Source organism: Oceanobacillus sp. J11TS1 (assembly GCF_018333215.1).
GTDB lineage: Bacteria > Bacillota > Bacilli > Bacillales > Amphibacillaceae > Oceanobacillus.
Genome location: NZ_BORO01000010.1, coordinates 1 through 57,671, shown reverse-complemented (window position 1 = coordinate 57,671; position 57,671 = coordinate 1). Strand labels below are relative to the sequence as shown.

Annotated in this window: 39 protein-coding genes and 1 pseudogene (1 of these 40 running past the window's edge); 15 read left to right on the top strand and 25 right to left on the bottom strand. The window is 35.2% G+C overall.

Annotation, left to right across the window (positions count from 1 at the left end):
• Both tagH (KI343_RS09940) and KI343_RS09935 read right to left on the bottom strand, forming a co-directional pair.
• Positions 1–226 carry the 5' end (the start) of a teichoic acids export ABC transporter ATP-binding subunit TagH gene (tagH, locus tag KI343_RS09940; RefSeq protein WP_212926271.1) on the bottom strand. Its footprint begins 1,394 nt before the window's first position, so 226 of the gene's 1,620 nt are visible here — the first part of the coding sequence; it begins with the start codon at positions 224–226; its stop codon lies off the left edge, out of view.
• 18 nt (positions 227–244) lie between these two features.
• Complete coding sequence (locus KI343_RS09935) at positions 245–1,048, bottom strand: ABC transporter permease (protein WP_212926270.1); 804 nt, start codon at positions 1,046–1,048, stop codon at positions 245–247.
• 306 nt (positions 1,049–1,354) lie between these two features.
• Between KI343_RS09935 and KI343_RS09930 the strand changes: the two genes are divergently transcribed.
• The gene (locus KI343_RS09930; RefSeq protein WP_212926269.1) at positions 1,355–2,833 is read left to right on the top strand and encodes an APC family permease; all 1,479 of its coding nucleotides are present in this window, start codon (positions 1,355–1,357) and stop codon (positions 2,831–2,833) included.
• A gap of 69 nt (positions 2,834–2,902) precedes the next feature.
• Here the strand turns inward: KI343_RS09930 and KI343_RS09925 are convergent, their stop codons facing one another.
• From KI343_RS09925 to nagA, 10 genes are all read right to left on the bottom strand, one after another.
• Entirely contained in the window at positions 2,903–4,630 is a 1,728-nt protein-coding gene (locus KI343_RS09925; RefSeq protein ID WP_212926268.1) for a peptidoglycan-binding protein, read from the bottom strand.
• Positions 4,631–5,120: 490 nt separating this feature from the next.
• A complete protein-coding gene (locus KI343_RS09920; RefSeq protein WP_212926267.1) occupies positions 5,121–6,749 on the bottom strand; it encodes an acylphosphatase in 1,629 nt (542 codons plus the stop codon).
• 38 nt (positions 6,750–6,787) lie between these two features.
• Complete coding sequence (locus KI343_RS09915; protein ID WP_212926266.1) at positions 6,788–8,407, bottom strand: acylphosphatase; 1,620 nt, start codon at positions 8,405–8,407, stop codon at positions 6,788–6,790.
• Positions 8,408–8,447: 40 nt separating this feature from the next.
• Entirely contained in the window at positions 8,448–9,824 is a 1,377-nt protein-coding gene (locus tag KI343_RS09910; protein ID WP_212926265.1) for an ATP-grasp fold amidoligase family protein, read from the bottom strand.
• Between the two features lie 19 nt (positions 9,825–9,843).
• The gene (locus tag KI343_RS09905; RefSeq protein WP_212926264.1) at positions 9,844–12,522 is read right to left on the bottom strand and encodes a glycosyltransferase; all 2,679 of its coding nucleotides are present in this window, start codon (positions 12,520–12,522) and stop codon (positions 9,844–9,846) included.
• Positions 12,519–15,032: a glycosyltransferase gene (locus KI343_RS09900; protein ID WP_212926263.1), complete on the bottom strand. Its 2,514-nt coding sequence runs from the start codon at positions 15,030–15,032 to the stop codon at positions 12,519–12,521. The genes KI343_RS09905 and KI343_RS09900 overlap by 4 nt, the downstream gene beginning before the upstream one ends.
• A gap of 41 nt (positions 15,033–15,073) precedes the next feature.
• Entirely contained in the window at positions 15,074–15,910 is an 837-nt protein-coding gene (locus KI343_RS09895; protein WP_212926262.1) for a glycosyltransferase family 2 protein, read from the bottom strand.
• A gap of 18 nt (positions 15,911–15,928) precedes the next feature.
• A complete protein-coding gene (locus KI343_RS09890; RefSeq protein WP_212926261.1) occupies positions 15,929–17,062 on the bottom strand; it encodes a glycosyltransferase in 1,134 nt (377 codons plus the stop codon).
• A 31-nt stretch (positions 17,063–17,093) separates the two neighbouring features.
• Positions 17,094–18,215 carry a glycosyltransferase gene (locus KI343_RS09885; protein ID WP_212926260.1) on the bottom strand — a complete coding sequence of 374 codons (1,122 nt, stop codon included), beginning with the start codon at positions 18,213–18,215 and terminating at the stop codon, positions 17,094–17,096.
• Positions 18,216–18,791: 576 nt separating this feature from the next.
• Complete coding sequence (gene nagA, locus KI343_RS09880; protein ID WP_212926259.1) at positions 18,792–19,976, bottom strand: N-acetylglucosamine-6-phosphate deacetylase; 1,185 nt, start codon at positions 19,974–19,976, stop codon at positions 18,792–18,794.
• 885 nt (positions 19,977–20,861) lie between these two features.
• Between nagA and KI343_RS09875 the strand changes: the two genes are divergently transcribed.
• Positions 20,862–21,917 carry a C40 family peptidase gene (locus KI343_RS09875; protein ID WP_212926258.1) on the top strand — a complete coding sequence of 352 codons (1,056 nt, stop codon included), beginning with the start codon at positions 20,862–20,864 and terminating at the stop codon, positions 21,915–21,917.
• Between the two features lie 202 nt (positions 21,918–22,119).
• Here KI343_RS09875 and KI343_RS09870 read toward each other — a convergent pair whose 3' ends face one another.
• Positions 22,120–22,674: an RNA polymerase sigma factor gene (locus KI343_RS09870; RefSeq protein WP_212926257.1), complete on the bottom strand. Its 555-nt coding sequence runs from the start codon at positions 22,672–22,674 to the stop codon at positions 22,120–22,122.
• A 425-nt stretch (positions 22,675–23,099) separates the two neighbouring features.
• On the opposite strand from KI343_RS09870, the gene KI343_RS09865 reads away from it, so the two are divergent.
• The 3 genes from KI343_RS09865 to KI343_RS09855 all read left to right on the top strand — a co-directional run bounded on the left by KI343_RS09865 (position 23,100) and on the right by KI343_RS09855 (position 23,834).
• Entirely contained in the window at positions 23,100–23,324 is a 225-nt protein-coding gene (locus KI343_RS09865) for a DUF1659 domain-containing protein (RefSeq protein ID WP_212926256.1), read from the top strand.
• 39 nt (positions 23,325–23,363) lie between these two features.
• The gene (locus KI343_RS09860) at positions 23,364–23,576 is read left to right on the top strand and encodes a DUF2922 domain-containing protein (protein ID WP_212926255.1); all 213 of its coding nucleotides are present in this window, start codon (positions 23,364–23,366) and stop codon (positions 23,574–23,576) included.
• 123 nt (positions 23,577–23,699) lie between these two features.
• On the top strand, positions 23,700–23,834 hold the full coding sequence (locus KI343_RS09855; protein WP_212926254.1) for a YvrJ family protein: 135 nt from the start codon (positions 23,700–23,702) through the stop codon (positions 23,832–23,834).
• 113 nt (positions 23,835–23,947) lie between these two features.
• Here the strand turns inward: KI343_RS09855 and wecB are convergent, their stop codons facing one another.
• Both wecB and KI343_RS09845 read right to left on the bottom strand, forming a co-directional pair.
• Positions 23,948–25,072, bottom strand: coding sequence for a non-hydrolyzing UDP-N-acetylglucosamine 2-epimerase (gene wecB / locus KI343_RS09850; protein WP_212926253.1), 1,125 nt, complete (start codon positions 25,070–25,072; stop codon positions 23,948–23,950).
• 168 nt (positions 25,073–25,240) lie between these two features.
• Complete coding sequence (locus KI343_RS09845) at positions 25,241–25,954, bottom strand: WecB/TagA/CpsF family glycosyltransferase (protein WP_306432565.1); 714 nt, start codon at positions 25,952–25,954, stop codon at positions 25,241–25,243.
• Between the two features lie 247 nt (positions 25,955–26,201).
• Here KI343_RS09845 and KI343_RS09840 point away from each other — a divergent pair, with 247 nt between their 5' ends.
• Entirely contained in the window at positions 26,202–27,383 is a 1,182-nt protein-coding gene (locus KI343_RS09840; RefSeq protein ID WP_212926251.1) for an LCP family protein, read from the top strand.
• Positions 27,384–27,493: 110 nt separating this feature from the next.
• Here KI343_RS09840 and KI343_RS09835 read toward each other — a convergent pair whose 3' ends face one another.
• Complete coding sequence (locus tag KI343_RS09835; RefSeq protein ID WP_212926250.1) at positions 27,494–28,561, bottom strand: glycosyltransferase family 4 protein; 1,068 nt, start codon at positions 28,559–28,561, stop codon at positions 27,494–27,496.
• 308 nt (positions 28,562–28,869) lie between these two features.
• Here KI343_RS09835 and KI343_RS09830 point away from each other — a divergent pair, with 308 nt between their 5' ends.
• Positions 28,870–29,589 carry a glycerophosphodiester phosphodiesterase gene (locus KI343_RS09830; protein ID WP_212926249.1) on the top strand — a complete coding sequence of 240 codons (720 nt, stop codon included), beginning with the start codon at positions 28,870–28,872 and terminating at the stop codon, positions 29,587–29,589.
• Positions 29,590–29,731: 142 nt separating this feature from the next.
• On the opposite strand, the gene tagH (KI343_RS09825) is transcribed toward KI343_RS09830, so the two are convergent.
• Together tagH (KI343_RS09825) and KI343_RS09820 are read right to left on the bottom strand one after the other, a co-directional pair.
• Entirely contained in the window at positions 29,732–30,532 is an 801-nt protein-coding gene (tagH, locus tag KI343_RS09825) for a teichoic acids export ABC transporter ATP-binding subunit TagH (RefSeq protein WP_212926248.1), read from the bottom strand.
• A 15-nt stretch (positions 30,533–30,547) separates the two neighbouring features.
• On the bottom strand, positions 30,548–31,369 hold the full coding sequence (locus KI343_RS09820) for an ABC transporter permease (protein WP_212926247.1): 822 nt from the start codon (positions 31,367–31,369) through the stop codon (positions 30,548–30,550).
• Between the two features lie 539 nt (positions 31,370–31,908).
• Between KI343_RS09820 and KI343_RS20350 the strand changes: the two genes are divergently transcribed.
• Positions 31,909–34,188 carry a bifunctional glycosyltransferase family 2 protein/CDP-glycerol:glycerophosphate glycerophosphotransferase gene (locus KI343_RS20350; protein WP_280530128.1) on the top strand — a complete coding sequence of 760 codons (2,280 nt, stop codon included), beginning with the start codon at positions 31,909–31,911 and terminating at the stop codon, positions 34,186–34,188.
• 97 nt (positions 34,189–34,285) lie between these two features.
• Here the strand turns inward: KI343_RS20350 and KI343_RS09810 are convergent, their stop codons facing one another.
• The 6 genes and pseudogenes from KI343_RS09810 to KI343_RS09785 all read right to left on the bottom strand — a co-directional run bounded on the left by KI343_RS09810 (position 34,286) and on the right by KI343_RS09785 (position 45,603).
• Entirely contained in the window at positions 34,286–35,791 is a 1,506-nt protein-coding gene (locus KI343_RS09810; protein WP_212926246.1) for a glycosyltransferase, read from the bottom strand.
• Between the two features lie 160 nt (positions 35,792–35,951).
• Positions 35,952–37,154, bottom strand: a pseudogene (locus tag KI343_RS09805) (CDP-glycerol glycerophosphotransferase family protein); the annotation flags it as partial.
• A 266-nt stretch (positions 37,155–37,420) separates the two neighbouring features.
• Positions 37,421–38,308: a UTP--glucose-1-phosphate uridylyltransferase GalU gene (gene galU / locus KI343_RS09800; protein WP_212926244.1), complete on the bottom strand. Its 888-nt coding sequence runs from the start codon at positions 38,306–38,308 to the stop codon at positions 37,421–37,423.
• A gap of 28 nt (positions 38,309–38,336) precedes the next feature.
• Positions 38,337–39,851, bottom strand: coding sequence for a glycosyltransferase family 2 protein (locus KI343_RS09795; protein WP_212926243.1), 1,515 nt, complete (start codon positions 39,849–39,851; stop codon positions 38,337–38,339).
• A 114-nt stretch (positions 39,852–39,965) separates the two neighbouring features.
• Positions 39,966–43,256 carry a CDP-glycerol glycerophosphotransferase family protein gene (locus KI343_RS09790; protein ID WP_212926242.1) on the bottom strand — a complete coding sequence of 1,097 codons (3,291 nt, stop codon included), beginning with the start codon at positions 43,254–43,256 and terminating at the stop codon, positions 39,966–39,968.
• A gap of 373 nt (positions 43,257–43,629) precedes the next feature.
• Entirely contained in the window at positions 43,630–45,603 is a 1,974-nt protein-coding gene (locus KI343_RS09785) for an acyltransferase family protein (RefSeq protein WP_212926241.1), read from the bottom strand.
• Between the two features lie 396 nt (positions 45,604–45,999).
• On the opposite strand from KI343_RS09785, the gene KI343_RS09780 reads away from it, so the two are divergent.
• From KI343_RS09780 to csaB, 6 genes are all read left to right on the top strand, one after another.
• On the top strand, positions 46,000–49,314 hold the full coding sequence (locus KI343_RS09780; protein WP_212926240.1) for an SH3 domain-containing protein: 3,315 nt from the start codon (positions 46,000–46,002) through the stop codon (positions 49,312–49,314).
• A 220-nt stretch (positions 49,315–49,534) separates the two neighbouring features.
• Entirely contained in the window at positions 49,535–49,933 is a 399-nt protein-coding gene (tagD, locus tag KI343_RS09775; RefSeq protein WP_212926239.1) for a glycerol-3-phosphate cytidylyltransferase, read from the top strand.
• Positions 49,926–51,110, top strand: a complete 1,185-nt coding sequence (locus KI343_RS09770; RefSeq protein ID WP_212926238.1) for a CDP-glycerol glycerophosphotransferase family protein — start codon at positions 49,926–49,928, stop codon at positions 51,108–51,110. Before tagD ends, KI343_RS09770 begins: the two co-directional genes overlap by 8 nt.
• Before the next feature lie 209 nt (positions 51,111–51,319).
• Positions 51,320–52,843 (top strand): putative polysaccharide biosynthesis protein, encoded by a 1,524-nt coding sequence (locus KI343_RS09765; protein ID WP_212926237.1) that lies wholly within the window; start codon positions 51,320–51,322, stop codon positions 52,841–52,843.
• 15 nt (positions 52,844–52,858) lie between these two features.
• A complete protein-coding gene (locus KI343_RS09760; RefSeq protein ID WP_212926236.1) occupies positions 52,859–54,721 on the top strand; it encodes a DUF5693 family protein in 1,863 nt (620 codons plus the stop codon).
• 4 nt (positions 54,722–54,725) lie between these two features.
• Complete coding sequence (gene csaB, locus KI343_RS09755) at positions 54,726–55,799, top strand: polysaccharide pyruvyl transferase CsaB (RefSeq protein WP_212926235.1); 1,074 nt, start codon at positions 54,726–54,728, stop codon at positions 55,797–55,799.
• A 78-nt stretch (positions 55,800–55,877) separates the two neighbouring features.
• On the opposite strand, the gene KI343_RS09750 is transcribed toward csaB, so the two are convergent.
• On the bottom strand, positions 55,878–56,987 hold the full coding sequence (locus KI343_RS09750) for a glycosyltransferase family 4 protein (protein ID WP_212926234.1): 1,110 nt from the start codon (positions 56,985–56,987) through the stop codon (positions 55,878–55,880).
• Between the two features lie 341 nt (positions 56,988–57,328).
• Between KI343_RS09750 and KI343_RS09745 the strand changes: the two genes are divergently transcribed.
• The gene (locus KI343_RS09745; RefSeq protein WP_212926233.1) at positions 57,329–57,559 is read left to right on the top strand and encodes a hypothetical protein; all 231 of its coding nucleotides are present in this window, start codon (positions 57,329–57,331) and stop codon (positions 57,557–57,559) included.
• Positions 57,560–57,671: the final 112 nt, after the last annotated feature.

Below are 57,671 nucleotides of genomic sequence, written 5' to 3'. Positions count from 1 at the left end.
TGACACCTGCCAATAGATTAGATAATGTTGATTTACCAGATCCATTTGTACCAATAACACCAATCGTTTCACCTTTATAAACTTCAAAGGAAATATTATTTAAAGCAAGGAAAGATTTTTTTATTCTTTTTCGTTTTGGGGTAAATATCTCTAGTAGTTTATCCGATTGTTTATTGTACATATGGAAAACTTTTGAGATATTCTCTAATTTTATTTTAGGCTCCATTGCCTTTGCCTCCATCAATTACATGTAGTCCACAAATTTATCTTTAAATTTAATATGAATAAAAGAACCGATTAACAACATGATTATCGTTAGACTCCAAAAATAAATCGTATACGTTAAATCTTCGTAGAACCAAGTTTCCAAGAAAAATATATTCCTAAAACCTTCGATCAGATAATAAAAAGGGTTTAATTTTAGAATGGCAACAAGTTTATCAGGTAAACCATCTGCCACCCAAAATATCGGAGTTAAAAAGAAAAACATCCTCATAAATGAATTAATTGCTGTTTGAATATCCCTAATTAAAATGGATAACGTTGCAAAAAGAAGATTTGCCGCAAACAGGAATATCATTAATGTCATTAAATAATAAGGCAATTGTAACCAATATATATTGGGATAGATATCATTAATTACAAGTATAACGATAACAATTACATACATCACCATAAAATTATAAATATTTTTCACAATAATAACTGAGGGTAAGATACTAAATGGGAATTTCATTTTTGAAACTAAATTTACTTTACTCTGGATACTTTTCGCTCCTTGATTAATAGATGAATTGATAAAAAACCAAGGTACAATACTCACAATTAACCAAATAAAGAATGGAACATCTCCAACAGGATGTCCTCTCCTAATTCCTATACCAAATACAAACCAGTAAGCAGCTACCTGTATAATAGGATTTAAAAACTGCCAAATAGTTCCTAGATAATGCATTTGATATGTACTTTTTATGTCATACTTTGCTAACCGAAAAATCAACCCTAAATTAGCAAATTGCTCTTTAAGAATCTGCAAAACATTGCGCATTATTAACATTTCCTTTTATTTTAGATTTAGCTAGCACAAAAAAGCATACTCATTACATTTTAACATAATTATTATTTAAAAGAATAATACATAAAATGTCAATATTTTCGGTAAGTTTCGGATTAATATACTATATTTCGACTAATCATATTTCTTTTAAGCTAAATTAACTGGTACGGACATCCCAACGTTATTCTTTTCTGTCGATATATATAGTAGAATTATTTAGTAAATTGATTTAAGTATGGCATTTGTTTAAATGACAGCACATAGAGAATTTAATTTTATACATAGAAGGAGAAAAGAATGGAAGAGAGAACTATATTAAAAAAGTCTTTAAAACCACATTGGGTATGGGCATTAGCATTAGGCTCTGCTATTGGATGGGGGGCCTTTGTACAACCTACAACATGGATGTCTAGCGCCGGTCCATTAGGTGTCATTATAGGATTAGGAATTGGCGCTTTATTAATGATGATTATTGCAGTAAGTTATGGATTTCTCATTAAAAGTTTCCCTGTTTCAGGAGGGGCGTTTGCATATGCTTACATAAGTCTAGGAAGAACGCATTCCTTTATCAGTGCTTGGTTTTTAACATTTGGTTATCTTTGTATTGTAGCTTTAAATGCCTCTGCATTTGCATTAATGATTAAATTTATATTCCCAAAATTAATAGAGCATATACACCTCTATCAAATTGCTGGTTGGGACGTGTATTTAACGGAAATCATTATTGCCTCGGTAGCATTAATTATATTTGGCTATTTTAATATTAAGGGTTCTGGTATGTCAGGTAGATTACAATTTATCTTTTGTTTGGTCATGGTAACTAGCATTGTAGTCATTACTACGGGAATTGGTTTCAAACCAGGTACAGGAATAACCAGTATACAACCATTGTTCCCGACAGAAACCCCTGCATTTGCAGCAATTATATCTATTCTAGCCATTGCGCCTTGGGCATATGTAGGATTTGATACTATACCACAAACAGCGGAGGAATTTAATTTTTCTTCTAAAAAGGCATTTAGCTTAATTATATATGCAATATTTTTTGCATTTGTATTGTATGCATTAATGATTATGGCAACATCAATGGCTCACCCTTGGCAAGATTTAGTTGCGGCTAATCACCTCTGGGGAACTGGCGTAGCCATTCAGGAAGTTTTAGGTTCAGTGGGATTAATTATTTTAGTTACTGCATTGACCATGGGTATATTTACTGGTTTGATTGGATTCATTCTCTCATCCAGTCGATTACTATTTGCTATGTCTAGAGCTAAAATACTGCCTGCGTCATTTTCAAAGGTACATCCTAAATACAAAACACCTTACATTAGTATTATTTTCGTAGTGTTAGTTGCTATGCTTGCTCCATGGTTTGGTAGACAAGCTTTAACCTGGGTAGTGGATATGTCATCAGTAGGGGTAACCATTGCTTACTTTTACACCTGTTTCACAGCCTTTACATTGTTTAAATGGAAAAAGGATAAAACTTTTATAGCAGGAAAAAATGTCGTTTCCCCATTTAAAAAAATAGTAGCTGCTACTGGGGCAATAATAAGTTTAGTATTTTTGGCACTACTATTAGTTCCAGGTTCACCTGCATATCTAAGTATTCAATCTAGAATTGCTTTAGCTGTGTGGATCTTAATAGGATTAACCTTTTACTTTATTAAGCGGAAAGAATTTAATAAGATTCCCGAAAAGGAATTAAATTACTTAATTCTTGGCGAAGAAGAAATTGTGGCTAAAAATCAGGATAAAGAGTACTTTGTATCATAGTAAATTCCCATTATTAACAAAAAAGTGTCACCAGCAGTATAGCTACTGGTGACACTTTTTTGTTACATTTTAACTCCGTTTATATTTTACCTCTGGTTGATCTTTATAAACTGGTATATCTAAATATAAATGGTAGGAATCCAATTCTTGATATAAATTATAAATTGGGGAGACCTGTTTGGAAGCCCAATCAATATCTTTAGATACAACTCCTCCTAGTTCTCCAGATTCAGACATAGTTTTTGGCTGCCATCGCATGTCATAAAACGTATTATAACTTCCTAAAAATTTATCTTTAACCAGTTCAGCACCGCCAATAATCGCCTTTTGCGGGGTATCCCAATTTTCTTCAAAAGCCTTCTTCGCACTTTCATCTATATTATGAATAAGATTATCATTCATTCCCAATATATTATATACTACTTTCACCGTCTCATCTGTTACACCTGGTTCAACTCGTTTTTTACCATTAACCTCTGCTTTAACAAAAGTAATTTCACCCTTATTATTAACTGGAATGCCTTTTGCTAAGATAGAAGAACCGTTATTTGTTTCTATTAAAGCTAATGAAACTAAGAATAATTCATTTACATTACTACTAACTCCAGCTTCAATGAATGCCGTTCCCAAATCCATCAAGTTACCTTTATCATCAAGGAACTTATTGAGCACATCTTGACCTACCACCTGGGCTTTGGACAAGTTTAGAAATTGGAATTTTTGTTTTTTGTCATTTATAAAAGTGATTGGATTAAGATAGACTGCTACATCCGTCTTCTCAGCATTTTTGCTAAATGACTTCACAGAATCGCTTATTTGCGGATACGCGTTCATTTGTAACTCTAATGCTTCATCTAACGTCACCGGGTATTGAATATACGATACTTTCTCGTTAAAATTGATAGCTTCCCTTATCTTAGATAGAGTAACTTTATCTGCAATACCACTTTCAGGTAAATCATAATCCCTCTGGAACCTCTTTACTTCCTTTTCAGTAGCTTTACCAAATTTATTTGTGTTTTTTACATATCCATATCCTAACGTAAAAAGGGTCTCTTTCAATATAATGGTATCTTTATGCCGCTTCCCTATTTGAAGTGGGCTATTCAATATATCATTAATTTCATTTAATGTTTCATAATTTGCTTGACCTGTTACAGGTAAACCATAAAAACTTTGAAATTCCTTTACCCTTTTTTCTAAAAAAGAACCATAGGAATCAGAAACCTTTATCCCTTTAAATCCTAAACGATTTAAATTTCGCTTTAATTCCGCAATTACTTCATGTTCATTTCCCGGTTTGTAGATATCTGATAAAGTTTCATCAATTTTGGCGATAGTTAAATCATCTAGAATTCCGTTAACTGGTAAATTATAATCCTTTTGGAATTTTTTCACCTGTCTATCTGTAACCTCACCAAAATAATTTGTTACCTTAATGTTACCATAACCTATCCAGTTCAATTTTTGCTTCAAGGGAATAAGTTTGTCATGACTCTTATGAAGTTGATATGGACTATTCAACAACTCTTCTATTTTATCAAGTGTTGGGAGATCAGCAACCCCAGTCACTTCTAATCCATAGTAACTTTGAAACATTTTTACTTTCTGTTCCGTAAAGTCACCAAAAACTAAGTCTACTTTTAAATTTCCAAATCCTAATCTATTAAGGTTACTTTTTAGTTCTTTCACATTATCGTGTTTAATGCCCTTATATAGGATAATAGATTCAGTTGAATTATCGATTGTATCAACAACCCCTACCTCTTCCTTTTCTAATACCTTTGTGTCTGCCAAAACCTATACTCCCCTTTTTGTTGCTTCTAATTATAATAAATCCAGTATTCAAGTTTTTTACGAATCTTTGACTTATAACTTAGAAGCTATTTTATTACTAAGAAACATAGTTTTCGCTCTCACTTATCTTACTAAACTTTTTATTTATAGTAAATCCACCTTTTTTAGTAGTAAAATCCCTTCAAATCATAACCAATAGGAGAATGAATATAACTACCTCCGACCTACTCTTACACTACTTTTTGTGCTGTTCCATATGTGATAAATTCTCATCTAATTCCTATGTAAATGCCATATTCTCCTTGCACTAATCACTCTGAATAGGATTATAAGGGATATTTACCCCAATTTCGACTTCTATATCTTCAGCTATATATCCAAAGCTCAGGATGTGCCCGAAAGAATGTACACATGCCTCACACAATTAATAAGCCTAGTCATATAACTAGGCTTATCCCTTATAATAACTCATTTTCTATGAACTTAGCCTTTATTTTTTCTTAACCAAACTGCCCACTCTCCTAATCGGCACAGTAAACCTCCATGAACTACTCGCGACAATTTTTCTATTTTCCTTTTCTATTCTTTCCATCTGTTTCATTTTTTGCTTGAGTTCTTTCTCCATGGATTTCAAAGTGACGGACACAGAATTCAAATTAGATACATTAATCGCTTCACTTACTTCGAAACCAACTTTCACGGGACGATTCCAGTTTTTTTCTATTATCTGACTAACCGTTGCATTTGGACTACCCTTAATGATTTCTTTGAATTTATCAACGTCATTCTTATTAGTTCCAGCAATAAGAATTTCTATATCATTATTACCTAGTTTCTTTATATGTCCATGTAGGTTATTATCTAATGCTTGGTTTTTTAACCAGTTATGATAGCTCTGTCTTAGAACTTTACCAGAAACAATATATTTTTTGGCATACATATCACCCTTTGGATAGGGTTTTACTTCCACTTCGATTGCTGACCTATTTTCTAAAGGCTCTAGTACAGTTGGTAAATCAAAATAGAATTTGGCTCTAGACGTATCTGTCCCTTTTGTTTCTGGAAAGTAATAATCGATAATAGCAGCTGGTATATTCCGTGATTTTCCTTCTAATGGATATAATGCTCCACCAATTTGCGCCGTAGGATTCAGTTCGATGACTACGGCTATCCCACTATCCTTATTTATAATAATATCAACACCACCGTGATCTAAACCAGGCACTGCTTTAAGGGCTTTTATTGCAACTTGCTTGTACTCATCAGACATTTCATCTGTAACATCAATTGGGTCCCCACCAGAGGAAACATTTGTCTTTTGTCTTAAAAATATTTGTTCACCCTTAGGCGGAACACTTTCAAATGTATATCCGGCTGATTGAATGAAATCAAATATCTCTTTATCAATTTCTATCAAGCAACTATATAGTCTTGCATTCTTTTTTCGCTGTTTATTTTTTAAATGGATGAGCTCTTCAATCGTGTGTTTACCATCACCAATAATATTAGCTGGAACTCTATTATAGGCTGCAATAACTTGATCACCAACAACATAGACACGGTATTCCTTTCCAGATACAAATTGTTCAGCAATAACTTCTGGATATTCTAATTCGTACCGGACATATTGAATTGCCTTTTGTAAATCTTCGTCCGTATTAATATCCGTAACGACACCATTCCCCAAACTCCCATTTGTAGGTTTTAAAACGAGAGGGTAACCTAGTGCTTTACAATATTCGAAAATTTCCTCATCTGTAGCATCTGCTTCAAACCCTTTCCCTTTAGGAACAGGAACGTTTGCTTTCTCAAGCCATATCTTGGTATCATCCTTTTCTGAGCCAATTTCTACAGCTTCATTTGTAACCTTGTCTCCTCTTGAACGGAAAAAGTAATGTGTTTTTGTGTCAGAACTTAGTGAATACAATCTGCCGGGAGGGTTCACTCCAAAGACAGTCATAGTTTTAAAATGCTCTGAATCCTTGGTATACCATTTTAATTTTAATCCTCTACGCCAACCTTCAAGTGCAACAGAATAGGCACATAATCTTGTCTTTTTCGCATGTCTAGTTACTTCATTCGGAAGTTGTGGTAACGTAATTGGCTTATACTTGCCCATCTTTTTATTTCCCCCCTACGTAGTTACATTTTCATTCTTTATTTTTTAATATTTTTTATTAGCCCACCAAGCTGACGAATCGGTTTGGAAACTTTCCAAGATAAGCTATCATGATATTGTTTATTCTTAGATTCGGCTTTTCTTAAAGCGTGTTCTGTAACTTCTAACTCCTGTTGGAAATTTTTTAGTTGTTCTACCTGGGTCTTTAAATCAGCTTTCACTTCGAAGCCAACTTTGACAGGCTCATCCCAAAAACTCTCATGCACTTCTCGAACTTGTCCTCTTTCAGGATCTTCCCAAATAGTATTTTTAAATTCCTCAATCATTTCTTTATCGGTTCCAGCTACGACAATTTCTATATTTCCATTCTCTAGGTTTAAAATGAAACCATGTAAATAATGTTCAAAAGCCTGTTTACGTAATCCACGGTGGAAACCGATATCCTGAACATTTCCGATAACAGTATATTTTTTCGCGTACAGTTTACCCATCTGTGCTGGGGTAACCGTCGTGACATCTGCACTTCTTGAGTTTAAAGGTCTAAGCACATCATGAAAGTCAAAATACGTTTTGGATTTATCATTTGCAATTGATTTGGTTTCCGGAAAATAATAATCAATAATAGCTGCTGGAATATCTCTAGACTTCCCTTTCACAGGATATAAAAGACCCCCGATTTGTGCTGTTGCATTTAATTCAAGTACGACCGCTTCTTTATTTGGCTTGATAATTAAATCAACTGCTCCATGATTTAATCCCTCAACTGCTTGTACTGCTTGTACTGCAACCTTTTTAATTGCTGGTTGTAATTCATCTAGTACATCAACCGGGTCACCACCTAAGGAAATATTACTGTTTTTGCTGAGGAATAGTTGTTCCCCATCTTTCGGTATAGAACCCAAGGTATAATCCAATTGATTTAAAATAGAAGCTACTTCTTCATTGATGATAATTGGACAACTAATAAGCCGGGGATTCGACTTTCTTTCTTTATTTTTTAAGTCAACCAATGCTTTAATGGAATGCTTACCATCCCCAACAATATGAGCTGGAATTCTTTGGATTGCACCTACAACTTTGTCTCCTACAACGTATAAACGGAACTCATCTCCAGGGATATATTCCTCTAATATGACATCACGATATTTTAAGTCATCTCGCACATAATTAATAGCATCCAGTAATTCTTTTCTACTTTTGATATTGGATATAACCCCTCTACCGAAACTACCATCTGCCGGTTTGATTACCACTGGATATCCTACTTTACTTGCATACTGTATAATTGCTTCATTTAGCTCTTCACCATAAAATCTTTTTCCGTTTGGGACACGGATGTTCATTTTAGAAAGTACATCCTTCGTTTTTTCCTTATCTGCACAGACTTCAACCGCTTGGTTTGTTACTTTATCCCCTCTTGTTCGGAAAAAAAAATGACTTCTTTCCTTGGATTCCAGAGAAAAAAGTTTACCCGGTTTATCGACATTCCATGTTTTCATATCTGTGAACTTTTCCGAATCTTTCACATGCCATCTAAGTGTTAAGCCACGTCTCCAACCTTCTAAGGCTACTGTATAAGCATCTAATAAATATCCACGAGCATCTGCAACAATTTCATCAGATAGATGTGGTAGCCATTCTACGTCTTTTTCTTCCATTGGACTTCCTCCTAAGTTTTCCATCAAACCAATATTTAATTTATTTACTAATTAGTTGCTTATATTGTTTAAACTGTTTTCCATTTAATAAATCATTTATTAAACGACCTTCTGCTTCAAGATAGTAATTACCTAATTGTCGGTCGATGTTTCTATCAAATTCATCATAGTTACCAGGCTTAGGTGTAAATTCGCCAAATACTAACCCATTTTCGGACCTTAAGAAGTCTATTCTGATAAAAGGGGAAGGTATTTTCATACTTATTTGTGAAGCAAGCTCTATCTCATCTTTTGAAACACCCTGACCTTTATAGAGGTCTTCATCATATTTGCCTGTACGAAACCTATCACCATTAGCAGTCCACCAGCAATATTTTAATTCTGGATATCTTATTATTTCTAGTATTAATGCAATTTCACCATAAAAACAATAAAACTTTATGTCGCTTGAGAAAAAATCATCTTCATTCGTATGAATAAGTTCTTCCATAAACCATTCATCATGATTTACCCATCCTAAAGCAATATCCTGCTTCATGCTTTCTAACAGCTGTTCCCAGCTTTCCAGCGTCTTTTGTCGCTTCATATCTAATATTCTATTAAAGTCCAGTACTAAGTATACACCACGCGACCCCGCTCCATCTACCGGTTTTATTACAATTTCTTTCTTTCTTTCCATGTCAGAGATCTTAAACGATAATGTTGAAGTCCATGGGCGCTTTACTCCTAATATGTCGATAAATTTGTAGCCATGTTCCTTCTTATCAAGAATCCATTCTGGCAGTAACTCACCGAGCTGTCTTCGTCTGGCTCGTAAATACAAGCTTGCCTGAAAAGAAGGCTTAAGGTCCAATTGAATAGAATCGCTGGCATCACAAGCTCTAATCAACATTTCTGGAACTTGATCAATGGACATCCCTGTTAATAATTTATTGTAGACTAATTTTTTGTAATCTGGCTGTTCAGATTTAAAGAGATTCGCTATATATTTAAATGCTTTTTCATAATATAGGTCATTTTCTTTTTTTTGTCTGATAAGTTCATCTAAGCAGTGAAAAATCTCTCCATTATTTTTTGCCTGCTTCATTTTACTAAAGAATTGAGTATGCTGTTGTTTTTCAACCTGTTCTTTTAAATAAGCTAGTTCGTCCTTGAGTGTTTCAGTGCTAGTTAATAACTCGTACTGATAAACGTCATTTTCATTCGATTTAAAAAGCAGATTATTTAATTTCCTTAATGGTATAGAATATTTCCAAGTGGTACTTTTCTCTATATTCCTTATTTCCTTTTGATGTTTCTTTGTTTCTTGTTCTAGGTGTTTTATTTTAGTTTCTAATTCCATTATTGATTGCAATAACGAACTTTCCTTTTTCAATTCAAGGTCAAATTGATCCTTCTGTTCTTCTGAGTTTTTCATAGAAAATGTCCCTTCCTTTTTAGGTCCCTTCTACTAACTTAGAAACAAAGCAATCCTCTAAACGTCGCGCATGCTTGGCGTATCCAAAATGTTGTTCTATATATTGGAAAGCTCTTGTAACTTGAAGCTGATATATTTTTTCATCCTGCATTAGATAATGAATCTTCTCTATTACCTCATTGGGAGCAGCATATAATGCAGCTTCACCAAATAGTTGTTTATAACTTGGCGGAAGAATAACTGGCACTCCTGTTGCCATTGCTTCAAAAATGACTCGTCCAAAGGCCTCAACCCAATTTGGATGCGTGTAATAGACAAACACATCCAAATTTGCTAAAAAGTCTTTAGGTGGTACTTCTCCAAATTCTTTTACATGCCAATTAGCAGGAAGCGTCCCTAATACTTTTTGAGGCGACTTTGCCCCTCCGAGTATGTGAATTTCATATTCTGGTGAATCCGGATAAATGGTTAATAGTTGTTCTTTATCATTCGGCCACTTCACATATTGATCACGAGAGTGACGACCAATCTTAATCTTATCTGTTCTCTTATAATAGGGTCTCTTCCATTCATTTACATTAATAATATTCATCCAGTCCTCGTTAGCTAACTTAATTGATTGTAAATCTTGTACATGATGTTTTAGTAAAGTTTCCCTTATACGCGGACCTATTGGATACCATGTGCCCGACTTACCTATATACTTTTTCAAATGATTCGCACACCGTTTGATATCATATAATACCTGGCCATTTTTACTATATTCCCTTTTCGGTGGTTGATTGATAATGACGCATACTTTATGTGCGGCAATCTCTGGCAGGTATTTCTGCCATTCTTGTAAAACTGGTGGATGTCTGACAATAAGTACGTCACAAGTTACCTTTTCTCCAAAATTGAGCATCCTGACTTGATCTCCGTCAATCAATTCCCGAACTTTAGGATTCATTTGTTTTTCAGAATGGAAGTCATATCTGGACATTTGTATTAAACCTGTTCGGAGTCCGAGCATTTTTTGTGCCTTTATTTCTTCTATATTAGACATATTAGTACCACCTAGAAGACGAAATTCAGATGCAATAATTACATCAAAATGTTTGTTTTCGGATGTCTCTTTTTCACGAATTGGCCACATCGGTTCTGGTACAGGGAATAAACGTTTTTCTATAGGAAATGGGTAGTATAAATCCTTGGCAACCTTATGATAATGTTGATAACTATCTGCATACTCCTTACGCACACCCATAAAGTATCCATGATATCCAAACACGGAATTCCCAGTAAGCGAGCTATTCGATTGTCTTTGAAAAGAATAAGGTCCATTTTGAAGGTCAACAACCGCAGAATCACCAAATACTTCTTTTAGACGTTTTTTAAATTCCCCATCCGCACCAAACCGAACACAATCCCAGTATCCGAGCTTTTCCATCACAATTTTTCGCCTGAACATTAAAGAGGACATATTAGCAAATGTATATTGGCCAGCTTTACCCCTTCGATAAAAATTAAGGTCCTCTGTAAGGCGTGCTTGTTGTGACGTATTTGCAACAAGCCTTTCATTCTCTAACAGGTGTTTAACCTGGACTTCAATCTTCTCTGCATGTGACCAATCGTCCGCATCGTTTATCGTTACGAAGTCACCCTTGGCAATTTGCAAAGCAATATTACGAGCTACATACGGACCACTATTCATTTCTGTTGTAAGAAGCTGTACTCTGGAATCCTTTCGTACATATTCATTTACTACATTCACTGTGTTATCCGTACTGCAATCATCTACGACTAACACTTCTATATTGCTCCAAGTTTGGGTCAGTATGGAATCCATAGCTGTTTTTATCGTGTATTCAGCGTTATATACAGGAATAATAATGGATACTTTAGGCATCTGAGGCATCTTTTGCGTACATTTTTTTATCGACTTTGTACGTAACGCATCATATAGTGACACGTTGCTATCTAGGTTTAGCTCAATACTTGACATCCTATTTAAACTAAAGGCTTTATTAATCCATGCGATTTTATTCTCTAACCTTGTCTCTAAGTTTGCTGCCGCTAAATATAGATCTACATGCTCCTGTTTCTTTAACATATTAGCTATTACATATTTCCCCTGCTCGGTATCATCTAAGATTTGAAGACATTCAGCTTTCATGATCGCTGCTTTTCTCAGAAAATCTACTCTCTTTTCTTTTTTTGTCGCTAAAGAGAGGTAATGGAGAGCGTTTCTAGCTCCGTCTTTCGTATATTTATTCGCATGCCATAAAGCAAGTTCCCAAGCAGCAAGATTTTTCAGATAACCATTATCTGTTGTACGAAGTATCTGTTCCAAATCCACCAAAGCTTTCTTTCTAAATCCTAATTCATATAGACTGTATTTGACTTTTTTTATTTTAACAGCTGCTTTTTTCCTCTTTATGGACTTGTCGAAAAGCTCTCTTCTGTTTCTTCTTCCGGTAAGATATGCAGCGTTACGCTTGAGAACCCTGCGCAAACTTCTTGCAACATTCGCCGTATTTCCTTGTTTTACTTTTATAAATTGAGTTCTAATTCGGTCTAATCTTTGCTTGGATTGCTTATACTGAATTTCTTTCTGATGAAGTAATTCTTTTTTTTGAAGAATGATAGCTTCCAATTCTGCATTCCGGTTCTTCTTTTTTTCTATTAATTCCTGTATGTTATTATTTCGTTTATTCATTTCCTGAAAACCTCCAACCGAGAGGCATGCACGGTGTAGCCGAACTTGTTTTCAACATATTCCTGGGCTTTCTTTACTTGTGTCTCATAGAAATGTGGTTTTTTTATTAATAGATTCACCTTCTCTTTAACTTCGTGTGGTTCTGCATAAATTGCCGCTTCGTTAAATAAATCCTTATAAACTGGCGGGATAATGACTGGTACCCCAACTGCCATTGCTTCAAAAATCACTCTTCCAAATGCCTCCACCCAGTCTGGATGGGTATAATATACAAAAACATCTAGTTTTTTTAAGAAGTCTTTGGCCTTTAGTTCTCCAAAATCGTATATGCGCCAATTGGATGGAATCTCTCCTAAAACCTTTTTTGCAGACTTCGCACCACCCATTACATATATTTCACATTTATTGGAATCAGGGTAGATTGTCAATAATTCCGTTCTATCATTTGGCCACTTTACATACTGATCACGGGAATGGCGCCCAATAATAGTTTTTTCATTATGGGGTCTGATTTCCCGCTTCCATTCATCCATATTAATGATGTTCACCCAATCCTTTTCAGCTAATTGGATGGATTGTAGTTCTTCTTGGTGATGTTCATTAAGTATTTTTCTAATTCTTGGACCAATCGGATGCCAAATACCTCGATTGCCAAAATACTCACCTAAATGATCCGCACAATGTCTGATATCATATAATCTTTCACCTTTTGTACTATACTCTCTCCTCGGTGGTTGATTGACAATAACATGAACGTTTTTTGCTTTTACTTGCGGTAAATACTTTTGCCATTCTTCTAAAATTGGGGGATGTCTTATAATAAGCAAATCACAAGTGACTTTTTCACCATAGCTGAGCATTTGTACTTGATCTCCATCTATCAACTTTCTTACTTCAGGATTAATTACTTTTACTGAGTTTAAATCATAGCGATTCATCTGAATGAGTCCAGTTCGGAGTCCAAATTTCTTCTGTGCTTTAATTTCTTCTATATTTGACATATTCGTTCCGCCTAACAAGCGAAATTCCGATGCAAGAATAACATCGAAATGGCGAGATTCTTCCGATTTTCCTTTGTTAGGCAGCATTGGTTCTGGCACTGGAAATGGTCGGTGAACTTGAGGAAATTCATATTTATATTTTTCAGTTGTTAAATGAAAATATTCGTGAGCCTCTGCGTATTCTTTACGCGCACCCATAAAATAGCCCGGAAACCCGAAAACGGAATTTCCTGTGAGTGAACTTTCGGATTGTCTTTGAAATGCTAGAGGAGCAGTTTTTAATTGGACCACTGACTTTTCTCCAAATACAAGTTTTACGCGTTTTACAAATTCAGAATCCCCAGCAAAACGAACACTATCCCAAAATCCTAGCTCCTTCATAACAGATTGTCTACGAAACATAAATGATGACATATTTGGAAAAATATAAATCCCCGGTTTTCCTCTACGATAAAATTTCAGCTCTTCTGTTACTCTCGCCTGTTGTGAGAAGTTGCCTATTATATGCGGGTGGCTGATTAAATGTTCTACCTGTATTTTTATTTTTTCTGGATGGGACCAGTCATCTCCATCATTAATAGTCACATATTCGCCCGTAGCAATTTTAAGTGCAATATTGCGCGCTACATAAGCTCCACTATTTACTTCCGTTTGAAGAAGCTTTACCCTTTGATCCTTTTTTACATATTCAGCTACAACTTTTTTTGTATTATCTGTACTGCAATCATCCACTACTAAAACTTCAAGATTGGTCCATGACTGACTTAATATGGATTCCAGTGCTACCGTAATCGTCTTTTCAGCATTATAAACTGGAATAATAACTGTTACTTTGGGCATATTAATTTGTTTAATAAATTCTACTCGATCGAGCTGGGAACGTATTCCATCGTAATATGTTGCGCAGTCACACATAATCTTTATGTTTGCTATTCCATATAAATCGAATATTTTATTCAACCACTCTTCTTTTTTATAAATAGAAGATTCAAGATTTGCAGCAGCAAGATAAAGATCGGCATGCCGATTAGAGGCCAAAGATTTTATAATGACTTCTTTCGCCTCTTTCATATGATTTATTGTTTCAAGATTCTCCGCCTTTAAAATTGCCGCCCTTCTTTTAAGATCCTTATCTTTTGTATTCTTAATTGCTTCTGGTATAAATTCAAGCGACTTTCTTGCAGTCTTTGCACTATATTGATTAGCATAATATACCGCAAGTTCCCATGCTGCTAAACGTTTTAAATACGGATTATCCTCTTGCTGGAACATCTTATGTAAATCTTCTAGTGCTTTCTTAGAGAACCCTAGATTATTTAGGCGGTATTTTATTCTTTCTATTTTCTTTACTTGCGCCTGTTTTTTCCCTGGCTTAATTACCTGTTTAATCGCCTGTTTCTGCTTCTGGGTAAATATGTTAGCAATATTTTCTTTTTGTTTTGTTGTTAAAAATTTATAGAGAAACCAATCAATTATATCTATGACTATTTTCCTTGTTTTACGTAACACTTTTCCACCGCCATACTAAAACTTACTTTTATAACTAAATGCTATAATTTTGTAACTTGCTTTTGAGGAAGCCATTTTGACTCATATTCTTTTTCAACTTTTCTTTTGTTAACACTTTTTATTCCAGTATAAGCGTAATTACAAAAATACCATATACTTTTAAATAAGTTTTGTTTTTCAATACGTCTATATACATACCAATTTTGTTTTGCTGCTTTCCATTTATTACTTGATATAGACCCTTTGACCAATCTATACTTGGATAGTATTTCTGGTAATCCATATGCAATATAACCTTGTCTAGTAAGTTTCAACCAAAGAGCATAGTCTTGCCTTGTTCTTATATTTGTCATTTCTACGCTTCCAATTTTCTGTATATCTAACATAACGGTTAAACAGCCAATGACACAATGTTTCATTAAGAAATCATAATTCACCTTTTTTGGTGCCCTAGAGATGGCTTTCGTCTCTGAACCATCTTCGTAAATTCTTATATATTTTGTAAATGAAAAGGCGATATCGTTTTTTTGCATAAACTTTAGCTGTTTTTCTAGTTTCATAGGTAACCATAGATCATCACTATCTAAAAATGCAATATATCGACCCTTTGCATTTTTCATTGCGATATTCCTTGCCACAGCAGAACCTCTATTTTCTTTCAACTCAATCAACATAATGCGGCTATCCCATCTTTGAAATTCTTTTACCTGTTCTACTGTTCGATCACTAGAGTCATCATCTACAATAATTAATTCCCAATTCGTATAGGTTTGTTTTAAAACAGATTCAATCGTTTCATTAATAAATTTCGCTGAATTAAAAGCAGGCGTTATAATAGATACTAATGGTTTTTGAATTTGTTCTAGACTCTCTTCCAAACTATCAACACTCTCTTCTTATTTATTAATGTTTCGTAATAGTTGACTATACCAATCAATTAATTCCTTTTCCTCGATACGCCAATTCAATTCCTTCATCACTGCGCATTTCCCATTCAAACTCATTATCCTCGCTTGATTCGGGTTATTTTTTAAATATTGTATTGCTTGTTTTATTTCTTCATGATTAAACGGGTCGACAGCGATACCACATTCATATCTTTCAACAAAGTCCTTCCATACAGGAAAATCCGAACAAATTATAGGAATCCCTGCATTCATATACTCAAAAAACTTAGTCAGTTCTTTTTTCTTATAATGCTCTGTAGGTGGAAATAGCGCAAGACCAGCCAACCAATTCCCCTTTATATAAGCTTCGTCAATCTCCTCTTTTTCTATAAATTCGTCAATTCCTTTTATTTTGAGGCTTTCCTTTCTGTGACCCGCAATGGTCATCATTTCCTCCGCCAAATCTTTTGGACATTTACCAATCATTTCTACAGTTATGTTTTCATCAATTTGCGGTAACTTCGCATGTATCAAGGCACCGCGTACAGTTGATATGTTACCAGTGTATAATAACTTGTTAGACATTTGTACATTGCTTGATTTTAAAGTTGCGTTCTGTCTATTATTAATGGGATAATTAAGAATACACTTTCCTTCTGGATACATTTCTTTGTAATACTTTTCCGCCAAACAAAGATTAAACTTGTTAATAAAAATGTTTTCGAAAAGCTTGTATAATTTCGCTATTAAATTTCTTATTGGCTTTGGCAGATACTTTTTCTGCAAAATACTTGTTACATAATCTTCATGAATGTCATAAATAACGATATTATTTTTCTTCTTTAGCAGCCAACCAATCGGCATTAGTTCAGGATCATGGAAATGATAGACATCAGCGTCTATTTTTCTAGCTTTCTTGAATATCGCTATAGTTCCGAATAACATGCGTGACAATCTATTCTTATATCTTTTTATCGGTATAAAATTTATTAAGCTCTTGTTGAAATGTTTTTTATCCCCTTGTGCTATTAAAGTAACATCGAATCCTGCGCGATAGAGAGACAAACATTCTTTGTGATATATTCTTGGGTCATAAGGATGATGTACAGTTGTTAAGTGCACGACACGTTTAATTGTACCCACTCTTAATCAACTCCTTCACAACAAATCGATACTATTCATGCCTGATATTTTCCATAAAAATCTTTTCATATTGTTTAACAATTTTTGTTGCATCAAAGTCTTCGGCACGTTTATACCCCTTTTTAATGAGTTGTTCTAGCTCTTCTTTATCAAGAGAGAGTACTTGTATCATCCGATTTGCCAGCTGTGGAACATTACCAACCTCCGTAAGGATTCCGTATTCACCATCCTCCAGCACCTCTTTAGGTCCCGACCTACAATTCGTCGAAATGACCGGTGTTCCTGTTGCAAGAGCTTCTACTAGTACATGTCCGAAACCTTCATGTATCGATGACAATACAAATAAATCAGCTTCTTTCATATAAATGTATGGATTATATTGAAAACCAACAAAATGAACTCTGTCCTTAAGGCCTAGTTCGTTTACTAGACCTTTTAATTCTTCCTCTAATTCCCCTTCGCCAAGGATTACTAATTGACTTTTTATTTTTCTATTCACCTTTTCAAAGGCTTGAATTAACGTTTTCTGATCCTTCTGTTTAACTAATCTTCCAGCAGTGACAATAACTTTATCCCCTATTTGGAATATATGAGAATGTTCTTTTTTTACTACTTGTGATTCCAAATTTTCCTTTATATTTTCTAAATCAACCGGGTTATAAATAACCTTAATATTTTGAGGTTTTACCTTATACCGTTTTACTAAGTTAGCTTTAACGCCTTCTGATAAAGAAATGACTTGATCAGCAAATTTGTAAATGAATCCGTAAGCAATGAGTTTTGCATTTGAAGTGATCGTCCCCCCCAGATTATCTGCCTCTCTCACAATACTTTTTGCGTCTGAAAAAGATAGTAAATTTGCTAAAAGAGCTATCGTATTATAATTTGGAATAGTACTAAAAACTAGGTATACTCTTTCTTTTTTGATGACTCTTGCTAAGGGTAATATAGCATTTCTTAATCGTTTGGTTTTTAACTTGATGAACTTAACATCTGATTTGAGATGTTCTTCATAATTCCCATTATAATCAAGAGTTACTAATAAAGGTTTAAACTTTGACCTGTCCAGGTTATTTATGATGTTTAATAAAGTTCTCGCTGCTCCACCAGCGCCCATTTGATAAATAAAAAATAGTATCTTTTTTTGCTCCATTTGCTTTTTAGACTCTCCCTAATACCCTCAAATCGAATTAAATACAGTCGCTATAACACCGCCTTTTGACTTTGCGAATATTCACACAAATGAATGTAACCAAGTGAAATAGTTCATTCTAGAATGAATAGCTTCTTGAGTAAATAAAATGCCAACTTAATAAGGTTCTTGTATGCTAATACGAAAATTTCTCTTCCCCTTAGTAGTATCCTGCTTGAATCACTAAGGGGGAATTTCGCATCAGTATGAAACCAATAACGTACTCTTTTCTAATTTTCTACAACTCGCATTATACCATAATGAATGAAATTTACCACAGGTTTTCTTGAACTTTAACATTAATTAAACATATAGGTAACAGCATTCAATTCACATATCAAGTTTAAACTCTCTTTTATAGTTCTTATTCAAATTATTTTACTTAATAACCTATCGGGTAATAGGACTGCTAGAGAGCCTATTTAAAATGTCTTTGTTACAAAACTAGAAGGCGATAGCGTCTTAAATTTTTCTAATCTAGTAACTTTGGGATAGATAGTAGTTAAAGCCTTGATCAAACGTTTGATCAACTTGTGCTTATGCTCTTTGATAAGCTACTTTTCCTCTGCAAATGGTATATGCAATATCCAGCGCATCATCTAATAGAACAAAGTCCGCGTCCTTACCAACTTCAATACTGCCCTTCCTATCAAAAATACCGACCTGCTTTGCTGGATTCACTGATGTCATCTTCACAATATCAGTTAGTTCAACACCCTCTAACTGCATCATATTTTTTACCGCATCAATCATTTTTAAAATACTTCCTGCTAATGAGCCATTATCCAATGTAGCTTCACCATCTTTTACGAAAACAGGCTGGCCGCCTAACTCATACTCCCCATCTTCCAATCCTTTGGCACGCATGGAATCTGTAATAATAATGATTCGTTCCGAACCTACATTATTAAAAATAAGTTGCAGCATTTCTGGTACCACATGAATACCATCTGATATTAATTCTGCATGCAAATCTTTCAATTGAAACGCTGCTCCTACAGCTCCAATGTCCCGATGATGGATACCGTTCATAGCATTGCATAAATGTGTCAGCTGTCTAACACCTATCTTGGCAGCATCTTTGATCTGTTGGAAAGAAGCGTCTGTATGTCCGGCTGAAACATTTACACCAGATTGATATAATGTTTTAATAAATTCTCCTGTTTTGTCACGTTCTGGCGCCATGGTAATTGTACGAATTTGTTGGTTAGCTTCTTCTTGCCATGTTTGAAATTTATTTAAATCAGGTTCTACAATATATTGTTTAGGCTGCGCTCCTGCCTTGGTTGCTTCTACAAACGGACCTTCTAAATGAACGCCTACTAAATCTGCTCCGACCTTCGATCCAGCCTTTGCCCACGCAGCAACATTCTTTAAAGCATTGGAAATTTCTTCATCAGATTGTGTGATCGTTGTAGCAAGATAACTGGTCGTCCCTTCAGATGGCAAATTATCAGCAAGTGTTTGTAAGGCTTCTGGTGTAGCATCCATCACGTCCACACCATATCCCCCATGAATATGAGCATCAATAAAACCTGGAAGCAAACGAAATTCATTCTTTGCGTCGATGACTTCCCCATCGAATGAAAAATTAGCAAGCTCTTCCTCTTTTAGAATATGTGTGATTTCTCCGTTTTCTACAACAATAGATGCATTTTCTACTACTTCTTGATGTAAATAAGCTTCTCTTACATTTTTTATAAGTAACGTTGTGGATTCCACGACGAATTCCTCCGTTCTCTTTAAATTATAGTTAAGTATGTATCATCTCTATATATTATAACGCTAACTTTAAAATAAATGAATTCTTTGTCGTTATTTCCCGGGAAATGTTTCTATTTATCAAAATGTCGAATGACTTTCGCTTTAATTATGCTTGGACTTTTGAAGGTTTTTTTGTTAAAAAATTCTCATCTAAATTAGGAAAGACGTCTACCTAATCATATATAGCCTTTAATAAGTATACTTCCGCTGAAAGCACCAATAATCTAACTATTCAAATAACCAACTGTTATATTGCCATTGAAAATTCTGTTTTCGTTACTTAGGGCGCCCTCCTAAAATACTATCCAACTTATTATATCGTAGTCTATTAAGCCTAATTTCATTCCATACCTTTTGATATATCAACTAATTATGATTCGTTCGACCTTATTTTCAATAACATTACAAACATATTACAATTCCTTCTATAACCTACCATTTTTAGCTATAAAACGATATAATCCTATCTGCAAGGATGTATTCACTGGATTATTTTAACACGCAGATGAGTAAATTTACTATTTTTGGTATGTTTGTAATTAATCTAACTAGCAATTCTTCATTTTAATCTCTCTCACACCATACTTTCGAATTACATTCCATATACATCTGTGAACAAAATACATCTTGTTACCCAAGCCGAATATGCTAATTGTATTTGTACCAACGGAACGCGTCCCGTACATGTTTTAAAGGTTTTCACTTTTTATAACATTACTGGCATAGCTTAAATTCTACCAATCTATAGTAGTTTAGACTCGGTTCTTAAGACGCGTTGGTCATCTTGCAATTCATATTCTACACACCCCAAATTTTATAAAAACTTAAGGAGGAAATACACAAATGACAACAAAGAGAATTCTTTTATCCGTTACAGCATCCGCAGCAATTGCTTCCACCTTTATCGCTACAGATAGCGCTGATGCAGCATCATACAAAGTAAAGAGCGGCGACAGTTTATGGAAGATTGCACAAAAGCATAATACTAGCGTATCTAGCTTAAAATCTATTAATAATCTTTCTTCGGATATTATTTTCCCGAATCAAGTTTTAGAGACTACTGGATCTAAAGGCTCGAGTTCAAAATCAACTTCTAGTTCCAGCAAATCTGGTGGAAGTACATACACCGTTAAATCTGGTGACACACTAAGCGGGATTGCGCATAAACATGGTATTTCTTTAAATAATTTAATGAAGTGGAACAATTTATCTACTACATTAATTTATCCTGGCAACAAACTTACTGTTAGCCAAAATGGATCAAGCAGTTCAAATGCAAGCTCTGGAAGCAGCAAATCTGGTTCTAGCTCTTCTTCTAGCACTTATACTGTAAAATCTGGTGACAGTCTTTCAAAAATTGCTCGTCAGCATGGTACAACTGTATCCAAGCTAAAATCTATCAATAATCTATCATCTGATTTAATTATTGTTGGTCAGAAATTAAAAGTCGATGGTTCTAATAGTTCCAATGCAGGCTCTAATAAAAACAATAGTTCCAGCGGCAGCTCTTCGAACAACGCTTCAAGTGCTGGCTATGATGTCAACCAGCTTGTATCCGCTGCGCAAAGTCAAGTTGGAAAGCCATATGTATGGGGCGGACAAAGTCCAAGTTCCGGTTTCGATTGCAGCGGGTTCATTTATTATGCTTATAACCAAGCTGGTAAAAGCATGAGCCGCACAAGCGCACAAGGCTACTATGACCGTTCATATACAATTAGCAGCCCACAAGTAGGAGATCTCGTATTCTTCTCAGGAACGTATAAATCAGGTATCTCCCACTTAGGCATTTATATTGGAAACAACCAATTCATCCATGCAGGTTCTAACGGTGTAGAAGTGTCCGCTCTAAGTAACTCTTATTGGAGCCAGCATTTCGATAGCTATAAACGCTTTTATTAATTTGATATTATAATAAGGAAAAATCTGTACTGACTGTTCGCTACGCGGATGGAAAGTATGGATTTTTTTATGGGGTTTAAATCCATTAAAACGGGCTGTATCTAAATGGGAAAGACTACAACTATCAAAATGATAATTATAGCCTTTTCCCTATTATTTTCTTTTTAAATCATGACTACAGTTCGTGGATTGATTGTTCTTATTACGTTCTATCCCAGTTCAATTTACGTAATTTCCGCTTTGCACCTTTCGCCCAGCTTTTTACCGCTTCTAAACTCACTTGTTCTTTCTCGGCTATTTCTGGATTGGTTAGCCCATCTATAATTGCATCACAGAACCAAATTTTCTGCTTATCCGTTAAAGCCGCTGTAAATTCAGATAGAGAGCTAGCATCTAGATGATCAACCGTCTCTAGCGGATTTCCTTCTCCTTGCATTTCTGGTATTTGGTTTCCGTCCAAATAGTTTCCTGACTGCGTCTCAACTTTGCGCTGATAAATAAGCTGGTCTAAGTATTTTCTTTCAACGGATGATTTACGGATGATATCCACTAGGCGATTTCGGATTTGATAATTCATATATGTCGCTAATGGCCCCTTATCTGGATTGTGCTTTTCATACGCTCTCCACATCGCAACCAGTCCCTCTTGAAAATAATCACCTTCCCTATCCTGAATTTTTAACCTGTTCAGTTGGTAATACACCCTGCGTTGATTCTGTTCAATAAAATCCTCTAACTCCCACTTCTTTTTTGTCATTTTAACTCCCCTTTCTTATGTTGTGTTTTTACTGTAACGGAAATTTTCCAAAGCGTCATCTAGACAAACTTTCAGTTTGTAGCAACAAACTGGCAGTTTGTCCGGGTAAACTGCAGTTTGTTGCTATAAACTGACCTATTTTTATGCAGTTTGTGCCGACAAACTGCAGTTTACATATTTTATCGACAAATTTCGACATAAAGTTGGCTAACCCTTATATATCACCATTAAATCAGCCTTTTGAGCCCTTTTGTTAAGCCCATTTTTTATAAAAAGACGGATATTCCGAACGACAAAAAACAAAAATAACTGTCTCTTTCCTATTAAATATCTCAATAGTTATATAAAAAACGTATAAATTTTTATCAACTTGCCCCTCCTTTTTGGTCAGAAACGATTATAGATGTGAAAGGAGGTGATGAACAATGGCAGTTGCTCAATTAACGGAATCCGTTTTGCAGCTTACGTTAAGCGAAGGGATTGATCCAGATACTGGTGAACAAATCCTAAAGCAAAAGCGGTTCAGCAATGTAAAAACAGAGGCTACTGCTGAACAGCTTTTTCTAACAGCTAATGCATTCGCTTCGGTTCAGCAGCACGAGCTCTACAATGTTAGCCGCCGAGATGTTTCAGATATTCACGAAGGCTAACCCAAAATCTGAAATTTTAAAAGAGAGGAGGGAAAGCAGATGAGAAAACTTGAATTGAAGTTTTTAAACGCGGAAGGAAAAATCGTGACCTATTCGGTAGACCACCCGACAGAACCAGCAGATGCAGAAACAATTCAGGAAGCAATGGACACCATTCTTCGTGAAAACGCTCTGTACAGCACCGGGGGTGAACTAATGGAAATACACAGCGCTCGCATCGTCGAACGTACTGTAGAAGAGATTGAATTATAATCTTTCTGCACACAGACTTTGGACCGTGGGGAGACTCTCCTCACGGCATTGTCTTTTATAAATAATAAAACATTTGCTTGTTCTTGAAACTTATTTCCTTCATTACAAAAGGCGGTGAATCTTATGGAAGCATGGATTTCTCTTTTAACCGATATCGGATTCCCAGCTGCGGTGACCTTCTACTTGTTACACCGAGTTGAGGGAAAGCTCAATCAGTTAATTGAGTCCATCTACTCGATTCCAGAGAAGATACGGTGAAAAAGAGGATTTTCCCATTTTAATGATGTGGGAAAATCCTCTTTTTGTTTATTTCTACTAGATTCATTCTTCTATTTGAAATGAAATCTTTTCAATATACGAAAGATCCACTTCTACTTATCTTCTTCCCCGTGAAAGTATTTTAAGATGGCAGCAATAATTCGGGCAGATGCTTCTCCATCTCCATAAGGGTTAACCGCCTTTGCCATTTTGACATATGCGGTTTCATCAGATAATAATTCATTTGCGACTTGGAAGATATCCTCTTCATTCGTACCTGCTAATTTTAATGTACCTGCGGCTACTCCTTCTGGACGTTCTGTAGTATCTCTTAGCACAACAACCGGAACCCCTAAAGACGGTGCGTCCTCTTGGATGCCTCCTGAATCCGTTAAAGTTAGATAAGCTCTCGATAAGAAATTATGGAAATCAATCACACCTAATGGTTCAATTAACTGAATACGTTCCACATCTCCAAGAATTTGATTCGCTGTTTCCTGCACCTTTGGATTGAGATGGACGGGATACACAACATAAATATCTGGATGTGTTTCCACCAATTTGCGGATAGCACGAAACATCTGCTCCATATGTGCACCTAGATTTTCTCTTCGGTGTGCAGTGACAAGGACAAGGCGCTTATCTGCGTTGGCTTGTAAAATCTCGTGGTGGTACTTTGGATTCACGGTTGTTTTTAAGGCGTCAATTCCTGTATTTCCCGTTACAAAAATCCGATCCGCCGGTTTATTCTCTGCTAACAGATTATTTTTTGCTTGTTCCGTTGGTGAAAAGTGCAAATCAGCAATCACACCAGTCAGCTGACGATTCATTTCCTCTGGGTACGGCGAAAACTTATTCCATGTCCGCAAGCCTGCTTCCACATGCCCAACAGGAATTTCTTTATAAAACGCAGCTAAAGAGGCAGCAAATGTCGTTGTCGTATCTCCATGCACTAGAACCATATCCGGCTTCGACTTTTCTATAACGCCCTCTAAACCAGTTAACGCCCCTTTGGTGATTTGTGCTAAGGTTTGATTTTTCTTCATTAAGTTCAAATCGTAGTCAGGTGTGATTGCAAATGTTTCCAAGACTTGATCGAGCATTTCACGATGCTGTGCAGTAACTGCAACCTCCGTTTCAAATTGCTGACTTCGCTTTTTTAATTCTAAGATAAGCGGTGCCATTTTAATTGCTTCTGGCCTTGTTCCAAAAACAGTCAGTATCTTTATACGCTTCATTTATGTACTCCCCCTTTTTCATAAATTTTCCATGAATTAGTATCTGCTATTATAATCGGAATATCTTTTCTCTAGTTATTTGGACTACGTTAACTATATCAAATACAGGGCCGTATATTCATGTTTAAGCGCATTGGTGAAAAGTTATCAAATGAGCTATAACTTAAGCTACCTATTAAACATCACTCTAAACATAAACTCAAAAAGCTTCAGTGTGCGTTTAAATCTCGTCCTTGGCTGCTGCGATAACCGATAGAACCATTCCAGATTCAGCTTTATCCAAAATGCAGGGGCACGCTTCACTGTCCCAGCTAAAGCATCAAAAGTTCCACCTACACCAATAAACAATCCATGATCAAATAAATGCTTATAAGCTGCAATCCATTTTTCCTGTTTTGGAAATCCTGCTGCAACAAAAATAATATCAGGTTGTGTATCAGCTACACTTTTCGCAAAATCATAATCCTCTAGCTCAAAAAAACCATGATGATTTCCAGCTATCTCTATGTTCGGATAGTCCTTTTTTACCTTTTCCACAGCTTTTTGGTTGATTTCCTCACTCGCACCTAAAAAATAACAGCTTAATTGATGCGTATTCGCATAATTTAACAAGTCCAGAGAGAGATCATAACCGGCAATTCTTTCTTGTAAGGGGGTTTTCATCCATTTTGCAGCTATAATTATGCCAATCCCGTCCGGAACCGTATAATCTGCTTCTTGAACAATTTTCTTAAAAGCCGCATCTTCTCTTGTCTTCATGACGATTTCCGGATTGGCCGTCACAACAAACGTCTTCTTTTTCTGCTCTAAACGTGGGTAAATATGCTCTTGTAATAAATCCTGTTTCGTTATATTAACAAATGGAATGTCCATTACTGTCACATTTTGCAATCTAACCGTATCCTTTCTGCCACATTTTTCCCACAAACTAAGCCCATATCTATTAATTGTAAGAAAAACGTCATTTACGTATAAGAAAAAACATAGTATCATTAATGTTAGTGTATTCCTCAAAGAAAATGGAAAACTAAAGATATCATAGCATTCTTAGTTATTATTTTCTATTATCTTTCTTTTCAAGCAGGAATGCTTTTTATTTTAATTCTAAATTATAAGGAGACCATCCTTTATGTCAAAAAATAAAACACAAACGCGAATCGTGCGGAAAAAGAAGCGCAAAGTAAGAAAATTGTCTTTTATTTTAGTTCCGCTCGTTATACTTTTCGTTGCGGTTGGTATCTATATGGGCTATTTATATGTCACTACTGGGAATGTTTTATCTGACTCTTATGAAGATGACGGCAGAGATAAATCGGATTTAAGAGACGGCGTTGTCGATCCCGATTTTGATAATGTCACTGTCTTAATTATGGGTGTGGATACCAGTGATGTCCGCGGTGGAGCTGAAAGTGCAAGAACAGATACATTAATGCTTGCCACGCTTAATAAAGAGGATAAAAGCGTAAAATTACTGAGCATCCCTCGGGATACCTACACTTATATTCCTGAAGTCGGCTATGAGGATAAGATTAATCACGCGCATCATTATGGTGGTACAAAAGGAACCATTGATACGGTAGAGAATCTGTTAGATATTCCTGTCGATTATTATGTCAAATTAAACTTTGAAGCCTTTATCGATGTCGTAGATACATTAGATGGTATTGAAGTCGATGTCCCTTACGAGTTTAAAGAACAAGATTCTAAAGACAAGGCAGGAGCTATTCATTTAATGCCAGGTAAACAGGAGCTTGATGGCGAAGAAGCATTAGCCTTAGCAAGAACAAGAAAACTGGATAATGATATTGAACGCGGAAAACGTCAGCAAGAGATTATGCAGGCGATTGCAAACAAAGCCATGTCATTTAATACAATCTTTAAAGTGGATAGCCTTGTCAAGTCAATTGGGGACAACATGACTACCAATATGACATTCAGCGAAATGCAAAGCTTTGTATCCTATTTAACTGCAGGAGATAATTTAAACATTGAGACACTTACCTTATCAGGTTTCGATTCTGCCCCTGGCAGCACGTATTACTGGTATTTAGATGAGACTGCTTTAGCTGACACACAAAGGGAATTACGAACACATTTAGATCTTCCCATAACCAATGAAGAACCAAGTTCAACCTGGGAAACAAACACTGCAGAACCGGATAATTCCTATCAGCAAGAGGACGAAATCAACAGCTATCAAGGTTCCGAATATAATCAAGATGAATATGAAGAGCCTGAATATAACCAGTACGAAAGCGAAGAACCCGAATATGATCCATATGAAAGCCCAGAACAAGGGAATCAATGGTAATAATTCATTATACAAAAGCAAGGATGCTTTGAAGCATCCTTGCTTTTTTTGTACTAAAAAAACCTCAGCAAGCTAGAACAGTACTATTTGCCAAGGTCTAATTTAATCACTTATTTTTTTGAATGTCTATGATCTGATGTTCGTTTAAAAAGATTCGTGAACGGTTTAAATTCACTCGTAATCATTTCTAATGCGTCTACAAGCATCGTAATTGCAAATAGCACAATACACAATATCAGCATCGATCCCCATAAGGTTGTCATAGAAAAGAGAATCGCTGTCACACTAAATAATGTACTCAACAAATAAATAAATAGCACTGTCTGCTTATGCGAAAACCCGAATTGAATTAACCGATGATGAAGATGCGCACTGTCTGGACTGGATACAGGACGATTATTTACTTTCCTGCGTATCATTGCAATCAAGGTATCTGAAATCGGAACACCAAGAATAAAGATAGGAATTAAAAAAGAAACAACGGTCACATTTTTAAATCCTAATAAAGACAATACGGAAATCATAAACCCAAGGAATAGCGCTCCTGTGTCCCCCATAAAAATCTTGGCCGGGTGAAAATTATATCGTAAAAATCCTAGGATACTAAAAAGCAATATCATCGCCATGGTGGTGACGTAAACGTCTCCCATTAACATTGCCATCCCAGTAATGGTAAGCAGCGCAATTCCTGAGACACCAGCTGCAAGCCCATCTAAACCGTCAATAAGATTAATCGCATTGGTAATTCCTACTATCCAAAGTATCGTGAATACTTCACTAAATAAACCAAATTCTAGTTCTCCGCCAAATGGCAAATTAATAAATTCAACTTGCAGCCCGCCCCAAAAAACCACTAGACACGCAACCAAAAATTGAACGAAAAATTTAAACTTTGCGGGTAAGTCATAGATGTCATCGAAAATACCAAGAATCAAAATCACCCCTGCGCCAATGATAATTGCTGCGTGAAAATCACTGGTTGGCTGTAGGACGAGTAATCCAATGATAAAACTTATTGCAATAGCTATTCCTCCAAGCGTAGGAATAGGCTCTTGGTGTACCTTTCGAGCATTGGGCTTGTCCGTGATATGCAGTTTTTTGGAATATTTGATGACAATAGGCGTTACAATTAACGCTGCGATCAAACTCGTCATCGATAAAATCGCAATTTGAATCATCCGTTACACCCCAATCCTATTGCTATTTATTATACAACATCTATGTCGATTCGTGTATTAATTAGGATAAAATATTCTATATTTCAGTTTGTCACAAACGAAATAAAAAAATCAAACCATATTTTGGACTTTATAGCATTATAAAGAATTCAAGGAATAAAGTATAAGTACGGCTATTTTAGCAGGGCGAATAAATACATGTCTTGATTATTACTCCTCTCCCATAGAAGCTTGTCTCGCTACATTTTATTTATATCTTATAATTTTGCTATGCTATCATGATAATAACGATAAAGGAGGGTTACGCTTTGGTACTTAATTTTGCTCACCGCGGTTCTTTAACAGAAGCACCGGAAAACACCATTCCATCCTTTGAAAAAGCATTAGCTCATCAGCCCAAAGGAATGGAATTAGATGTACAGCTGACGAAAGATCAGGAATTGGTTATCTGTCATGATGCAAAACTAACCCGTTTTAACAAAAACAGCAAAAAAATGATTCAACAGCTTACATGGGAAGAAATTCAGCAGATTGATATCGGATCCAGTTTCAATGAGAAATATAAAGGACTTCATCTGTGTCGCTTGGAAGATGTTTTATCCATTACGCCACCTGAAGTTATTCTCAACGTGGAAATAAAAAACATTCCAGTAATTTATCCAGGGATCGAAAAAAGGTTATTGGACTGCTTAGAAAAATATCATCGGTTAGATAATGTGATTATTTCTTCGTTCGACCATATGGCATTGCAAAACATTTCTAAACTCCATCCTGCCTTACGATTGGGAATGCTCTTTCATTATCGTATTTTAAATACGTGGAAATATGCACAAGCAAGTGACCTGCCCATATATAGCATCCATCCAAACCAAGTGTATGTTGATCAAACGTTTGTCCAATCGTGTAAAGAAGCACGATACCTTGTTTATCCATATACGGTAAATGATAAAGACCGATATGAACAGCTTCTTTCTTATGGAGTGGATGGCGTATTTAGTAATAACCCAGAAATATTTCAAGGTCAATAAATAGTTTCTCAAAAGCATATTAAAAACCCCTATCCATCTGAGTTAAGCTTATGGATAGGGGCCAATTGAAATCGAGTGATTGTATTTTATTCTATACGCAATTATGATTTACAAATATCTTTACGAATTCTTTTGTTTATCTTCATTTTTGTAATTGCTTCATATTCTCAGCAATTTTATCATCTCGGTATTTCTTACGCTCATTATTATTCATCTTTTTCCATTCTTTTAAAAACTGTTCATACTTCGGAATAACTTCTTCCGTCGTGCCATAGTCTTTGACAGTTCCATATTCAAGCCAGAGAATTTTCTCACAGAACTCTTTCATCTGTCCAAGTGAGTGACTGACAAAGATCATGGTTTTTCCACGCTTTTTAAATTCTCTCATTTTTTCCAGGCTTTTCTCAGCGAATGCTTTATCGCCTACAGATAAAGCTTCATCGATAATCAAAATATCAGGATCAATATTTACTGAAATAGCAAAACCTAATCTCGATTTCATTCCGCTTGAATATGACTTTATCGGCTGATCAATAAAAGTTCCAAGCTCTGCAAATTCAATAATTTCAGGCTCAAGCTTTTTTATTTCATTTTTATTAAATCCAAGCATTAATAATTTCAGTTCAATATTCTCTCTCCCTGTTAAAGCCTCTTTTAATCCTGAAGAAACTGCAATCAGTGAAACCTCTCCTCTTAACATTACTGAACCAGTCGTTTCCGGTATTATTCCAGCTATAATATTGGATAAGGTTGATTTTCCTGAACCGTTAATACCAATAAATCCTACAATATCACCTTTGTCAGCTTCAAAGTTAACATTTGTCAATGCATAAAAATCTTCTCCGTAACTTTTAGGTGTAATCAAATCGAGCAATCTTTCTTTATTACCGTTATATAATTTATATTTTTTCGATACATTATTTACTACTATTGCTTTTTCCATTTTCAACACATACCTTTATAAAAAGTCAATAAAATGCCTTCTAAATCGAACGTGCATACTTGCACCAATTATCAATAATAGTAGCACTATAATCCAATAATAGATTGTCAATTCCCAATGCGTAATAAAATACCATTCGGTTCCAAAAAAAGCAGCACGGTAGCCCTCAATTAAATAGTATAGCGGATTTAATTGCATGATATTCAGCAACCTAGGAAACGCTTCTAACTTACTTAACGGCCATAATACTCCAGAAACATAAATTAGCATACGTAACACTGAATTCAACAACAGATGAAAGTCCCTTACAATTGTTGAAATAGTAGATGTAATAAGGGATATAGCAAACAACAAACAAATTGCCGAAAATAAGAAATAAATCAACTGCAAATAATAAATATTAATATAAAAACCCATTATTTGATACAATATAACAGCCACTACTATCGTAGCAAAATGTACGTATAATTGTGAAAATATGGTATAGCTCGGAATAACACTCATAGGAAAATTCATTTTAGAAAGCATTCTCAGGCGAGTATATATGGATTTTGAACCCAGTATTATAGATTGAAAACAAAATGTCCATAAGAAGAACCCTCCAATTAACCAAGCGATAAAAGGAACAGGCTCCCCGCCCATAGTTACATCATCTCGAGACAATAATAAGCCAAAGACAAACCAATAAATCATAATTTGAATGAGTGGATTTATTAATTCCCAAGCTGTCCCTAGATAGTTATTTTTATTTTTACTTTTCAATTCGTATACAGACAATCTTCTAACAAGATAGAAATGATCAATTTGTTCTTTTATAACTTTCCATGCGGATTTCATTATATTCTTTGGTTTCCTTTCAATATAAAGAATTACACTTTCTTCTGCTATTAGATTATACAAGCTCTTTATGTAAAAAACAATCGTGAAAGAAATAACGAATTAAGATCCCTTATTCCTCCGATTTATCTTTTCCTAAACTATAACATGCTAACATTGATTTTATTAAACTTTGCAGGTATCTGCTTGAAAATTTTGGATATAAAGTGTTTACATTATTAGCCGGCAGATTAATTATAAAATTATTCTTCAATTGCTCTCACCCAGTAATGAAAACCTAAAAAGATCAATTACTCATTACGTATAAAAAAATCTCTTCTCTCTTTACTTTAAAACGCTTAGTACGCTCCCAAAGTATTCCGTTAGTAAATTAGCCCTGCTAGATTTCTGGAAGCCTCGAACATAATTTACTTTTTTCAGTTGGTAACAGCATAATATACTGGAACTATTATTACTCAAATGTTAACATAAAAAGTATATATGTATCACTATCTGTTAATAATTGTAATAATAAAATGAACTATCTGAGAGGGATTACATTGTTATTTAGCATAATTATACCTTATAAAGAAAGTAACATAAATTATTTAAAAGATTGTATTATAAGCTTAGAAAATCAACATTTTAAAGATTTTGAAGTAATATTTATACATAATAACAGTATCAAGCTTGAACAAATTTTAATAGAATCCTCATTGAACTATAAATTAATCAATGAAGAGATGGATTCCAATGTGAGCGTAAAGCGAAATAAAGGATTGTTAGCAGCAAAAGGAGATTATGTTTTATTCCTAGATGCTGACGATTATTTACACATGAATGCTTTAATCTATATCAAAAAACTACTTGATATGGAACCTACGCAGGCTATAAGAATGAAAATAAATAAAACATACAGGGACAGAGAAACTCGTTTTAACAACGTAAATCAGGCTTTTTATCAGTTAAACACAATTGAAGCTCTTGATAATGTTTTCGAAAATTTAAATATAGATCTATCCGATGTACATAGGAAACAATTAGTTAATGAATTATTTGAAGAAAATTTATTAAATTCTAACTTTAAAGTAATTGCCCAGGAGAAAATACTTCATAAACTTCCTTTTTCATTAAAAGTATACGGCTTTGTTTTAAAAAGACGCTTTCTTTTAGAAAATAATATTTACTTTGATGAAACAATTGACTTATATGGAGAAGTCCCATTTTTAATTAATATCTACAACCAAATTAGTTTTATTAAAAAGACCACTGTATCCCTTTACTATAAATTAATTCACAGTGATAAATTAAACTACCCTTCTCTGTCTCAAGAAGAGGTTGATGATCGAAAATTACAATTTTGTCTTTCATTAAAAGAAGCGTTGAATCATTGTGATAATGAACATATTTCAATGCAGATTAAAAAAAAGGCAAAAAATTATTACCTTTATAAAATAGTACAAGACAAACATTTTTTTAATGAGTCTTTTGAACATTATGAAGTATTATATAGCACACTTCAAGAGATTTTAAATACACCATCTGAAGATTTAAAAATTGCTAAAAGACATTCTAAAGAAATAGTTTCCATCCAAAAAGGTAACTTTAAGAGGGCTTATTCTCTCAGTAAAATGAGACTGATTGGATTCAACATAATTAAATTTATAAAACCAAAAAGTAAAAGGTATAGACAAACAATACTTCAGCGGCATATCTTCTCTAGGTTACCTAAAAACAACAAACTAATTATTTTTGAAAGCTTTCATGGTAAGCAGTATAGTGACAGTCCTAGAGCTATCTATGAATATTTAAAAAAGAATTATCCACGCTATAAACTTTTATGGTCAGCTGATGCTAAACATCTTCATATATTCCAGGAAAATAATTTACCGTATGTGAAGCGATTCTCCTTTAAATGGTTATTACTCATGACACGTGCTAAATATTGGGTAATTAATGCGAGATTGCCTAAGTGGGTAGAAAAACCTGAGGATACAATTTACTTGCAAACGTGGCATGGCACTCCTTTAAAAAAGTTAGGTGTGGATATTGGCCATGTTCTGATGCCCGGAACCACTACAGGCAAATATATGAAGAACTTCGTTAACGAAGCAAGTCGATGGGATTACCTAGTTTCTCCTAATAAATACTCTTCAGATATTTTCAAAAGAGCATTTCAATTTGAACATAATATATTGGAAACTGGTTATCCCCGAAATGATGTTTTAATAAACGATAATAATCCTGTAACAATTAACAGCATAAAACAGCGTTTGAATATACCTACTGATAAAAAAATAATCTTATATGCACCAACATGGCGGGATAATCAATTTTATAAGAAGGGACAGTATAAATTTGATATTGAATTAGACTTACAGCTCTTACAAAAAGAATTTGGGGATACCCACAGGATTCTTTTGCGCATGCACTATTTAGTCGCAGAAAACCTAGATTTGACAGAATACGATGATTTTGTCTCTGATGTTTCTATGTATGAGGATATCCGTGAGTTATATTTAATTTCTGATATGCTAATCACAGACTATTCTTCTGTATTCTTTGATTACGCTAATTTACAACGCCCTATCTTATTCTTTGTCTATGATTTAGAGGATTACCGGGATAACTTAAGAGGATTTTATTTAGATTTTGAAAATGAAGCTCCAGGTCCATTATTAAAAACAACGGAAGAGATTATTCATGAAATAAAGCAAATAGAGAAAAATGGCTTTAAACCTGATCAAGTAGTTACAGATTTTTACAACCGATTCTGTTATCTGGAAAACGGAAATGCATCCAAAAGAGTTGTTGATCAAGTATTTATCGACCAGCAATAGAGTAAAAAGACACCGATAGATATCCATCTGCCCAAAACCATAAAGAAAAATAGAGCGATCCTGCTTCTTTAGAGATGTAGGATCGCTCTTTTTGTGCTTAAATATTTTCGATCAAGTTTTTCCAACTCGTTTCGTATTTCTCGATACTAAAACGTTTAGCTACCTGAGTAGCATTATTTGATAATTCATCTCTTAGTTTCGAGTTTTTTAAGAGAGCAATAATTTTATCCGCCATTCCCTTCTGGTCTCCTTTTGGAACGAGATACCCATCAATCCCTTGTCTTATAATATCCTTAGGACCATACTTTATATCATAAGAAACTACAGGCGTCCCCGCAGCTAGACTTTCAGTTAGTACTAAACCAAATCCTTCAAAATCTGAAGTCAGTACAGAACAGGCTGCTGACTTATACGTTTTAATTGCATCACTGGTAAAACCGAGAAGTTTAACGTTATTCGTTAAATTTAACTTTTTAATTAAGCTTTCCAATTCTCCTTGTAAATCACCAAACCCGTATATATGGTATTTTGCGTCTGGTATCTCTTTCACTACATAACTAAACGCCTTAATCGCTTCATCTAATCTTTTTTGCTTTTTATATCTTGCTAACGTTACTACTAAATTAGGATTTACTTCTACTTTATTTTCATTTTTTTGTTTTTCCGTTTTAGGTACAGCATGAGGAATAACAACTGCAGATTTTAATTTCCCAAACTTATTTTCAACGTCCTCTTTCTGTTCCTCCGTTAAAAATACAATCCGATTAAATAAATTAATGTTATTAAAGAAAGGATCCCAAGACTTTTTTATACCTGCAGTATGATCATACGGACTTTTAAAGTGATTATTATGCAACACAGCTACCTTTTTGACTTTATTACTGCTAATTTTTGCAACAATGTCATCCGTTTTTCTGGAATCTGAAATAACAACTGGTGAAGATAGTTTTGATAATTTTTGTTCAACCCATGCCTTATAAAAATCATCAAGCTTAGAATATTCTTTAGGATTTCTTTTATCAAAAAACAAAGTTCTTCCTTCTTTGCCTTTATCATCGATCCATATAGTAATAGCACAATGTCCGCTATTATCATAATAACTATCTAATCTAGGTTTATTGCTAAATAAATCCATCTGACGGGAACGAATAATTGCTCCTTTATTATTAAACTCATCCCTCTGATAACGGTGCCTAGATTCATTCATATAATCTACAAATAATAAATCACCAGATTTATTGTATCTTTTATATTTTACATATAGTCCATCTTTATAATATCTATAAGAAGGTTTACTTTGATTCTCATCTTTAAAGACATAAAAACCTTTTTCCTCTACTACATCCTTACTACTTTTTCTTTTACTTTTATCTAGCTTAAGAATATCATTAAAAAAATTAATTACCTTAATTCTTTTGTCTAAACTGCCTGATTTATGTAACTCTTTAATAATCGAATCAAAGCGGGGCTGAAAGGCTAAAGTAAGAAAAATCACTTCGTTATTATATTCCGCTAAAGTATTTGCCCTATTTAGTACTGCTTTAGTCAACCCACCTCTTATAATATCTAAAGATTTAAATACAAACACAAGTGTTTTTTTCAATTTTAATTCTTCCTTTACTTCTAGAATTATAAATAAAAGTACTACCTAGTTTTAATTCTTTCCTTAAAGGATACTACTTTATAAGTAATTTATCCATTTTTTATATTATTAAAACTTATGCACGTCCATCAGCTTTGAAAATCCAAGTAAATTGTCTTTACTAATCCCTATGTTTAGAAAACATCTGGTTAACTACCCTATTTACAGCATTCCCATCTTCAAGATAGCAAAATTGCTTATAAAATTCATTGAACTCTTGGCCTAGCTGAAATCCTTCTCGCTCAATGACTTTAATCTCCTGAATAATTTCTTCCGTCGTTCTAACCAATGGACCAGGAGCTTCATTTTCAAATTCTAAATAAAATCCCCGTAAGTTATCTCGGTAATCTTCTAAATCATAAACAAAAAATAAAATAGGGCGTTTCAGGTTCGCATAATCGAAGAATACAGAAGAGTAGTCCGTAATAAGCATATCGGAAATAAGATAAAGCTCACGAATGTCCTCATGCTTTGAAAAGTCCATCACAAAATCTTCATAGCCCTTCAGATTCAGGTTCTCTGCAATTAAATAATGCATACGCAAAAGAATTTTATGGGTGTCACCAAATTCTTCCTTAAGGCGCTGAAGATCCAATTCAATATCAAATTTATATTTCCCCTTCTCATAGAATTGGTTATCTCGCCATGTCGGGGCATACAAAATCACCTTTTTATCTGTTGGAATTTTTAGTCGCTGCTTTACTGTCTGTATTTCTTTCGGATTATTGAAATTGATTAAATAGTCATTTCGAGGATAACCTGTTTCTAGTACCTCTTTTTCAAATTGAAAAGCACGTTTAAATATATCTGTGGAATACCGATTTGGTGAAACAAGGTAGTCCCATTTACTTGCTTCCTCCACAAAATTCTTTTTATATTTTTCGGTGTCAGTTCCAGGCATCTGGACATCATCAATATCCACGCCTAGTTTCTTTAATGGTGTGCCATGCCATGTCTGTAAATAGACTGTTTTTCTAGGTTTCTTAATCCATAACGGTAATCTGGTATTAATTACCCAGTACTTTGCACGTGCCATTAAAAATATCCATTTTAGAGATAACCGTTTTACATAAGGCAAATTCTTTTCTTGAAAGATATTAAGATGCCTCCGATCCGCTGCCCAATAAAGCTGATATTCCGGATAAACTTCCTTGATATATTCATAAATAGCTCGTGGGCTGTCACTATATTGCTTACCATGAAAGCTTTCAAAAATAATTAACTTATTGTTTCGAGGTAGCTTGGAAACAACCGAAAAAGTAATGCTATACAAAGTTTGTACAAGCTTCCCTCTCCTAATTCTAATCATCAATTGTTTCAATTTATTCATTCTTTAATCCCTCGTTTTCACATTTCAACTTAGATAAATACTGCATTCTCTAATAAATTTAGTATTCCTGTTATAGACAATGCTTAAATTTACTTCAATGCTTTTTACTATTATATCAGTAATATCCTGTTTATCGCACTTAGTTCCTGCACAAGGTAAAAATTTTGAACAAATTAAACAGCTGTATGATTTATTTATCCATACAGCTGTCTACTACTGCTATAAAAATTAAAATCGTATCTAGACAAAGCCTACGATAATCATAATTTCTGTTCTTTCAGCTTATCCCCTAACTTAATTAAATACTCTGCAAGAGGCTGTTTTAAATCTTCTCGCTCCAATGCTAATTCCAGTGTCGTTTCAATAAAGCCCAGTTTTTCCCCAACATCATAGCGGTCTCCATCCACTTCATAAGAGTATACACTCTGTTCTTTATTCAGTGCCTGGATTGCGTCTGTCAATTGAATTTCACCACCAGCACCAATCTTTTGCTCATCTAAGTATTTAAAGATTTCCGGCGTTAGAACATAGCGGCCAATAATTGCCATATCTGATGGTGCTGTTCCCTGTGCAGGTTTTTCTACAAAATCTTTTACAAGGTATCTCTTTCCTTCTTTTTTTGTATAGTCAATTACACCATACCGATGCGTCTCACTAGCAGGAACTTTTTTAACTGCAATAACGGATGATTGCACTTCATTATATTCATTAATTAATTGGAGCAACCCCGGTTCTTCATTAGAACGAATAATATCATCGCCTAGTAAGACAGCAAATGGTTCATCCCCTATAAACTTTCGTGCACACCAGACAGCGTGCCCTAGTCCTCTTGGTTCCTTTTGGCGGATATAATGAATATCTACTTTAGCTGATTTTTTAATTTTTTCTAGTAGATCATATTTTTCTTTTTGCAAGAGATTTTCTTCAAGCTCTAAAGAATAATCAAAATGATCTTCAATCGCTCTTTTTCCTTTTCCCGTTACAATAATAATATCTTCAATTCCTGAACGAACCGCTTCTTCAACAATATATTCAATCGTCGGACGGTCTACAATTGGCAGCATTTCTTTAGGCATTGCTTTGGTTGCAGGCAAAAATCGCGTTCCTAATCCTGCTGCTGGAATAATTGCTTTTCTTACTTTTTTCATTTTAATCTGCCTCCAAACGATAATTCGTCTATTTAATAACTAAGCTTAGATTGTTATCTTGAGATGTATAAAATTCGTATTTTTTATCTTGATAAGAGATGCTATTTTTTAAAATTCGTTTAATATTTATTAACTGATAGTCATTATATCGAATAAATATTGTAAAGGTAGAATTTTTAATCTCATTAATTTTTTCTACATCTACATTAAATTTAAGAATATCATTTTTAACTTCAAAATCAAGAATTAAATCATTTCCTACTCTTTTTCTGTCTCTGATTAAGATATTATTAATATTTTGTACGGCTTTTCCATATACCTCTACAGTCTGATAATAAACTTTATCAATCACATAGGAATCAATCGCCCGCGCAAATAATGGTATCTCTATTCTTTTTATTGGTTCTTCCAAGAAAGGAATTTCTAGAAACGCTTTTTTATCTTTAATGATATATTTTTTATTTTTATCTTTTTTGGACCATCTAAATAAATTCACAAAATCTTCTACTCTGCCTTCAATAAATAGCTGCACCGCTAACTTATACAATGAGCTTTCAAACGGTTCAGTAAAGTCATAGCGCAAATCTTTGGTTGTATTTATAACATCGTTAAGCATTTGGAAAAATTTTTCTTTTTCTTTTGAATTAATAAAGACCATGGAGTTAAAAGTTCTTAAAATATCGTACTCATATATCCGATTAAGGGCAGTTTTTTCTTTTTCTACAGGCAATTTCTTCTCTTTGATATAATTAATAACTTTTAAATCACAATATCTTTTATATATTACATCTGTGGTTTTGGTTAATGATTTTGAATTTTGATCACTTCTGTTTACATATTGAACCGGATGCACTGTGGTTGAAACTTTATTTGCATGAAAGAAAACATCAAAGAAAAACGTCTTATCTTCCGCAAATTTCATATCTGGGAAGGTAATATTGTTTTCTTTTACCAAAGAAAGCTTGACCATTCTTGATCTTGGTCCCATATGATAAAAGAAATGGTCTACCTCGAACGGTGAAATACTTCTTCTTTCTTTAATAGAAGCATATTCCCCGATAATACTTTCCTTGCCGCCTGTCTCTACCTTTATTGTTTTTCCTTCAGCGTAATCATCATCTGTCTCTTCTAAAATATTATATAAGACTTCTATGCCTCTAGAGTGAAACCAATCATCCGCATCTAAAAATGTAATATATTTACCTATTGCAAAATCAATACCAATATTCCTCGGTGTTGATGGGGAGCCTGTATTCTCCTGTAGCTTAATAAAAGTAATATTTTTATATTTATCTGCGTATTCTTGCACAATTTCTCTAGAGTTATCATTAGATTTATCGTCTACAATAATATATTGAATATTATCAAAACCAATACTTTGATTTATAACAGATTCAATGGTTTTGCTTATGAATTCTTCACTGTTATATAAAGGAGTTACTACGGTAACCTTTGGTGTTGCTGAGAAAAATTTACCCGGAGCATTTACCACTTTATACTTTTTATTAAATAAATTATATTTAATATCACTTAGTATTGACATCATTCTCATCTCCTTTATGGATTAATTACTACTATCTATAATAATGTGACAAACCTTTACAATAATCAAATTTGAAAAGATGTATATTATAAAAGAGGGCCTAAGCCCTCTTTTCTATTTAAAAATATTGTCTACAACCCTTTTCCCAGCATTACCATCATCAAGAGAACAATACTTTTGTGAAAACTTTTTGTATTTGTCTTTATAAGTTGCTTCCATTTCTTCTATATTTTCGATACTGTAAATAATTTCATTGGTGCTGTATACAAATGGTCCCGGTGCTTCACTCTCAAAGTCCATATAAAAACCTCGTAAGTCGTCTCTATATTTTTCAAAATCATACGTATAGAACAAAATTGGTTTCTGTGTATTAGCAAAATCAAACATAACGGAAGAGTAGTCCGTAATAAGAATATCCGTTATCAGATACAAATCTTGAATGTCTGGGTAATTTGATACATTTTTTACAAAGTCTTTTAGCTCCGGATCAATTTTAAGTTTGTTGCTTACTACAACATGCATCCTCAATAAAATAATATAATCATCGCCTAGTTTTTCTTTCATTAAATTCAAATCCATATTTATATCAAATAAGAATTTATTTTTCTTGGAGGTTTGATCATCTCTAAACGTAGGAGCATACAGTATAACTTTTTTATCCTCTGGCAATTTAAGCCGCTTTTTAACTTTTGACCCTATTTCTTTTGCATTATCCGAAAACAAGATATCATTTCTTGGATAACCGACTTCTAAAACTTCTCCCTCATACCTAAATGCACTTCTAAATTTATCTGTAGCATAAGCGCTTGGAGAAATCAAATAATCCCACTGTTTAACAGCAGATCCAACTCTTTCTAAATAGTCGTCGCTTCTGCCCTGAATATTTTCTATATCATACAGCATCTTCTTTAACGGCGTTCCATGCCAGGTTTGCAAATATGTTGTTTTAGAAGGCTTTTTAATATAAGTTGGGAAGTTCTGGTTGTTAACCCAGTACCCAGCTCTTAATAAATAATAATAGTAAGCCGGACTTAACCTGCTTATTTTAATTGTTTTTTCATCACTAAACCTGTAATTTTTATTATAGACCCAAACTTTTTTGTAATCTAAGTCATTCTTTATTATCTCCTCATATATTACCCGGGGGCTGTCTGAAAATTGCTTTCCAATTCCACTTTCAAAAAGGATCAGCTTAGGATCAGTTGGAATAATATAATAAGCTACTTTATACAACTTTTTCATCAGAGGGAAGTAATATTTACTTTTTCGGAACTTCCTGTACACAGCGCCATTAATCATTTGCACCTTATTATTATTAAAAATCGACTTTTTAGCTTTTGCTTCCTTTACATGTTCATAAATCCTTTGTGATGAATTTAAATCGCGATGTTTTACAAATTTACTTGCTTTTAGGTGATATTCTTCCTCTATCTGAAAATCACTCTTTGCATATTTTTCAATGCTATCCATTACCTTTTCATAATCAAAGGCAATTTCTCCAGGAAGTTCATTATCTAAGTCAAGATGTGAAGGTCGCTTTCCAATAAATCGATTTCGATCAAATTGATAATAAAGTACCGGTTTATCAAGAAAGCTAAAATCAAAACCAACACTTGAGTAGTCTGTCAGCATCATGGCACTTTGTTTAATAAGAAACTGAACATCAATTTCCCCTTGTTTAACCACCTTGATATGATCATTTTCAAAGTGACTGCTAAATCGTTGCATATTAGGGTGCAGACAGAAAAGAATATTAAAATTATTTGTTTCCGCTAGTTCTTTCAGCCTCTCGCTATTTATAAGGTCCGTGTACCTTTGATAATATTCGCTTTCCAAAAAGTCATCATCGGTTACAATCCAATCTCTCCATGTAGGTATAATAAGCAATTGACGCTTTACCTCTACATCTTTCTTAAAGAGGCTGTCAAATCTAGACAAACCTGTAACAAACACAGAACTTGGTTTATACCCAAAATCATTAACAATCATTTGTTTCTCAAAATCAGAGCTTACTATAAAAAAGTCTGTATCAAAGCCTGGAGAATTTTTTCCATAGTTCGCAATCATGTTTTTAGTTCCCATAATTCCATGTTGAAGAAAGACCTTATCTGCCTTCACTTTATTTTTGAATTTATTTGTACGTATTGGATACAAATAATCCGGATGATGGGATGAGATAACTTTTGTTGAAATAATCGTTTTCAAAATATGCTCTTTGGATTTATATTCTAGAACATTCCCAAGCTGTTCCACGTTTTTTCTCTCAGGTGAATCTGCTTCAATAACATAATATACATTTTTATCTGGGTGTTTTCCGCGCATATATTCAAAGAAAGCTTTCCCTGTATCTTGTGCTTTATAAGTTCTTTCCCCGACAATCCAGTTATCTTCTTTCTTATGAAGCAATCTTATCAACCAAGACCAGCGCATGACCCGTTTTAAATATTTATAAATATCTGTTCTATATTTATAAACTTCAAAAGATAAATTTTGTTTTTTAAAAGTAAGATAGGGATGAATAATATTGGACTCTTCCTTAAGAGGTGCATCCACGTCTCTTAAAAAGAGCTTTGTCCTGAACGTTGGCCTGCCTACACGAACATTTTTCACTTCATCCAAATCATGCATTTCCAAAGAAAAGAAAACATCATATATATCCTCTTCTATCGGTTTTGCACCGTTAAGGCCTTTAAAATCTATCTCCACCTGATAAGTATATCTGTTTAATCCATACTTTTTTTCTACTTGATCCGTTAAATGTGTAAATTTCACATTTTTTATAGAGTAGTTCATTCTCGTTTCTCTTCCCTGCAGAAGAAGTTCGCCTTTTAATATTCGAGAATTACGAGTAAATAGTTTACCTTCCATGATTAATTTACTTCGCCGTTTTTTTATTTTATCAATTTGCAGCTTTGTCGGAGCATCGGGTTCTATATTATAAACTAGTGAGAGATTTCCTTTTATAGTTATGTAGTTTAATACTCTATTTTCACTATAATGATAGTATTGAAGTCCTTCTGCTTTGGTATGCTCAAAACGGCCACAACGAATAAAATATTCTGCAAATTGCATTCCATCTATTTCAATAATCTCCAAATCAGAGCTCTTTCTTCTCGCAGCTGGTACAGATTTTAATGGCGTTGTTACTTTAAAATACCAGTCATAGTTTTCAGCCAAATTACTATTTAGGTCCTGAATCAGGCTCTCTAAATTAATTTCGAATGTAAATTTATTTGCTGGATTAATTTCACTGACCTTTATCTTCACTTCATGGCTTCTAGTGAATAGCCATAACTCTTTTGCTTTAAAATTTTCCCTATTAAATTCTCCTTCTACATAAAAAAGTTTACCTTTTTGAAAATATCTAACACTGGTTTTTAATTTTCCTCTTGGTGCTTTTTTCATGGCTCGTCTCCTACATAATATTTTGAGTATAAATCATACTATTATATTTTTGATTATAATGTCAAATTTAGAAATATATTACTCTGCGCATATGCGCATATATAATTTGGTTATCTAAATCTATCGTTTGGCGTTCTTTAGTGAATAAAAGTTATCCTATTTCTTCTATCATTTTAACGCTATCATTAACAATAAATAAAAGCAAAGCTTCCTAACATTTTTTTAATAGGTTTTGCGTTATCAAAATTAAAAATTTATGAATCTAGTTTCCTCAATAAAATCCTAAAGAAAAAGTGCACCAATCAAAATGACTCATTGATGGTAACACTTTTATAATGCCATATCGTTTTGTTAATGAAGTACAATAGAAAGATCAATTTAATATTTCATTTATCTTTTCTTTAAAGATCGGAGAAAATGATTTTGAAAATGTATTTGTAATATGGTCCGTATCTCTATATACGATAACATTCCCTATTATCGGCCGAAACTCATTATTAACCTTAAAATATCTAGTTAAGTCAAGGACATGTAACGAATTATTTTTTTCTAAAAACCCATTCCAATATTCCTCGTCCTTTTGTGAATCATAATTATTCATCATTTCAACAGTCTTTTCTTCCCCTTCAAGCTCTAAAGCTTCTAAAACATTAAAATCATAACGAGGGGTATCACGGACCGCAAGCACTTCTATTCCAAAACTTTCAACTTCTTTCAACTTATCAATCATTTGCTGCTGAATTCTATCTTTTTCTGTATCTGCTGCTGTGGCATGGGAAATGACTAAATCAATATCATTATTCTTGATGTATTCTGTAACGTTATTAACCCATTGTCCTTTTAAATCATTATCATTATACCCTGTGGAAAATCTTGTCCCTGATCTTGTAATTGATAGAACGCGGTAATTGGTATCTTTTGCAGCCTCAATGACAGCGCCAAGCCAATGCTGAGAGTGTGAACTTCCTACAACAGCAATAGTTGCATCGTAGTTCTCATTTTCTCCATAAACACCTACAATCACATCTGTCTCATCCAGACCCTGATTGTTACCATCTAAATGCGAAACCGGAAGATCATCAAACGCTGCTGCTAAAGCCGGGATTGGTTCTTCACTATTAAATGAATGGTCTTCAACTGCCATAGCTCCGGGATAATCAAGTTTATTTATATCCTTTGCCATCGTTTGACTCTTAGCATTATTTATTAAAACTACACTTGTTCCTATTAGGATTGTAGTAACCATCATTATTCCTAACCTTCTAAATGCCACTCTATTTATTGACACCGTTCTAATTGGTTTTTCAATATATTTAGTCATTACATAAGACAGTATAAAAGAAACCAAAATGATAATTATTCCAGTTAATACGCTGGGAACTTTCGAAAAATGATAGTTATAAAACGAAAGCAGCACCCAATGCCATAAATAAACCCCGAAGGAAAGGCTACCTAATTTCATCATAATCGGAGTACCTAATAAGTTTTTAACTCCAAATTTCATATCCTTCGTTCCTGATACAATTATTAAAACTGCACAAAACATTGGCCACAAAGCTATATAACCAGGAAAAGATGTTGAGACGTCGAAAATAATGCCTGTAAGAATAAGCCCAATCAGACCAGCCCACCCCGATATAAAAGCAATTATCTTATTTATTTTTATATAAGACAAATTAATACACAGTAATCCTCCTAAAGCAAATTCCCAGACCCTAGTAAAAGTTATAAAGTAAGCAAAAGGCTGATTTACCTCTGTAAGATAAATTGAATATAAAATAGACACTATAAAAACGATCACTAATACTATATTCAATTGCATTTTTACATTTTTCAAATTAACCTTTTTACTTAAATAAAGCACACCAGCAAACAATAAAAACCAAATAATATAAAATTGGCCCTGAATGGACATAGCCCAGAAGTGTTCTACAGGTGTCTTCATTTGGCTAGAATTTAAATAATCAGTATTCGAAAATGCCAATTGCCAATTTTGATAATAAAATAACGAAGCGGTTACTTCTTTTATTGTTTTATCAAATATAGATGCCGGCAACAAAAAAATAGATAACACTAATACAAATAACAACACACACAGTACTGAAGGATATAAGCGCTTTATTAATTTTGTGATATAAGGTAAAAATTTAAAATCTTGATTGCGATTAATTGTTGATATAATTGATGTTGTGATTAAAAAGCCAGATACTACAAAAAAGACATCCACTCCACCGGATACTCTTCCAAACCAAATATGATATACAGCTACCAAAAGGGCAGCAACTACTCTAAGGCCTTCAATTTCAGGACGGAATTTTCTTTCTACGTCAATATAATTTGTATCCATTAAATACTCCCCTAAATTTTTATTACGGTAGTTAAGTGATTTCTTTGTTTAAGTAAAATTGAAAATATAATCTAGTAAATATTATTATACCATGAATTTTCTAATTATTTTTCAAACAAAATTAGTCATTTCTATATTTTAATCATTATCAAACTAGTATTATAGACCTACACACCTTCCCTCGGAAAACAGCAAATAATTATACCTTCTATAAAACCAGGTTTTTTGGCATGATTTCATCAAATTTCTACAAAAAATTCATATTTAAGGGTTAACATTTTAGTAATATAGTACGATAATAAACTATGGGTCTATAATCTTACCCTAGGAGGTGAATGATTAGAGGTGTTTTATACATAGACAATTGAATATTTATTTAAGGAGGATTCATGTTACGTGTTTACACGAGCTAAATTCAAGCGTTTCTTTGTAATTATGGTTGTCATTTTGCTTATTTTTCCTAATACAACAGCTTTTGCCTCTAGTTATCCTATTCAAAGTGCAGAAGAAAACGTTGATTTAGAGAATCAAGAACCTTATTTCATTTACTCAGATTCATCGGAGACCATTCCCCTTTATGCAGAACCTTCAGATAAAGCAAGTGATATTCTTATTGAAGCTCCAAATCCTTCGAAAGTCCAGTTACTAGAGGACTTAGATTCCGATAATAGTAAAGATGAAGATGTGGAATTTTTATTAGTCCTATTTGAAATGGAAACTGAAGACGAGGTAGAAGAAGTTGAAGGATATGTAAATAAAGATTTTATTATCGATGAAGATGAAATGGATAAGATACTTTCAAATAATGCATTGGAGACAGAAGATGTAAAGGAATTAGCGGAAGGCGAACAGGATGCTTCCGATGAAGATTCTACTGAGGGCGAAGAAAGTGGTTCAGAACTTGCTGAAGATGGACCGGATGCTTCAGACGAAGAACTTGCTGAAGATGAGCAAGATGCTCCAGACGAAAAACTTGCTGATGACGAGCAAGATGCTTCAGACGAGGAACTTGCTGAAGATGAACAGGATGCTTCAGACGAGGAACTTGCTGATGACGAGCAAGATGCTCCAGACGAAGAACTTGCTGAAGACGAGCAAGATGTTTCAGACGAAGAACTTACTGAAGATGAGCAGGATGCTTCAAACGAAGAACTTACTGAAGACGAGCAGGATGCTTCAGACGAAGAACTTGCTAAAGATGAGCAGGATGCTTTAGACGAAGAACCTGCTAATATTCAAGGTTTTTCAGTCCTAGCTAGCTTATCCAACCTCCAAGGCGTAGCTATAAAAAATAAGACACATGTATACAAAAGTAGATCGACAAGCTCTAAAAAGCTAAAAAGCTACAATAAAGGAACGATCCTGAAATATCGCTCTTATAACGCTAATTGGTTTCAAGCCACTGTCTACGCAAACGGAAAATGGCAAACTGGGTACATTCATAAAAATGATGTAGAAAATGTGGTTAATAATCAGCAATCACAACAAGGTGTAGCTAAAAATAACCCTACACATGTTTACAAAAGTGCGTCTACGAATTCTGGCACTTGGAAGACTTACTCTGCTGGTAGCTTATTGAAATATAAAACATTCACATCAAATTGGTATCAAGCTACTGTTTACGTTAATGGAAAAGCCCAAACTGGATATATTCATAAAAACCATGTGGAAAATGCAGATTCAAACCCTTCTACAATACAGGGGGTAGCTAAAAATAATCCTACACGTATTTATAAGAGTACTTCCACTAACTCCGGCACTTGGAAGACTTATTCTGCTGGTAGTTTGCTGAAATATAGAACATTCACATCAAACTGGTACCAAGCTACTGTTTACGTTAATGGGAAAGCTCAAACTGGCTTTATCCATAAAAACCATGTGGAAAATGCAGATTCAAACCCTTCTACAATACAGGGGGTAGCTAAAAATAATCCTACACGTATCTATAAAAGTACTTCCACTAGCTCCGGCACTTGGAAGACTTACTCTGCTGGTAGTTTGCTGAAGTATAGAACCTTCACATCAAACTGGTATCAAGCTACTGTTTACGTTAATGGAAAAGCTCAAACTGGATATATTCATAAAAACCATGTAGAAAATGCAGATTCAAATCCTTCTACAATACAGGGGGTAGCTAAAAATAATCCTACACGTATTTATAAGAGTACTTCCACTAGTTCCGGAACTTGGAAGACTTATTCTGCTGGTAGTTTATTGAAATATAAAACATTCACATCAAACTGGTATCAAGCTACTGTTTACGTTAATGGAAAAGCTCAAACTGGCTTTATTCATAAAAATCATGTAGAAAATGCAGATTCAAATCCTTCTACAATACAGGGTATAGCTAAAAATAATCCTACACGTATTTATAAGAGTACTTCCACTAGCTCCGGCACTTGGAAGACTTATTCTGCTGGTAGTTTATTGAAATATAAAACATTCACGTCAAACTGGTATCAAGCTACTGTTTTTGTTAATGGGAAAGCTCAAACTGGTTTTATTCATAAAAATCATGTGGAAAATATATATTCAAACCAGAAAACTCAAACCGGATACGCTGCCGGGAATGGATCATCGATGAATGTATATGCATCGCCTTCTACTTCAAGTAAAGTGTTAAAAACGTATGCAAATAATTCATCTATAAAGTTTAAAACATTTAGTGCTAGTTGGTATCAAGCTACTGTTTATATAAATGGAAAAGCTAAAACTGGGTATATCCATAAAAATCATGTTTCATCTAAACCGCTTGAACCTAAAATCACGCATAATAATGTAAGATATGACTACACATTTAAGCTTATGGTCGATCGTCAAATGAAGCAAACGCCTAAATCAGACGGTGCAGGAAGAATCGCTGCAACACGTGGAGAAGTAGAGTTCTTTGCTAATCCAAACAATTTTAGTCCAACAGACCAAGAATATTTTCAATTCCTTGTTCTTTCTAGCCCGGGTGGATTTAGTGCTGCTGAAATCAATCGAAAGATTCTAAATGGCGCTGGCACTCTTTCTGGACAAGGAAAAGCATTTATCACTGCTGCCAAGAAATATAATATTAATGAAGCTTATTTAATTGCACACGCTATGCATGAAACAGGTAACGGGAAATCCACTTTAGCTCAAGGAATTCCTGTTGATGCAAAGGGAAATGTAACTAGAAATTCTAAAGGACAAATTGCTAGAACATCACTTACTAAGCATACTGTTTATAATATGTATGGTTACGGAGCTGTAGATGCTGATCCAATTAATGGCGGAGCTAAATACGCATTTGACCGTGGTTGGTTTACTCCAGAAAAAGCAATCATCGGGGGAGCTGCTTCTATTAACAGCTATATCAGCCGTGGCCAAGACACGCTATACAAAATGCGCTGGAATCCGGATAATCCGGGATATCCACAATATGCTACTCACGTAAGATGGGCTACTGGACAAACAAAAAGAATTTATAATTTGTACCAAATCGTTGATACGTATGAAGCTGTTTATGAAGTCCCTACTTTTACAAACACACCAAGTTCAGGGAAAGTAAATGCTTCTGCGCTAAATGTTCGTTCAGGTCCTAGTGCAAGCACAAGCAAAGTAGCTACTTTAGCTAATGGAGCTCAAGTAAATATCATTGGGGCTGATCCAAATGGATGGTATCAAATTGAGAGTGGAAAAACCAAAGGCTGGGTAAGTGCTACCTATATTAACTTAATCTATTAAACTATAAACCGTATTGTTGCTGAACAATGCGGTTTATTTTTATGGTTATAATTACCGGTTCTCATCACTATTTCAATTTGTTACTATAGTATTAGGTGATAAGTCACTATTTCATATCAATCAAGAAACTGTTGATATTATTTTTTATTTTATTATAACGGCAATATCTAATTAATGTTATAATAGATTCCAAATAATTAATTGGAGGTTATGTACTCTCATGAAGAAAGTAATTACGTACGGAACGTTTGATTTACTTCATACTGGACATATCAATATACTACGCCGAGCAAAGGAATATGGAGATTATTTGATTGTAGCAATATCATCAGATGAATTTAACGCACTTAAAGATAAGAAAGCTTATTATACGTTTGAACAGCGAAAAGCGATTTTAGAAGCCATTCGCTATGTAGATGAAGTTATTGCCGAAGAAACATGGGAGCAAAAGATTGAAGATGTGCAAAAGCATAATGTCGATGTTTTTGTAATGGGTGATGACTGGGAAGGTAAATTTGACTTCTTAAAGGATTATTGTGAAGTCGTTTATTTGCCTCGAACAGTTGGTATTTCCACCACAAAAATTAAAAAGGATTTACGATTAACGGATAATGGCTAGAGAACTTGCGATTACAGCATATTTATTTGCTTTTCGCATCTTCTTTAATATATGTAAATGGTTTCCCCAAAAGAAAAAAACGGTCGCCGTCGCTTCTTTTGGGGATAATATTGCCTTCACTCTTTCATCTTTGCAAAATTTGTCGAATGAGGAGATTTATATATTAAAAGATAGCTCCTGTCGATATAACTTTGATGGACTGAAAGCAACAGTTATTCCATTTGATATAAAGCATCCCATCAGCTATTTGAAATCAATCTATCATTTAGCAACGGCGAAAACGATTCTGCTAGATACGTATCAAGGCTTCTTAGCGTCTACAAACTTTCGAAAAGGTACGACGTGTGTTCAATTATGGCATGCAGGTGGTGCATTGAAACGATTTGGCTTAGAAGACCCAACAAACGAAGTACGCAGTAACCGGGCCCTAAAACGGTTTAAGTCCGTTTACAGCCGCTTTGATTATTCTGTCGTTGGTTCGGAAAAAATGGCAGATTCGTTTAAAGAAAGCTTCGGCCTGGCTGATGAGCAAATCATTCGCACTGGGATTCCACGTTCTGATTTACTGTTTGATCAAGATCGTCGTGACCGTGTCTATAACAATATCAAGAAACAATTTCCTAGTATTCGAGACCGCAAAATCATCTTATATACACCTACGTTTCGCAATGATGCTTTAGATAAATATGATTTAGAGCTTGATTTGCATCGTATGTATCAAGAGCTGTCCGATGATTATGTGTTATTTATCAAACTGCATCCAGCTGTTTCGGCGGGATTAAAATATGATCTCTATGAAGATTTTGTTTATGATTTTTCGAATTACAAAGATACCAATGAACTGCTGCTTATTACCGATTTGTTAATTAGTGATTATTCTTCGATTCCTTTTGAATATGCTACTTTAGAAAGACCAATGATTTTCTTTGCATATGATTTAGAAGAATATAAAATCACCAGTGGTTTAATTGATCATTATGAGGATGTCGTTCCTGGCCCTGTTGTCAGCTCGACAAATGAAATTATTCGAGTCATTCAGTCCGATGCTTTTGATTATGAGAAAATCCGCAGTTTTAAACAAACTTATAGCGAGTATTCTCAAGGTCATTCCAGCGATGACTTAGTGTTGTTTCTAACAGGAACCGAAGAACAAGCATCCGAAAAAGTATCTGTTTAAACATATACGCGAAAATGCGTGTATGTTTTTTTGTTTTTCAACTATCTATAGCCTCTTTTATTCCCTATTGAGACTTTCCTTTTATTTATTCTAACCTGCTTATCGAATCTTATTCTGTCTAATTTAGAGTTCCCTCTTCTAAAATCATCACTTCCGGATAAACTAACAAGAAAGCTTTTATTTAACGATGATCTAAAGGAGCTTTTCCCATGCATCCATTATTCAAAGGCGCTTTATTTCTTACGATTGCTTCTGCACTATCAAAATTGATTGGCAGCTTATTTCGGATTCCCATGCAAAATATTGCTGGAGATGAATTGCTTGGTATTTTCAGCATTGTATACCCGATTTATATGTTGACGCTAACGCTGTCTGTAGCAGGGATTCCCATCGCTGTTTCTAAGCTGATCTCAGAAAAGCGCATGCATGATGACGGTGCTTCCATCACTTCTTTATTTTTTGCTTCCCGCTTCTTAGGTCTTTTATTTGGTGTGGGCTGCTTTTTGGCTATTTGGCTGCTTTCATTCCCTCTTGCTTCGCTTTTAGGCGGGGAACAGATTCGCTTCCCTTTAATCATGGTTTCTGCCACGCTTCTTATCGCTCCGTATATGGCAGTCTATCGCGGGTATTTTCAAGGCTTTGAAATGATGCACCAAACTGCTATCTCGCAAATTATCGAACAGGTCTTTCGTGTGGGGATCATGCTTTGCATTGTCTATTTTCTCGTGGAACTTGATTTCAGCTATCCACAGATTGCCGGCTGGATGATGATTGGTTCCATTGCAGGGGCGGGGATCTCTCTCCTTTATTTGTTTTCTGCTTACCGGAGACAGACAAAATCGCTATCCGCTTTCGTTTGGAAGACAAAAAATTGGGCACAATTTAAACAAGATAGTACTTCTCTATTAACGATTGCTATTCCCATTGCATTTGGATCGATTAGTTTTTCGTTGATGCCTGTCGTGGACTCCTTAACGATTCCGTATGGGTTGCAGCAGTTTGGTGTCTCTGCTGAGAAAGTTCCTCATGCATTTGGTATTTACAGTCGCGGAATTATTTTTGTTCAAATGATTACGATGCTTGCTTCCTCTGTGGTTACACCGCTGATTCCTCATCTAGCTCGCTTAAGGCAAACGGGAGAATGGAAGAAGATTCAGCAAACTGCAGCGAAGACCATCTGGATTGTTCAATTAACTTCCTGGCCTGTCGTTATGATCTCGGTTTTATTTATTACGCCGCTTAATATCACGTTATTTACAGACACCAATGGAAATGCAGTTATTGTCATTCTTCTCATCAGTGGCGGTTTTTTATCTCTGGCGCTGCTTAGTACGGCAATTTTGCAGGCATTGGCTTACGAAAAACAAGCTGCCGTATTTGTATGCATCGCAATTGGTATCAAAGTGATTGGTAATCTAGCCTTTCTTCCGGCGTATGGATTGATGGCTGCTGCCTATGTAACGTTATTCAGTTATGGTTTATTAGTCCTTTTGAATGTTTCCTTATTAAAACGGCTTCTTTCTATATCTATCTTTCCACGGAAATTAATTGCCGTATTATTTGGTTGCTTCTGTCTTGGTTTTATATTGCGGATTCCGATGATGCTTTGGGGAGTTGGTGTAGACAGCCGAGGGGAAGCGTTCTTGTATTCTCTTACGGTTGGTTTTATTTTTCTGATTATCGCTGTTGCTGTTTGGTTTCTTTGGTGGAGGAAGCAAAAGAAAGCTGTATAAAGGAGTTTATTATTGATGCGAAAGCCTTTTTATCTATTTAGTCTTGTTCTATTTTTACTTATCCTGTCTCTGCCGGGATTAATCAATCGAGTTGCCGTGGAATCCGCTAATCGTACGTACGAGGTCGTGATGCCGCTTCAACATTTGACGGAAGCCGCTGCAGAGGAAAATCAATTGCTCTATGAGGTGCTGGAAGATTTCCAAGCTGCCGGACTCAAAAAAGTACAGCTGGATTATCTAACGTTGGAACGAATGAAGGAAAAGCAGCTGCTAAGCATTTATACGGATGCAGAGCTGGTGGAGGCTTTGCGCTTTTCTGCCGAATATAAAGACAGTCCTGTAGAGAAAGGAATATACGTCAGCCAGCCGCAGCAAGCGTTCTATCAAGAACTATTGAATCAGCATTTTTATTTGGAATATCGGTTAGTTGGCGGCGAACGATTTTATTATTTCACCGATCGTTCTAGCTTAGAAGCATTTATAGGTTATGACCCCTATGAAATGCAAATGCTGCATGAGATGGGTATAAATTATGTATTTAACCTGCCAAATCAGGATGAGTCCGATTTACATGATCTTTTTCATACATATCAACAATCTTCCCCTCAAGGTGTTTTATTTTCCTCTGGGGAGGTGCTCGGTTTTCCAAATGCGGATGCTATGCAAACTACAGGTAATGACTTGCAAAAACATGGCATCCCTTTTTATCAACAGGAATTCACCCGTTTAGCAGGGGGGGCTGTTATAGCAAACGCAACAGATTATCAATTTATTCGTCAGCACGCCATTCAACTTGGTGAGAAACCGATGGAAGAAAGTGTCCAACAAGCTATCCGGGCTATCAAAGAGCGAAATATTCGTTCGATTCTTGTCAATCTACCGCTTGAAGATGCAACAGAAGGAATTGTTTTTTTAGAAAAGCTTCAGCAGCAAATGCCTGCCCAGTTTATCCACGGAAATGCGCTGCCTTTTCAAAAAATAGAAAAGGCAAACTGGATACAACCGTTGCTTCTTGTTACAGCGCTTCTCTTTAGTTATACACTGCTAAGCTGTTTATTTTTCCAAAAGATACGGGGGATGGTCGTGTTCCTTTTGTTTGTTTTGGGTGCTGCTTGGATGATCACAGACTACCTGCTTCTTTTAAAACTATTTACATGGCTGATCGCTATTTTAACGGTGGTTGGTGCTGTTTTAGTCAGTGCAAATTCCCGGGCAGAAAAACAGGCTCCTGTTTGGCTTTCTTTTTTACAGGCAACAGGGATAACGATTCTTGGTATTCTGCTTATTATCGGATTATTAAATGGGAATGCATTTATTACCGGGGTGGAGCTTTTTCGGGGAATTAAGCTATTGCATATTATCCCGCCGCTGCTTGTACTTTTCGGTTTATTTTATTCTTTCTTTACCAAGCAAAATCGCCATTCCTTACAAACCTTGTTGAACAAAGAAATACGTGTCTGGCATGTCTTGGTGATGCTTGTTCTGCTATTCGCTTTTGCCTATTATCTTGTCCGGACGGGGAATAGCGGAATGGTTAGTTCACTGGAAATGACCATTCGGCATAAGCTAGAGGAATTATTATATGTTCGACCGCGTACCAAGGAATTTTTGATTGGTTATCCAGCGATGGTTATCGGGCTATACTTTCTCCCGTGTTCAAGTGTTCTCGGAAAGTGTTTCTTAACAATCGGATCCATCGGTTTTCTGTCCATGTTAAATACGTTCACCCATTTCCATACGCCGCTGTTTATTTCGATATTGCGGTCTATTTACGGAATCGGATTGGGACTGATTTTCGGCTATCTGATTCTCTTTCTTATCGTATGGGCTCGGAAATACTGGGCAAGATACAAGAAAAATGCTTGGCAGGAGGGATAGGTCCATGCACGTTATTTTATCGGGCTATTATGGATTTGATAATGCGGGAGATGAGGCTATTCTTCATAGTATTATCTCAGCGCTTCGCATCGAGGATTCAGCCATTAAAATTACGGTTTTATCTAATAATCCACCGCAAACGAAAAAAACATTTCAGGTGGAAAGCGTCCACCGGCAGCGGTTAGCCGAGGTAAATCAAGTGATGCGCCAGGCTGACGGGCTTATCAGTGGCGGCGGGTCGCTGTTCCAAGATATTACAAGCAGCCGCTCGCTCCTCTATTATGCTGGCATTATCCAGCTTGCTCGATTTCATAAAGTTCCCGTATGCATCTATGCGCAAGGAATCGGTCCATTACGTCGTTTAGTCAGCAAACGTTTGGTTTCTTATTTATTTAATCGTTCCCAATATATCTCCGTAAGAGACCGTGATTCCAAAGCCTTTTTACAAACCATCGGCGTTAAGGAGTCGATTCAAGTCGTTCCAGACCCCGTCCTTGGGCTGCGTACTTCTTTTCCTGAGAAAAAAACGTCGAACACGATTTGTGTCGCTGTCCGTGCTTGGCGGCATCACCAATCCTATAAAAAACAATTGGCTATCTGCTTGGATGCTCTCTACCAGCAAGGGTATACGATTTTATTTTTACCAATGCATGGACAGCAGGATTATATGACTTCTGTGGAAATCCAGGAAACCATGCACGCACCAAGTGAAGTCCTTTCCGATACCTCTTCTTTCACAGAAAGACTACAACATATCCATCAAGCCGATGTACTTATCGGGATGCGTCTGCATGCTTTAATTTTTGCTGCGATTACGGCGACTCCTTTTGTTGCATTATCCTATGATCCAAAAATTGATGCGATTGCTAAACAGCTCGGCCAACCGGTTGTCGGGCATGTGGAAAAGCTGAATTGGACAGCCGATTCTCTGCTGGAACATGTCCAGATGCTATTGGATACAGGGGAGGAGCATCGCCGTTATCGGGAGCGAATAAAGCAATTTCATCAAGGGGCGCAGGATACAGCATCCTCTGCGCTGGATGTATTTAAAATGGGAAATAGAAGTAGAAGCGGTTAAAATGAAGGTGTTGCTGGGATTGGGTTGGGGATGAGTTGCGCTGGCGAACATAGCGAGCATTCAAAAAAAGCAGCGATTTTAGTCACTGCTTTTTCTTTGATTCTTTCTTTTCTTAAATGGTTTCACTAAAACTGCTTTTAACCGGCGAAGCAACGTTACGATTGGCCTTTTCCCTCCCATAACCAGGCCGGCCAGCTCCGCAAAAATATGCAAGAGAATAATCAAAACAGCTGTAAACAGCAGGGAAATTGCTAAATCGGCTTCTGAAAAGAGAAGACCTATTACCCCAAACAAGGCACTGAACAAATAAATAATCACAACCGTTTTCCGGTGACTATACCCCGCATCAAGTAATTGGTAGTGAATATGGCGGCGATCTGCTGCCATGATGCTTTCTTTATTATATAAACGGCGAATCATTGCCACCAGCGTGTCAAAGATAGGTACCGCCAGAATCACGACAGGAATAATAAAACTGAAGAAGGTAATGTTTTTAAACAAACCTAATATAGAAATAATCGCAACCACATAGCCAAGTAAATTCGAACCGGTATCCCCCATGTATATTTTTGCAGGATAAAAGTTGTGATATAAAAAGCCAATATTCGCGCCAATAAAACTAATACATAAATAAGCAACCAACACTTGATAATCGACAAGCGCCATCGCAAAGATACTAATCATCGCAATCGTCGTTACACCTGTTGCCAGCCCGTCCAAACCATCAATTAAATTAATCGCATTGGTAATCCCAATAATCCAAAAGAAAGTAAGTACCGGACCTAAGAAGCCAAGCTCCACCACCCCTAGAAACGGAATGGTAATACGCTCAATAATCAAGCCCGCATAAATAAGTAAACCCGCAGCAATAACTTGCCCCGACAATTTCACAAGCGGACGAAGCGTATACTTATCATCCAGCGCCCCCGTAATAAGAATAATGATCGAACCAATCAGAATTTCATCCACATAGATATGCCTCGGCTGTAAATAAAGCATACCTAAAAGAGCACCGATAAAAATGGCTATCCCGCCTAATCTCGGTGTTATTTTTTTATGTATTTTTCGATGATTGGGTGTATCCATTGCCCCTATTTTAACCGCCAGCTTTTTTACCGGAAATGTAACCAGCAAAGAAGTCACAGCAGAAATAAGAAAGGCTATCGCTAAATCAACATAGTTAAACATCGCCCATTCTCCTAAATCTTACAATTCTATCACGCCTCAAGGACAGCCTTATTTGCAGCCCCTGTCTATTTATCGAATCGGATATAGCGTTGATTGGGGTAAGCCCTCTGCCCCGCTATATATCATGTTTTTGGTCATTTTTCTGGTCATCTCAATTTTCGACATAATTTGCTGCCGACTTCCTTAAATTATATAGGACTCCTCCTAGATTGCGCAATGATTAATCCGATTATTCTTTGGGAGTTGGTGGGTTGGCTTGGAGTTGGGGTGGGTTTTGGTTGGGGTGGAGCGCTTTCTGACTCGATCGGAGCGCTTTAGCCTTGGGGTGGAGCGGATTTTGGATGGGGCGGAGCGCTTTGGCCTGGGTTGGAGCGGTTTCTGGATGGGGTGGAGCGATTTATGACTGGTTTGGAGCGGATTCTGGCTCGGTTGGAGCGCATTGGCCTCATTTGGAGCGGATTCTGACTGGATTGGAGCGCTTTGGTCTTGGGTTGGAGCGAATTTTGGATGGGGCGGAGCGCTTTGGCCTTGGATTGGAGCGGTTTCTGACTCGATCGGATGACGTACAATAGTCTGTGTAAGCTGAATAAATAGGAAAGGTAAGGTTATCCTACCCATTAGTTAATCATCACAAAAACTAAGAAGAGGAGACCTTACCTATGTCTACTAGTATAACTGATAATG

Bases quoted from the DNA above. Each gene is read 5' to 3' on its own strand.
- KI343_RS09935 (WP_212926270.1), bottom strand. From the start codon at position 1,048: ATGCGCAATGTTTTGCAGATTCTTAAAGAGCAATTTGCTAATTTAGGG.
- KI343_RS09930 (WP_212926269.1), top strand. From the start codon at position 1,355: ATGGAAGAGAGAACTATATTAAAAAAGTCTTTAAAACCACATTGGGTA.
- KI343_RS09920 (WP_212926267.1), bottom strand. From the start codon at position 6,749: ATGGGCAAGTATAAGCCAATTACGTTACCACAACTTCCGAATGAAGTA.
- KI343_RS09915 (WP_212926266.1), bottom strand. From the start codon at position 8,407: ATGGAAGAAAAAGACGTAGAATGGCTACCACATCTATCTGATGAAATT.
- KI343_RS09910 (WP_212926265.1), bottom strand. From the start codon at position 9,824: ATGAAAAACTCAGAAGAACAGAAGGATCAATTTGACCTTGAATTGAAA.
- KI343_RS09905 (WP_212926264.1), bottom strand. From the start codon at position 12,522: ATGAATAAACGAAATAATAACATACAGGAATTAATAGAAAAAAAGAAG.
- KI343_RS09885 (WP_212926260.1), bottom strand. From the start codon at position 18,215: ATGGAGCAAAAAAAGATACTATTTTTTATTTATCAAATGGGCGCTGGT.
- KI343_RS09875 (WP_212926258.1), top strand. From the start codon at position 20,862: ATGACAACAAAGAGAATTCTTTTATCCGTTACAGCATCCGCAGCAATT.
- KI343_RS09870 (WP_212926257.1), bottom strand. From the start codon at position 22,674: ATGACAAAAAAGAAGTGGGAGTTAGAGGATTTTATTGAACAGAATCAA.
- KI343_RS09865 (WP_212926256.1), top strand. From the start codon at position 23,100: ATGGCAGTTGCTCAATTAACGGAATCCGTTTTGCAGCTTACGTTAAGC.
- KI343_RS09860 (WP_212926255.1), top strand. From the start codon at position 23,364: ATGAGAAAACTTGAATTGAAGTTTTTAAACGCGGAAGGAAAAATCGTG.
- KI343_RS09855 (WP_212926254.1), top strand. From the start codon at position 23,700: ATGGAAGCATGGATTTCTCTTTTAACCGATATCGGATTCCCAGCTGCG.
- wecB (WP_212926253.1), bottom strand. From the start codon at position 25,072: ATGAAGCGTATAAAGATACTGACTGTTTTTGGAACAAGGCCAGAAGCA.
- KI343_RS09840 (WP_212926251.1), top strand. From the start codon at position 26,202: ATGTCAAAAAATAAAACACAAACGCGAATCGTGCGGAAAAAGAAGCGC.
- KI343_RS09835 (WP_212926250.1), bottom strand. From the start codon at position 28,561: ATGATTCAAATTGCGATTTTATCGATGACGAGTTTGATCGCAGCGTTA.
- tagH (WP_212926248.1), bottom strand. From the start codon at position 30,532: ATGGAAAAAGCAATAGTAGTAAATAATGTATCGAAAAAATATAAATTA.
- KI343_RS09820 (WP_212926247.1), bottom strand. From the start codon at position 31,369: ATGAAATCCGCATGGAAAGTTATAAAAGAACAAATTGATCATTTCTAT.
- galU (WP_212926244.1), bottom strand. From the start codon at position 38,308: ATGAAAAAAGTAAGAAAAGCAATTATTCCAGCAGCAGGATTAGGAACG.
- KI343_RS09795 (WP_212926243.1), bottom strand. From the start codon at position 39,851: ATGTCAATACTAAGTGATATTAAATATAATTTATTTAATAAAAAGTAT.
- KI343_RS09790 (WP_212926242.1), bottom strand. From the start codon at position 43,256: ATGAAAAAAGCACCAAGAGGAAAATTAAAAACCAGTGTTAGATATTTT.
- KI343_RS09785 (WP_212926241.1), bottom strand. From the start codon at position 45,603: ATGGATACAAATTATATTGACGTAGAAAGAAAATTCCGTCCTGAAATT.
- tagD (WP_212926239.1), top strand. From the start codon at position 49,535: ATGAAGAAAGTAATTACGTACGGAACGTTTGATTTACTTCATACTGGA.
- KI343_RS09770 (WP_212926238.1), top strand. From the start codon at position 49,926: ATGGCTAGAGAACTTGCGATTACAGCATATTTATTTGCTTTTCGCATC.
- KI343_RS09765 (WP_212926237.1), top strand. From the start codon at position 51,320: ATGCATCCATTATTCAAAGGCGCTTTATTTCTTACGATTGCTTCTGCA.
- KI343_RS09760 (WP_212926236.1), top strand. From the start codon at position 52,859: ATGCGAAAGCCTTTTTATCTATTTAGTCTTGTTCTATTTTTACTTATC.
- csaB (WP_212926235.1), top strand. From the start codon at position 54,726: ATGCACGTTATTTTATCGGGCTATTATGGATTTGATAATGCGGGAGAT.
- KI343_RS09750 (WP_212926234.1), bottom strand. From the start codon at position 56,987: ATGTTTAACTATGTTGATTTAGCGATAGCCTTTCTTATTTCTGCTGTG.
- KI343_RS09745 (WP_212926233.1), top strand. From the start codon at position 57,329: ATGGGGCGGAGCGCTTTGGCCTGGGTTGGAGCGGTTTCTGGATGGGGT.